The sequence below is a fragment of the Mesorhizobium sp. M0276 genome (genome assembly GCF_040321755.1).
GTDB lineage: Bacteria > Pseudomonadota > Alphaproteobacteria > Rhizobiales > Rhizobiaceae > Mesorhizobium.
In genome coordinates this window covers 114,914-170,388 of sequence record NZ_JAMYSC010000008.1, presented here as the reverse complement: position 1 = coordinate 170,388, position 55,475 = coordinate 114,914, and the positions used below count along the sequence as shown (strand labels likewise).

The 55,475-nt window shown below is 61.0% G+C and carries 51 protein-coding genes and 4 pseudogenes (1 of these 55 cut by a window edge); 29 read left to right on the top strand and 26 right to left on the bottom strand.

Going from position 1 to position 55,475, the window contains the following annotated elements; all coding sequences use genetic code 11:
* From NKJ01_RS09045 to NKJ01_RS09030, 4 genes are all read left to right on the top strand, one after another.
* Positions 1 to 212: helix-turn-helix domain-containing protein (locus NKJ01_RS09045; RefSeq protein ID WP_352609052.1), on the top strand; the 212-nt coding region annotated here is incomplete at its 5' end.
* A gap of 81 nt (positions 213 to 293) precedes the next feature.
* Complete coding sequence (locus NKJ01_RS09040) at positions 294 to 539, top strand: hypothetical protein (protein WP_352727511.1); 246 nt, start codon at positions 294 to 296, stop codon at positions 537 to 539.
* Positions 540 to 546: 7 nt separating this feature from the next.
* Positions 547 to 786, top strand: coding sequence for a hypothetical protein (locus tag NKJ01_RS09035; RefSeq protein ID WP_352609048.1), 240 nt, complete (start codon positions 547 to 549; stop codon positions 784 to 786).
* Between the two features lie 752 nt (positions 787 to 1,538).
* Positions 1,539 to 1,916 carry a DUF2934 domain-containing protein gene (locus tag NKJ01_RS09030; protein ID WP_352487651.1) on the top strand — a complete coding sequence of 126 codons (378 nt, stop codon included), beginning with the start codon at positions 1,539 to 1,541 and terminating at the stop codon, positions 1,914 to 1,916.
* Positions 1,917 to 2,208: 292 nt separating this feature from the next.
* Here the strand turns inward: NKJ01_RS09030 and NKJ01_RS09025 are convergent, their stop codons facing one another.
* Entirely contained in the window at positions 2,209 to 2,469 is a 261-nt protein-coding gene (locus NKJ01_RS09025) for a hypothetical protein (protein ID WP_352727510.1), read from the bottom strand.
* Positions 2,470 to 2,879: 410 nt separating this feature from the next.
* On the opposite strand from NKJ01_RS09025, the gene NKJ01_RS09020 reads away from it, so the two are divergent.
* On the top strand, positions 2,880 to 3,044 hold the full coding sequence (locus tag NKJ01_RS09020; RefSeq protein ID WP_352727509.1) for a hypothetical protein: 165 nt from the start codon (positions 2,880 to 2,882) through the stop codon (positions 3,042 to 3,044).
* 99 nt (positions 3,045 to 3,143) lie between these two features.
* On the opposite strand, the gene NKJ01_RS09015 is transcribed toward NKJ01_RS09020, so the two are convergent.
* Positions 3,144 to 3,305: a hypothetical protein gene (locus tag NKJ01_RS09015; protein ID WP_352727508.1), complete on the bottom strand. Its 162-nt coding sequence runs from the start codon at positions 3,303 to 3,305 to the stop codon at positions 3,144 to 3,146.
* On the opposite strand from NKJ01_RS09015, the pseudogene NKJ01_RS09010 reads away from it, so the two are divergent.
* Together NKJ01_RS09010 and NKJ01_RS09005 are read left to right on the top strand one after the other, a co-directional pair.
* Positions 3,268 to 3,721: pseudogene (locus NKJ01_RS09010) on the top strand (ISKra4 family transposase); the annotation flags it as partial. The gene NKJ01_RS09015 and the pseudogene NKJ01_RS09010 sit on opposite strands and share 38 nt — an antisense overlap.
* Before the next feature lie 203 nt (positions 3,722 to 3,924).
* Positions 3,925 to 4,140 (top strand): GNAT family N-acetyltransferase, encoded by a 216-nt coding sequence (locus NKJ01_RS09005; RefSeq protein WP_352727507.1) that lies wholly within the window; start codon positions 3,925 to 3,927, stop codon positions 4,138 to 4,140.
* A 39-nt stretch (positions 4,141 to 4,179) separates the two neighbouring features.
* Here NKJ01_RS09005 and NKJ01_RS09000 read toward each other — a convergent pair whose 3' ends face one another.
* The 3 genes and pseudogenes from NKJ01_RS09000 to NKJ01_RS08990 all read right to left on the bottom strand — a co-directional run bounded on the left by NKJ01_RS09000 (position 4,180) and on the right by NKJ01_RS08990 (position 10,403).
* Positions 4,180 to 5,223, bottom strand: coding sequence for a sulfate/molybdate ABC transporter ATP-binding protein (locus NKJ01_RS09000; protein WP_352727506.1), 1,044 nt, complete (start codon positions 5,221 to 5,223; stop codon positions 4,180 to 4,182).
* Between the two features lie 128 nt (positions 5,224 to 5,351).
* A pseudogene (cysW, locus tag NKJ01_RS08995) lies at positions 5,352 to 5,609 on the bottom strand (sulfate/thiosulfate ABC transporter permease CysW); the annotation flags it as partial.
* Positions 5,610 to 5,885: 276 nt separating this feature from the next.
* The gene (locus NKJ01_RS08990) at positions 5,886 to 10,403 is read right to left on the bottom strand and encodes an nSTAND1 domain-containing NTPase (RefSeq protein ID WP_352727505.1); all 4,518 of its coding nucleotides are present in this window, start codon (positions 10,401 to 10,403) and stop codon (positions 5,886 to 5,888) included.
* Between the two features lie 215 nt (positions 10,404 to 10,618).
* Between NKJ01_RS08990 and NKJ01_RS08985 the strand changes: the two genes are divergently transcribed.
* Entirely contained in the window at positions 10,619 to 10,855 is a 237-nt protein-coding gene (locus NKJ01_RS08985) for a hypothetical protein (protein WP_352727504.1), read from the top strand.
* Positions 10,856 to 10,914: 59 nt separating this feature from the next.
* On the opposite strand, the gene NKJ01_RS08980 is transcribed toward NKJ01_RS08985, so the two are convergent.
* Entirely contained in the window at positions 10,915 to 11,163 is a 249-nt protein-coding gene (locus NKJ01_RS08980) for a hypothetical protein (RefSeq protein ID WP_352727520.1), read from the bottom strand.
* 704 nt (positions 11,164 to 11,867) lie between these two features.
* On the opposite strand from NKJ01_RS08980, the gene petA reads away from it, so the two are divergent.
* The 4 genes from petA to NKJ01_RS08960 are packed head-to-tail and all read left to right on the top strand — an operon-like array spanning position 11,868 to position 16,153.
* Positions 11,868 to 12,350 carry a ubiquinol-cytochrome c reductase iron-sulfur subunit gene (gene petA / locus NKJ01_RS08975; protein WP_502905865.1) on the top strand — a complete coding sequence of 161 codons (483 nt, stop codon included), beginning with the start codon at positions 11,868 to 11,870 and terminating at the stop codon, positions 12,348 to 12,350.
* A gap of 17 nt (positions 12,351 to 12,367) precedes the next feature.
* The gene (locus tag NKJ01_RS08970; protein WP_352727503.1) at positions 12,368 to 13,669 is read left to right on the top strand and encodes a cytochrome b; all 1,302 of its coding nucleotides are present in this window, start codon (positions 12,368 to 12,370) and stop codon (positions 13,667 to 13,669) included.
* 31 nt (positions 13,670 to 13,700) lie between these two features.
* A complete protein-coding gene (locus tag NKJ01_RS08965; RefSeq protein ID WP_352727502.1) occupies positions 13,701 to 15,248 on the top strand; it encodes a mechanosensitive ion channel family protein in 1,548 nt (515 codons plus the stop codon).
* The gene (locus NKJ01_RS08960) at positions 15,245 to 16,153 is read left to right on the top strand and encodes a pirin family protein (protein ID WP_352727501.1); all 909 of its coding nucleotides are present in this window, start codon (positions 15,245 to 15,247) and stop codon (positions 16,151 to 16,153) included. The genes NKJ01_RS08965 and NKJ01_RS08960 overlap by 4 nt, the downstream gene beginning before the upstream one ends.
* Positions 16,154 to 16,248: 95 nt before the next feature.
* Here the strand turns inward: NKJ01_RS08960 and NKJ01_RS08955 are convergent, their stop codons facing one another.
* The 4 genes from NKJ01_RS08955 to NKJ01_RS08940 all read right to left on the bottom strand — a co-directional run bounded on the left by NKJ01_RS08955 (position 16,249) and on the right by NKJ01_RS08940 (position 18,455).
* Positions 16,249 to 16,680 carry a DUF1810 domain-containing protein gene (locus tag NKJ01_RS08955; RefSeq protein WP_352727500.1) on the bottom strand — a complete coding sequence of 144 codons (432 nt, stop codon included), beginning with the start codon at positions 16,678 to 16,680 and terminating at the stop codon, positions 16,249 to 16,251.
* 35 nt (positions 16,681 to 16,715) lie between these two features.
* Positions 16,716 to 16,997, bottom strand: coding sequence for a GNAT family N-acetyltransferase (locus tag NKJ01_RS08950; RefSeq protein WP_352485986.1), 282 nt, complete (start codon positions 16,995 to 16,997; stop codon positions 16,716 to 16,718).
* A 73-nt stretch (positions 16,998 to 17,070) separates the two neighbouring features.
* The gene (locus NKJ01_RS08945) at positions 17,071 to 18,018 is read right to left on the bottom strand and encodes a sensor histidine kinase (RefSeq protein WP_352727499.1); all 948 of its coding nucleotides are present in this window, start codon (positions 18,016 to 18,018) and stop codon (positions 17,071 to 17,073) included.
* A complete protein-coding gene (locus NKJ01_RS08940; RefSeq protein WP_352727498.1) occupies positions 18,018 to 18,455 on the bottom strand; it encodes a CBS domain-containing protein in 438 nt (145 codons plus the stop codon). The genes NKJ01_RS08945 and NKJ01_RS08940 overlap by 1 nt, the downstream gene beginning before the upstream one ends.
* Positions 18,456 to 18,505: 50 nt before the next feature.
* On the opposite strand from NKJ01_RS08940, the gene NKJ01_RS08935 reads away from it, so the two are divergent.
* The gene (locus tag NKJ01_RS08935; protein ID WP_352727497.1) at positions 18,506 to 19,195 is read left to right on the top strand and encodes a hypothetical protein; all 690 of its coding nucleotides are present in this window, start codon (positions 18,506 to 18,508) and stop codon (positions 19,193 to 19,195) included.
* Between the two features lie 7 nt (positions 19,196 to 19,202).
* On the opposite strand, the gene NKJ01_RS08930 is transcribed toward NKJ01_RS08935, so the two are convergent.
* The 3 genes from NKJ01_RS08930 to NKJ01_RS08920 all read right to left on the bottom strand — a co-directional run bounded on the left by NKJ01_RS08930 (position 19,203) and on the right by NKJ01_RS08920 (position 21,291).
* A complete protein-coding gene (locus NKJ01_RS08930; protein ID WP_352727496.1) occupies positions 19,203 to 19,601 on the bottom strand; it encodes a cupin domain-containing protein in 399 nt (132 codons plus the stop codon).
* Positions 19,602 to 19,681: 80 nt separating this feature from the next.
* Entirely contained in the window at positions 19,682 to 20,440 is a 759-nt protein-coding gene (locus NKJ01_RS08925) for an SDR family oxidoreductase (protein ID WP_352727495.1), read from the bottom strand.
* A 59-nt stretch (positions 20,441 to 20,499) separates the two neighbouring features.
* Complete coding sequence (locus NKJ01_RS08920; RefSeq protein WP_352727494.1) at positions 20,500 to 21,291, bottom strand: alpha/beta fold hydrolase; 792 nt, start codon at positions 21,289 to 21,291, stop codon at positions 20,500 to 20,502.
* A gap of 371 nt (positions 21,292 to 21,662) precedes the next feature.
* Between NKJ01_RS08920 and NKJ01_RS08915 the strand changes: the two genes are divergently transcribed.
* The gene (locus tag NKJ01_RS08915; RefSeq protein WP_352485993.1) at positions 21,663 to 21,926 is read left to right on the top strand and encodes a DUF680 domain-containing protein; all 264 of its coding nucleotides are present in this window, start codon (positions 21,663 to 21,665) and stop codon (positions 21,924 to 21,926) included.
* A 295-nt stretch (positions 21,927 to 22,221) separates the two neighbouring features.
* On the opposite strand, the gene NKJ01_RS08910 is transcribed toward NKJ01_RS08915, so the two are convergent.
* The 8 genes from NKJ01_RS08910 to NKJ01_RS08875 all read right to left on the bottom strand — a co-directional run bounded on the left by NKJ01_RS08910 (position 22,222) and on the right by NKJ01_RS08875 (position 32,933).
* The gene (locus tag NKJ01_RS08910; protein ID WP_352485994.1) at positions 22,222 to 22,971 is read right to left on the bottom strand and encodes a glucose 1-dehydrogenase; all 750 of its coding nucleotides are present in this window, start codon (positions 22,969 to 22,971) and stop codon (positions 22,222 to 22,224) included.
* A gap of 143 nt (positions 22,972 to 23,114) precedes the next feature.
* A complete protein-coding gene (locus NKJ01_RS08905) occupies positions 23,115 to 24,107 on the bottom strand; it encodes an alpha/beta fold hydrolase (protein WP_502905867.1) in 993 nt (330 codons plus the stop codon).
* 396 nt (positions 24,108 to 24,503) lie between these two features.
* Positions 24,504 to 25,196, bottom strand: coding sequence for a response regulator transcription factor (locus NKJ01_RS08900; RefSeq protein ID WP_352727516.1), 693 nt, complete (start codon positions 25,194 to 25,196; stop codon positions 24,504 to 24,506).
* A gap of 2 nt (positions 25,197 to 25,198) precedes the next feature.
* Entirely contained in the window at positions 25,199 to 25,576 is a 378-nt protein-coding gene (locus NKJ01_RS08895; protein WP_031260092.1) for a response regulator, read from the bottom strand.
* A 2-nt stretch (positions 25,577 to 25,578) separates the two neighbouring features.
* A complete protein-coding gene (locus tag NKJ01_RS08890) occupies positions 25,579 to 26,220 on the bottom strand; it encodes a response regulator transcription factor (RefSeq protein WP_352727493.1) in 642 nt (213 codons plus the stop codon).
* 349 nt (positions 26,221 to 26,569) lie between these two features.
* Positions 26,570 to 29,965, bottom strand: a complete 3,396-nt coding sequence (locus NKJ01_RS08885; protein ID WP_352727492.1) for a PAS domain-containing protein — start codon at positions 29,963 to 29,965, stop codon at positions 26,570 to 26,572.
* Positions 29,966 to 30,273: 308 nt separating this feature from the next.
* On the bottom strand, positions 30,274 to 31,860 hold the full coding sequence (locus tag NKJ01_RS08880) for an MFS transporter (protein ID WP_352727491.1): 1,587 nt from the start codon (positions 31,858 to 31,860) through the stop codon (positions 30,274 to 30,276).
* 23 nt (positions 31,861 to 31,883) lie between these two features.
* Entirely contained in the window at positions 31,884 to 32,933 is a 1,050-nt protein-coding gene (locus NKJ01_RS08875; RefSeq protein ID WP_352727515.1) for an HlyD family secretion protein, read from the bottom strand.
* Positions 32,934 to 33,388: 455 nt separating this feature from the next.
* On the opposite strand from NKJ01_RS08875, the gene NKJ01_RS08870 reads away from it, so the two are divergent.
* A complete protein-coding gene (locus NKJ01_RS08870; RefSeq protein ID WP_352727490.1) occupies positions 33,389 to 33,583 on the top strand; it encodes a hypothetical protein in 195 nt (64 codons plus the stop codon).
* A 65-nt stretch (positions 33,584 to 33,648) separates the two neighbouring features.
* Positions 33,649 to 33,831, top strand: a complete 183-nt coding sequence (locus NKJ01_RS08865; RefSeq protein ID WP_352727489.1) for a hypothetical protein — start codon at positions 33,649 to 33,651, stop codon at positions 33,829 to 33,831.
* A 59-nt stretch (positions 33,832 to 33,890) separates the two neighbouring features.
* Here NKJ01_RS08865 and NKJ01_RS08860 read toward each other — a convergent pair.
* Positions 33,891 to 34,259: pseudogene (locus NKJ01_RS08860) on the bottom strand (oxidoreductase); the annotation flags it as partial.
* Positions 34,260 to 34,441: 182 nt separating this feature from the next.
* Positions 34,442 to 36,445, bottom strand: coding sequence for an AI-2E family transporter (locus NKJ01_RS08855; protein WP_352727488.1), 2,004 nt, complete (start codon positions 36,443 to 36,445; stop codon positions 34,442 to 34,444).
* 209 nt (positions 36,446 to 36,654) lie between these two features.
* On the opposite strand from NKJ01_RS08855, the pseudogene NKJ01_RS08850 reads away from it, so the two are divergent.
* Positions 36,655 to 37,719: pseudogene (locus NKJ01_RS08850) on the top strand (sensor histidine kinase).
* A 160-nt stretch (positions 37,720 to 37,879) separates the two neighbouring features.
* On the opposite strand, the gene NKJ01_RS08845 reads toward NKJ01_RS08850, so the two are convergent.
* The 3 genes from NKJ01_RS08845 to tssH all read right to left on the bottom strand — a co-directional run bounded on the left by NKJ01_RS08845 (position 37,880) and on the right by tssH (position 42,049).
* Positions 37,880 to 38,152, bottom strand: a complete 273-nt coding sequence (locus NKJ01_RS08845) for a hypothetical protein (RefSeq protein WP_352727487.1) — start codon at positions 38,150 to 38,152, stop codon at positions 37,880 to 37,882.
* 105 nt (positions 38,153 to 38,257) lie between these two features.
* Positions 38,258 to 38,473: a hypothetical protein gene (locus NKJ01_RS08840; protein ID WP_023758840.1), complete on the bottom strand. Its 216-nt coding sequence runs from the start codon at positions 38,471 to 38,473 to the stop codon at positions 38,258 to 38,260.
* Positions 38,474 to 39,265: 792 nt separating this feature from the next.
* Positions 39,266 to 42,049 carry a type VI secretion system ATPase TssH gene (tssH, locus tag NKJ01_RS08835; RefSeq protein ID WP_352727486.1) on the bottom strand — a complete coding sequence of 928 codons (2,784 nt, stop codon included), beginning with the start codon at positions 42,047 to 42,049 and terminating at the stop codon, positions 39,266 to 39,268.
* 331 nt (positions 42,050 to 42,380) lie between these two features.
* Between tssH and tssA the strand changes: the two genes are divergently transcribed.
* The 12 genes in view from tssA to tssM are tightly spaced (at most 46 nt apart) and all read left to right on the top strand, a layout consistent with a single transcriptional unit that may run on beyond the window.
* A complete protein-coding gene (gene tssA, locus NKJ01_RS08830) occupies positions 42,381 to 43,550 on the top strand; it encodes a type VI secretion system protein TssA (RefSeq protein WP_352727485.1) in 1,170 nt (389 codons plus the stop codon).
* A gap of 6 nt (positions 43,551 to 43,556) precedes the next feature.
* Entirely contained in the window at positions 43,557 to 44,096 is a 540-nt protein-coding gene (gene tssB, locus NKJ01_RS08825; RefSeq protein WP_023758845.1) for a type VI secretion system contractile sheath small subunit, read from the top strand.
* A gap of 3 nt (positions 44,097 to 44,099) precedes the next feature.
* Positions 44,100 to 45,605 (top strand): type VI secretion system contractile sheath large subunit, encoded by a 1,506-nt coding sequence (gene tssC / locus NKJ01_RS08820; protein WP_023758846.1) that lies wholly within the window; start codon positions 44,100 to 44,102, stop codon positions 45,603 to 45,605.
* Between the two features lie 46 nt (positions 45,606 to 45,651).
* Complete coding sequence (locus tag NKJ01_RS08815) at positions 45,652 to 46,113, top strand: Hcp family type VI secretion system effector (protein WP_023758847.1); 462 nt, start codon at positions 45,652 to 45,654, stop codon at positions 46,111 to 46,113.
* On the top strand, positions 46,100 to 46,855 hold the full coding sequence (gene tssE, locus NKJ01_RS08810; RefSeq protein WP_352727514.1) for a type VI secretion system baseplate subunit TssE: 756 nt from the start codon (positions 46,100 to 46,102) through the stop codon (positions 46,853 to 46,855). The genes NKJ01_RS08815 and tssE overlap by 14 nt, the downstream gene beginning before the upstream one ends.
* Before the next feature lies 1 nt (position 46,856).
* Entirely contained in the window at positions 46,857 to 48,731 is a 1,875-nt protein-coding gene (tssF, locus tag NKJ01_RS08805; protein ID WP_352727484.1) for a type VI secretion system baseplate subunit TssF, read from the top strand.
* Complete coding sequence (gene tssG, locus NKJ01_RS08800; RefSeq protein ID WP_352727483.1) at positions 48,695 to 49,762, top strand: type VI secretion system baseplate subunit TssG; 1,068 nt, start codon at positions 48,695 to 48,697, stop codon at positions 49,760 to 49,762. Before tssF ends, tssG begins: the two co-directional genes overlap by 37 nt.
* Positions 49,759 to 51,231 carry a type VI secretion system-associated FHA domain protein TagH gene (gene tagH / locus NKJ01_RS08795; RefSeq protein WP_352727482.1) on the top strand — a complete coding sequence of 491 codons (1,473 nt, stop codon included), beginning with the start codon at positions 49,759 to 49,761 and terminating at the stop codon, positions 51,229 to 51,231. The genes tssG and tagH overlap by 4 nt, the downstream gene beginning before the upstream one ends.
* Positions 51,232 to 51,234: 3 nt before the next feature.
* Positions 51,235 to 51,687: a type VI secretion system lipoprotein TssJ gene (tssJ, locus tag NKJ01_RS08790; protein ID WP_023758852.1), complete on the top strand. Its 453-nt coding sequence runs from the start codon at positions 51,235 to 51,237 to the stop codon at positions 51,685 to 51,687.
* 39 nt (positions 51,688 to 51,726) lie between these two features.
* Entirely contained in the window at positions 51,727 to 53,061 is a 1,335-nt protein-coding gene (gene tssK / locus NKJ01_RS08785) for a type VI secretion system baseplate subunit TssK (RefSeq protein WP_023758853.1), read from the top strand.
* 4 nt (positions 53,062 to 53,065) lie between these two features.
* Positions 53,066 to 54,388, top strand: a complete 1,323-nt coding sequence (gene icmH, locus NKJ01_RS08780) for a type IVB secretion system protein IcmH/DotU (RefSeq protein WP_352727481.1) — start codon at positions 53,066 to 53,068, stop codon at positions 54,386 to 54,388.
* Position 54,389: 1 nt separating this feature from the next.
* Positions 54,390 to 55,475 carry the 5' end (the start) of a type VI secretion system membrane subunit TssM gene (gene tssM / locus NKJ01_RS08775; RefSeq protein ID WP_352727480.1) on the top strand. Its footprint extends 2,451 nt past the window's final position, so only the first 1,086 of its 3,537 coding nucleotides appear in the window; its start codon is at positions 54,390 to 54,392; its stop codon lies beyond the right edge, outside the window.

Genomic DNA, 55,475 nt, shown 5'->3' with positions numbered 1-55,475 from the left:
ACAAGATCTACCTGACGCATGAATTTCTGGCGACAATGCTTGGTGCCCGGCGTCCCGGCGTTACCACCGCGCTCCAAATGCTCGAATATCGGGGGCTGGTTCACGCCAGGCGCGGCGAGATCACGATTATCGACCGCATTGGAATGATACAGCTCACACATGGTGCTTACGGCGAGGAGGAGCAAAGTCACTTCGGCCTAGCCTCCGCCTAACTGTCCGGAATCGGACAAACCCTTGCGGGCTACGGAATTGCTGCCGTAAATCGTGTTGAGGGTTTCAGGGAGGTATTCTCGATGACCAGCAGTTTTCACACCGTCACGGTTGAAAGAGCCGCTGAAGCCTATGTCCTTTCAAGAGGCAAGGCTCACTTCCTGTCCATCGCACTGGCAATTCGCGCCATCCGAACACTCATGCCGGCGTGCAAGGCCACCGATCTCGAATTGGAAGAGCTGCTGGCTGAGGCATGCATCACTCACGGTGTGCCCGTCGCCTTCGATGCAAAAACGGCCGAGGGTGTAGAACCACGGCTCCATTCGTAGGCCATATATGTCTGCGCTCACGCAGACGCCCACCTTCTCAGACGTTCGCCAGGCGATTGTCTGTTACCTCATCGACAACATTGGTAGCCCGAGCATTTCGATTTCTGAGGTCAGCCACACCGTGAGGAGAATGCTGCCGCTGTGCGAACTCACGGACTGGCAACTTGGCGATCTCATTGCGCGAAGCGCGACCGATGCGGGATTTGCGATTAAATACGACGCGTCGGACCCAAACGTCGAGGCATAGCCTCTGACGAGCCATAATGTCGTCGCAGCGCTCGTCAACGCTGACTGAGAGATACACCGCTGCTACCCCTTGAGATACATCAAGGCGGTCGTTGCTTTGGGAAGCGGTCCTCATAAGGGACTGAAAAGCAATGCTTATCTGGAACTTTTGGCCCCGGTTCGATTTATCAAATTTGTCCGGCCCGGGGAGCCAATATGTTTGTCTAGTGCATTGTTTTCGTTGGGCTTGTAGAAGACGCAGACGGCCTTCCCCGCTTCTTCTCCTTTCGACGCGCGTTTCCATTCCCATCGTCCGACGTGTCGCGCTCGGAACCTATCCGCCTTACGCAGATTGAGTCTCGCACACTTTGCAGTGCGATAAACCTTTTGTGCATTGCACAATTTTTGATTTGCCATAACCTTAAACAGTCGGCCGTCTACTCCTCCCAGATGAGACCCGACAACCCGAAAGCGGTGCACCTCCTCCCGCACCGTCTTCGAGATCGAGCCCGCTGCCACCTCCTCCCGGCAGCGGGCTTTTTTATTGAATGGCCCGCAACAAAAAAGCCCTTGACCAGCAAGGCAGGCTCATTCCGCAGCCACGGAACCTACCGCCCGCGCGAGGGTTGAAGATGGTGGCGGCGAAGCGTCGTTTGTCCCTCAACGGCGATGTCGGATCAGTTCCTAATTCGCCGCCACACCAAAATCTCTATTCCGCGCCGGATCATTCCGAAGCACCCCGCGTTTAGGGGTAACCCGCACGGAGAAATCACGATGGGCGACGATCGGCACCAAAAAATTCAGCAACGAGCCTATGAAATCTGGGAACGCGAAGGACGGCTGCAGGGCGACCAAGACAGACATTGGCACACAGCCGCGCAAGAGATTGATCGCGAGGAGCAATTGCAGGTCGGCCAGGCGGTCACCGAACCAAGCTCTGTCGGAGCGACGGTGTTGTCGAGAAGAGCCAAGAAGCCGAAGCGTGGCGAAGCGCCCAGTTCAGACGTGCTGACCGTTGACGCGTTGGCAATGCGCACCGGTATAACGGCCGAACAAGCACAAGACCTGATCGATCGGCTTGGCAATGACCGGGCAGCAATTGAGGATGCCGCGCGGAGTTTGGCAACGGGTCAACAGAATTTCAGTAAATAGCGAAAGCGGGCTGTCGCGCTCTACCCAGCGCTAAGCGGGGCGGCTAAACCATCGTGTGCCCCGATAGTGCCTTCGATTAGGCTAGTAACACCCTCGCACAAGTGAGGCGCGGCTTGGCTATGGGTATTTATTAGCTGTCGGCCATCTACCCCTCCCAAGCGATGGCGGTACCAAGCTCACCCCCTTCCCCACGGCGAGCTTAAAGCCCGCTGCCACCTCCCTGGCAGCGGGTTTTTCCAACGCCCCAACAAAAGCCCGCCGAAGCGGGGTTCTGTCTGGCGGTGGGCTGGGGTCAGGCGTTCCAGCGCTTTTCCTCGGCCAGCGCCAGGGCCTCAACTTCCTCGTAGGCCACCAGAACCAACGCGTCGCCCATAATCATAATGTCCCAATCGTCTCGCAGGCGACGAATGCCGTACACTTCACGTCCGCGGCCAGTGACGGTTCTGAGCAGCACCATCGATAGGTGCGGGTGGTGCTTGTGAGAAACAATCTGCCCTAATTCGAATTGCCAGGCTTGGGTTGGCAGTTCGGTGACGTTTGCATGAGCGTTCATTTCAGTCTCTCCCAGTTGTGGCCTCTCGGGCCAGCACCGGATAGGCCCCGGAAAGCCGGGGGCGAGAGACGACCTGGGAGTCGTCGGCGTGCTATTGGGCTGTTGCCGTGGACATGGCTCCGCCACCTCGGCCAAGAAGATGATCTTCGTCCACCGCCGCTTCCGACCTTTTTTCAGGAAACCCCTTCCCCGACAGAAACATGGCCGAGAATCGACGCGCATGAAAGTATATCAAAACTTTTATTTTCACGTTCTGAAGTCGATGAGGCGCTTTCGCCTAATCAGGTAAAACGTTTTCGGCCCAAAACGCCAAGTGTATATATGCGAAAACGCCTATTTTGATCTGCATATGGACTCCACTGTTCTTCTGTAGAATCGATAAGTGCATCTGATTGAGAGCGGGGATTTCCATGAAACACGAACGCATCTTTGATGATCTTTCCACGGCTCTGGGCCGCCCTCCTAGTGACTGGCGCCGCACGGCTGCCGCCACCGCTATGGACTTGGCCGGAAAGCTCGCCACCGGATTCGCCATTGGCATCGCCATTGCGGCAGGTCTTGCCCTGGCGGGCTAGCCGGTGGTTGCCCCCCAAAGCGACGATGATGCAACGCAAAGAATCAGCTATATCTTCGTGCGGCGGAACCCTAGTTTGGACCGTCTGGCTGGCGCCAATTCAGGCAACGGCGCCAGCCAACTTACGCCGCTTCAGCTTCGGCGTGATTGTCTCGACCCGCACCTTATCGCCGTTCTCCTTTGCCATCGCCAATGCTTTGACCATGTCCCTGGTGGTGAGCACCGTGCGCCAGCGCCTGACCGTCCTTGGCCAATTCGCCAAAGGCCTGACCCATCATGGCCGGGATGACGGCGAGCGGATCGCCCGCGATCTTCTGCGGATCAAACGGTCCCTGTGGCACGGCAATTTTCGCGCCGGACTATTGTGGGGCGAGGCCCTGGTCGACGAACTGTCCGAGACCGAAGAGGACTGCGCCCACCCAAAGCTGAAGGCGTTCATCAAAACGGCCGAGGAATTCGCCACCTACATCCCAACGCGCACGCGATCCCGAACTGCGGCGAGCGCTACCGCAACCACGAGCGGATCGCGACGTCGTTCGTGGAGTCTGCCGTCAACGTCGTCATCGCCAAGCGCTTACAAGAAGCAGCAGATGCAATGGTCGCGGCATGGCGCACATGCTGCTGCAAATCCGTACGCGAACGCTCGACGGCACTCTCCGCGATCTGTTCGATGAGTGATATCCCGGCTGCGCGGCGAACGAGGACAATCCGCCAGTTCATGCCGATGCCGCGTAGATCGCCCCATAGATTTTCCTGCTCCCCTTTCAGGGGCGGCAAGTTTCCACCCGGAACCATGATCGCGGTGACCAAAGCCACCTTGGAAGGCAAGGCCGTGCAGAACTTCTCCATCAGGTGCTCGACGTCGACCGCGCGACATTCGAATGGACACAAGCTGGCAAGGCAAGGGGCTAGGGGCCGCGCGGTTGCAAGACGCCGTCCTGCGCACCGGTCACGCCGCAACGATCCTCGGGATTCGCGGCATTTTTGTTCATGCCATATCGGATGAAGCGAAAGCCTTCTACGGGCACTACGGCTTTGCAGCTTCCCCGAAAAATCTGCTGACCCTGGTGCTCTCGCTAAGGTGCGTTGAAAAGTAGCCAATGTCGCTCCAACACGGGTTGGCAACCGCCTTGTAGCTAAGAGGCCGGAAAAAGCTTCCAGCGGCCGGGACGGAACGCCACCCGGCTTTTCTGCGCCGCGGGATGATCGACAGGCAATTCGATTTCGACCCGCTGGCGCTCGCCACCGATCTCGAGTTCGACGCGGCGCGTGCCGGCGACGCGGCGGCTGGCGGCGACCGTGCCGGCGATGCAGCCGCTGCAGCCATCCAGCAATTCGACATGGTGCGGGCGGAAGTAAAGCGTCGCTTCGCCCGAGGGCTCGTTGGGCGGCGCGGCAAGCCCGATCGGACGGTCGGCGAGCCAGATCTCCCCATTCTCAACCTTGACCGGAAGCGAGCTCGATTCACCGATGAAGCCGTAGACGAAGGGCGAGTTGGGCGCGTCATAGATGTCGTCGGCAGTGCCGACCTGCTCGATGCGGCCCTGGCTCATCACCACAACGCGGTCGGCAAGCTCCAGCGCCTCTTCCTGGTCGTGGGTGACGAAGACGGTGGTGTGGCCGGTGGCGTCGTGGATCTCACGAAGCCAGCGGCGCAATTCCCGGCGCACCTGCGCGTCAAGCGCACCGAACGGCTCGTCGAGCAGCAGCACCTTAGGTTCGATGGCCATGGCGCGCGCCAGTGCCACGCGCTGGCGCTGGCCGCCGGAGAGCTGCGCCGGATAGCGCTTTTCGAGCCCGGAAAGCTGGACGAGGTCGAGCAGCTCTGAGGCGCGGCGGCGGATTTCCTGCGCCGGCGGGCGCGACGACCCGTGCCGGACCTTCAGGCCGAAGCCGATATTGTCAGCCACCGTCATATGCCGGAACAGCGCATAGTGCTGGAAGACGAAGCCGACATTGCGCTCTTGGATCGACTTGTGCGAGGCGTCCTCGTCGCCGAAGAAGATATTGCCCCGCGTCGGCCGCTCCAGCCCGGCGATCAGCCTGAGCAGCGTCGTCTTGCCGGAACCGGACGGCCCCAGCAACGCGATCAACTCGCCCGACTTGATGTCGAGCGACACGTCATGAAGCGCCGGAAACCGCTCAAACTCCTTGCGCACGTTGACAACGCGAACCTCCATGCAAATCCCTATTTGGTCGATGTATGTCGTTATCCCAAAACCGCTACACACTTTTGGGCGACATCAAAATCTTTGTTTCATGGTGTCGTTACCCCAAAACCGGATTCCCACTTTTGGGCGACATGCATTCAGTGCCCGCGCGTCGCGGCGATCTCGGCGCCGTAGCGCATCTCGAGAAGTGTTTTCAAGACCAGCGTGACGAGCGCCAGGCCCGCAAGCAATGAAGCGACGGCAAAGGCGCCGACAGCGTTGTACTCGTTATAGAGGATTTCGACATGCAGCGGCATGGTGTTGGTCAGGCCGCGTATGTGGCCCGACACGACCGACACCGCGCCGAACTCGCCCATGGCACGCGCGTTGCACAGGAGTACGCCGTAGAGCAGCCCCTGCGCCTTCGTCCAGCCGCCAAAAAGTGGATCGTCGATGCTGATCCGCTTGATTTCCGGCAGCTTGGCGAGATCCTTGGGACGCCTGCGTTCCAAGTTCGATATGCCGTGTACCTTTCAGCGGGTTGCGCATCTTGGTAACTCTCTCTTGATGCGAACAAGTCTGAAGGAGATCCGATCAGATGGTTCTGGCCATGGCTGATGACCAGATCCGACACGGCCTGCGCTGGTCGTCTGGGAACACGCGCGCCGGCCTGAGCGTGGCCGTGTTTGTCGCTATCCTTGGCAGTCGGGAACGTCGCTCCCGACGGGCAAGAAGAAGCGCCGGCGCTCGCATGGTGTGAGCTGGCGCGGCACGACGGTTTTTGCATAGTCGATGAGATCGTTGGATGTCGGAAACGTTCGGATTATGCGCACCCTTTCATCGCCTGAAACGACGGCGATCGCCGTGCCCTTCGAATTCATCGTGGCGCGGGTCACCTTCGGTCGATTGAGCTTATCCTGGGGCTCGGAAATCGTTGCTATCTCACGGCCAGACGCTGTAGCCCAAAGCCTGACAGTCCGATCCTGCGATGATGTCGTAACGATATAGATGCCGTTGGGACTGAATCGCGCGCTCTCTACGGCGCCTCGGTGGCCTTTGAGGACTGCCTTTCTGGTTCCATCAGCAACGTTCCAGATGCGGGCGGTGCTGTCACGCGAGGCAGTCAACAACGACTGACCGTCAGGGCTGAAAGCCACATCAGTCAGGGGCTCGTCATGCCCCTGCAGCATCTGGACAGTACTTCCGTCCTTAACCGACCAAATGCGCGCGGTGTGGTCCAGCGAACCGGTTGCGACGAGCAAACCATTCTGACTGAAGGCGGCACTGGTAATGCCGTTCCGATGCCCCACGAAAGTGCGAACCTCGGTCCCATCGGTCCGCAACAGATGCACGATATTGTCGCTAGTCGCTGTGAGAACGAGCCGCCCATCAGGGCTAAAGACAGCATTCGTTAAAGTGGCACTCGTTTTGAGGGTGACCGTCTCGCCATCGCTGCCCCACAGCTGTGCCACCCCTGCAAGCGATGCGCATTCAACGAGCTTTCCATCGGGGCTGAACTGAACACTCACGACCGCGGCGCGTCCCATTTCGAGCCGCCTGAGTTGCCGCCCGCTTTCAACGTCCCAAATCAGAATCTCGCCGCTGAGGGTCGCAGTGGCGAGGCGTTGGCCATCCGGACTGAACGCCGCCGCCTGAAGCGGCTCATGCGTTTCAAGCTCAGCCGTCTCATGGGCGCCGGCGACATCCCACAGATGAGCGAGGCTGTCTCCGCCTCCGGTAACAAAGTGTATGTTGTCGGGACTGAACACAGCAAAGTTGGGCGGATACTTGTGAAGCAACTCATTTGTGAGAATCCCATCGATGTCCCAGAGCCGAGCCGTACCATCGTGCGACGCCGTAAGTAAGGTGTTGTCGACGGGGCTAAACTCAACATGCTCTACCAAGGCATGGTGGCCGCTCAAAGAAGTAAGAAACGAACCGTTTTCCACGTCCCAAACACGCACCCCACCGTCCATTGATGCGGTAGCCAGGAGCTTGTCGTCATGACTGAATGCGCTGTTCACTTCCTGATCATTCGTGTGCGGCGTAACATCCGTCAATCTTAGCCCAGGTGTCTCTTCTCCAAGCACATTGCGCAACTTCCCGGTTACGCCATCCCAGAGCCGTGCGGTGCCATCGATCGATACCGTCGTGGCGAGGCGGCCGTCGTGGCTGAAGGTCCCGCTGTGGGTGTCGCTCTTGTGACCGCCGAGAGCAGCAATCTCGGTGCCTTTCGATACGTCCCAAAGGCCTGAAGTTTCAGCGTACGTATAAGGCAACCACGAAGTTACGAGGAGCCTGTTTCCGTCAGGACTAAAAACGACCTCATCTGGCCAGTTTGGAATTCGCCAGTTTTTGATCTGCTCTCCGGTCTCGGTAATCCAGATCCCAACAGTGCGACTATTGCCTTGTCCGGCCGCGAAGCTGTGCCCATCGGGACTGAAGTCCGCGAACGACGTTCCACCACCCTTCAAGGTCAGGATATTCGCACCGTTTCTAGCATCCCAGATCGACATGGCATGGTTGTTGTCGTCAGATGCAGTGAGCACTCGCGTGCCGTCTGGGCTGAACTTGGCAGTTGGAAAGCCACCGGGCTGCTGAACAACAAAAAGCTGCGCTCCCGACTTGGCATCCCATATGCGCACCGTGTTGTCACGAGCGGCAGTAACAACGCGGTTGCCATCGGGGCTAAAAGAAGCTCTTTCGAGGGCCCCTCCATGCCCTTTCAAGACGGCTATTGCCGACCCGTCCGACACGTTCCAGATACGAGCGGTCTTGTCGTAGGATGCCGTAACAATGCGATCGCCCTTTGGGCTGAAGGCCACCCAGGTTGCACCAGCATCATGGCGAAAAGTCCTGAGTTGGCGGTGCGCCAGCAGAGCATTGTAGAGAGCAGCCTCGGCTTCGACCAGACGTTGTCCGGGTGGAGTGTCTTTCGGCCGCAACGCCTCCAGTGCAAGAAGGATGGCGGCCTCGGTATCGCCGCTCGCCGCGGTCTGCTGCGAGAGAAATGCCAGAGCAAGGGACTGACTGCGGAGCGCCTCGTCACGTGCCTCGATGGCCTTCTGCCGCGCCTCCAGCGCCTGCCCCTCTGCGGTTCTCGCCTGGTCCGCGCTGTTTTTTGCCTCGACGGCTTGCCGCTCCGCCTCGCGCTGTCCGAGGAACCCTGCGACAGCACCGACGCCTGCGATTGCCGCGAGTAGAATTGCAGCGACCGCCGCGTAGCGTGTTCGGCGGGCAAGCAGTGTCGCAGCAGCAGCTTCGGTCTCCATTCGCGCTCGTTCTGCGTTCTGCTCTCTTTCGACGTTCTCCCTAACCGCGAGCGAGGACGCCTGAATATAGTCCGCGGTAGGGCCGTCGATTTCATCTCGCCTCGACAAAAGCAGTTCCTCTGCCTCGACGAGCCGCTTGCCCGCAGGGAGCAAAAGATCCGGGTTCCTCTTGTCGGAATGCCATCGCCGGCCATCCGTCTGGACGCGGGCGCGGGTTTCAAGGAACTCCCTATTGGCATTGACGAGGTTCAGTGCCCTCGGCCAGCGGGTCAATAGGGACTCGTGTGCGACGCGAACGACAGCACGTCCCTCCGCATCCTCGTCGCTGACCAGCAGCCGGGCGGCGATCAATGCGTCGACCAGCTCCGCTTGGGCGGGCGTGCCCGCGACGTCGGTTGCCAGAGCCGGGACCGCAGCTATTGACTCGTCGCCGAGGCGCACTGTGGTCAGAGATCTGAGAACCGCCGGCAGCGTGTCCTGCACATGTGCCGGAAGTGCATCGGCCACTTCGTCGGCGCGCCGAGCGATCGCACCTTCGAGGCCACCCAGCGCACGATAGGCGGCAAAAGTGAGGATCCGCCGATCCCGACAAGCATCGTGCAGCGCATCGAGCACGAACTCGAGAAGCGGCAGCGATTCCGGATCGGCCCCCGCAGCTGCCTGGAGCACATCATCGAGACGGCCTTGATCGGCTGTCTCCTCGAAGCGAAGACCCGCAGCTCGCGCTGGCTCGCGGATGATCTGCGCTATCTCCGCACCGGTCGGCGGCAGTAGCTCGTAACTGCCCAAGCCGTCCTTGAGGGCCGAAAAGCCCGCAACTTCGCCGCAGCGGTGAAAGAAGTCAGCCCGAATTGTCGCGATCACCCATACAAGGCCACTAGTGGCGAGCGAAGCGAGCAGCCGAACGAATGCCTCGCGCGCCGGCCCCGTTTGTGTAGTGAACAACTCCTCCATCTGGTCTACAGCGACGACCAAGCGTGCTTGCGCGGCGGAGACGTTCGCAGCAGTGGCGGCTTTGGCAAGCGCGGCGCGGATCAGCGCCGGAACTCGGTCGGGCGCGCCGCGAATGAGCTCCGCCAGCTCGGCGGCTGTTCTCTCGTTCGCGAGCTCTGGCAGGGCACTTTCTTGAAGGAGTCCGGCGGCCAAAGATGCGATCGTGTCAGATCCCTCCGACGGCCGGATGAGGCAGCGGCGCCAAAGCACGATCCCGGAGGTCGCGCCCGGCCGCAAGATGGCGGGAAGCAGTCCAGCGCGAAGCAGGGAGGATTTGCCCGAGCCGCTCATGCCATAGATTAGAAGGAACGCTCTGCCACTCGCGACTAGCTGTTCCACCCTCTCGACACAGGTGGCAATCGGACGCGCACGACCGAAGAAGATATCAGCATGGTCGAAATCAAAGACGTCCAGTCCGCGGAATGGCGACCTGGCCTGATCCTCAGAGGCGAGCGGAACGCGATAGGCTCGTACCGGGCGGGCTATGTTCTTTACCCTGTGCTCGCCCATGTCGAGAAAATCGAGCGAGAGCCGGTCGCGGACATGCGTATGAATTGGCTCGGAGACATAGATACCCCCTGGCGGCGCGAGCGCCTCCAGGCGTGCGGCGACGTTCACGCCGTCGCCCATCAGATTGTCGCCGTCGGCAACGACGTCCCCGAGATTGATACCTATGCGAAACAGCATGCGTTCCCGCTCGGGCAAGCCCGAGTTTCGGTGGTGGATTGCCAACTGGATCCCGGTGGCGCTCCGCACCGCTTCCACTGGGCTCGCGAACTCGGCGATGACGCTGTCGCCGGCGCTCCCGAAAATTCGGCCACCGTGCTCAGCAATCAGCCCGTCGATGATCTCACGGTGGGCCTTCAGCGCCGCAAGCGTAGCCTCCTCATCCTTGCCCATAAGCCGGCTATAGCCGACCACGTCGGCTGCAAGGATGGCAGCCATTCTTCTCTGAACGCGGTCCACAACCACTGCCGCTCTCCGTCGGACATCTTGAGCCCACTCTAGGCTACAAAACAGCAAATAGGGAGTGCTAGGAAGTTTGAGGTGGGTGCCCAGTCCTGCCCGGAATCTAGGTATCGGTGTCGCTTCCGGCCGAATGCGGTCATTCGCTCTGCTGCAGCCGAACAGCTGCTTCCCGTTCGACCGCGACCGCCAGCGTGGTCGCCGGCGAAGTCGCCGGCCATATGACCGAATGGCGGCTTTTAGCAGCAAAGAATTTGGCACGAATGACGGAATGGGCGCGCATTGCGGTCCGGCAGCCTTGGGGCCGAGAGCTGATCGGCAGCTTGGTCGAAGACATTGCGCTCGGGAACGCGATTTCCCTGCCGCTATGGAGCGACAACGGCAGCGAGGACTTGCAGCGAAACCAGATACTGCCGATCAGATCATTATGAGCAACTGAGGGCTAATGCCTCTATCCGCTTGGGATTGATACCGACTCGGGTGCACGACTCTAGAAGTGAGCGTTAAGTTTGTTGCGCCACGCGCGTCCCTGGCGCCACAGTTCATGAATCAGCGACCCCAAATACACGAGGCGGCGCCTCAGATGTTGGCCAGCGTAGCCAGCATCGCGATAGTCTGTAATGTAAGTATTGGCACCGCGGGGCGAGGATGCCGCTTCAACCTCGTGGCCCTTGCGTTGTAATTTTTTGACAGTGCTCGCTCTGATGTAATGTGAGCCACCGATGACTACAATTTTCATATCGAGTCTCCAAATCTGAGAGCGCTCGCACGACGATGCGCTATCTGCGGACGGCGGCCCCCGAAACAACATGAGCTTTCACGCGTACACGACCCAATTTTTCTCAACTCCGATTGAATCTGGTGCCAAGGTACAGCCAGCGCAGGTGCGCCCAAACCCGCGTCGGCAACTGCCATCGCCGCAGCGCTAACCGTCGTCAATTTCGTCGTGCGTGCCTTTGTTTTCCGAACGCAGATGACATTCCGCGGATTTTGTTGTTGTCCGGGCGCAAGCCTGCATAGCGCCACGCGTTAGCTATCCTTGCCAGCAACCTCCAAGACGATTGCATCACAAAACTTGCATCTGCCGGGGTGGGACGGCCATCACACCGACAGCCAGACGTGCCTATGCCGAGGTATGATCGGGCTGAGCGATTGTTCTGTGATTGCGGCGTGAACAATGCCGGATCTGAGGAACGCTAAACGGAGAGTTCAGAAACCCGCCGACCATCCATGGTCTCCTCAACAGTCCGGCCAGTCCTTCGCTCAGGAAATCATGACCGAAAGTATTGGACGAACGCGCCCTAGGCACAATGGCTCACGTCCCACCACGGCCGGCATATTTCAACCCGACGCGACGCATTCGAAAAGCCACAGCCGTGTCCTGGCTTTGCTCGATGCCGCCGACGCGCTGAAGCAGCTTTCCCAACGCCAGGAGTCCTCGTCATGGCCGACCTTTCCGAACCCGAATCCAGCAGCGCCGAGCACACATTGCCCGCCGAAGCGCCGGCCGCCGTCGAGGTTGACGTCTCCTCAGTTGCGCCGGGAATGTCGCTGGTCGTGCAATGGCGCGGCAAGCCGGTGGTCGTGCGCAACCGCACCGAGCAAGAGATGAAGGACGGCGAGGCAGTCAATCTCGCCGAGCTCAAGGATCCGATCGCCCGCAATGCCAATTTGCCCGCAGACGCGCCGGCGACCGACGCAAACCGCACTGCGCCAGGTAAGGAAGCCTGGATAGTGATGGTCCAGGTCTGCACGCATAGCGGCTGCATCCCGGTTGGCCAGCAGGGCGACTTCGGAGGGTGGCTCTGCCCATGCCACGGTTCTCAATACGATAGCGCAGGACGCGTCCGTAAGGGTCCAGCGCCGGAGAACATGTTGGTGCCGGCGTTCCAGTTCAGTTCCGACACCAAGATCCGTATCGGCTGAAGCATAGGCAGGTTACCATGAGCGACAAACATTCGACATATGTGCCGAAAACCGGCATCGAACGCTGGTTCGACGCCCGCCTGCCGTTGCCACGGCTGGTGCATGATTCCTTCATCGTTTATCCCGTCCCGCGCAACCTGAATTACGCCTATACGTTCGGCGGCATTCTCACGGTCATGTTGGCGTCGCAGATCATAACAGGTGTCGTGCTGGCGATGCATTACGCTCCCGACACGGGGCTGGCTTTCAATTCGGTCGAAAAGATCACGCGCGATGTAAATTCTGGCTGGCTGCTTCGCTCCCTGCATTCGAACGGAGCATCGTTCTTCTTCATCGCCGTCTACCTCCACATCTGCCGCGGGCTCTATTACGGTTCGTACAAGGCGCCGCGCGAGTTTCTATGGGTGCTCGGCTGCACCAATCTGCTGTTGATGATGGCGTCAGCCTTCATCGGTTATGTGCTGCCCTGGGGCCAGATGAGTTTTTGGGGCGCCACCGTCATCACCGGTTTCTTCAGTGCTATTCCGCTGGTCGGCGACTGGATCCAGCAGCTGTTGCTCGGCGGCTTCGCTGTCGGCAGTCCGACGCTGAACCGTTTCTTTGCACTCCATTATCTGCTGCCATTCGTGCTTGCAGGCGTGGTGACCCTGCATATCTGGGCGCTTCACGTGGTCGGCCAAAACAATCCGACGGGGGTTGAGGTGAAATCCAAAACCGATGTCGTCGACTTCACGCCCTACGCCACCGTCAAGGATGCGGTCGGCATCATCGTGTTCTTGTTTTTCTTTGCCTATTTCGTCTTTTATCTGCCGAACTTTCTTGGCCATCCGGACAACTACACGGTGGCCAACCCACTGAAGACGCCCGCGCATATCGTGCCGGAATGGTACTTCCTGCCGTTCTACGCAATCCTGCGGGCCATCACCTTCAATGTCGGACCGATCGATTCCAAACTTGGTGGCGTGCTGGCGATGTTCGGCTCAATCGCCGTGTTGTTCCTGGTGCCGTGGCTCGACAGCTCCAAGGTGCGCTCGGCGGTCTATCGGCCCTGGTACAGGCTGTTCTTCTGGATATTCGTGGCCGACGCGCTCTTTCTCGGCTGGCTCGGCTCACAGCCGGCGGAAGGCGCGTACGTGGTCATGTCCCAGCTTGCGACGCTTTACTACTTTGCATTCTTCATCATCGTCATGCCGCTGCTTGGGCTGATCGAGACACCACGTCCTTTACCGCATTCGATCACCGAAGCGGTCCTCGAAAAGAACAAGGCCAAGCGGCGGGCGCCCGGTCCGGAGATCCGACATCCGTCGGAAGGGCGCTGAACATTGCGAATATGCTCGATCTGGATCCGTCATGAACTGGTGGAACTCGCCTCTGGTCTACATCGTGTTGATCGGCCTCGCCGGGATCGTCGTTTGGGCCCTCATCCCCAGACGTTTCGCCAATGCGAGGCTGATCGTCCAGCTTGGCTTTTTCCTTGCCATGTCGGTTATCGTTCTCGACCTGCGCGTTGTCCCGTACGAACCTGCGGGGGGCGAAGAGGCAAGCGGCGGAGCGATCCTGATCGGGTCGGTCAAGCTGCTCTGGTGGGTTCACCTTGCCTGGGCGCTAATCGGATTTGTTCGCATCTATCTTGTCTTCGAGCGAAAGCCGCGCGAGGCACGTCTCCTGCAGGACGTCGTGGTCGGCATCGTCTACACCGGAACGCTGCTGTCGATCCTGGCGTTCGTCTTCTCCGTGCCAGTCGGAACGTTGATCGCCACCTCGGGGGTATTTGCCGTCATCCTGGGACTGGCGCTCCAGAATACGCTTGGCGACGTATTTTCAGGAATCGCGCTTAACCTCGGTCGCCCTTACGTGCTTGGAAACTGGATTGTCCTGAGCGACGGAACAGAAGGGCGCGTTGTCGAGACCAATTGGCGGTCGACCAACCTGCTTACCCCAGCTCACAATGTCGTCGCGCTGCCCAACAGTTTTCTCGCCAGGATGGGAGTGACGAATGTCAGCGGTCCAGACGAGAGCCATGGACTCGCCGTGACGATCAAAGTGGTACCGACGAAGATGCCGGCGATCATCCTTGATACCATGCGTTCCGTCCTGCTGAGTTGCAATTCGATCATCCAGGATCCTTCGCCTTCGGTTGCCATCAGAAGCCTGGATGCTGCGGCAATCGAAATCGAGCTCTCGTTTCGCGTCGCAAGTCTCGACCAGCGAATTAGCGCTCGGAACGAAGTTTTCGATCTCATCTATCGCCATTCAAAGTCAATCGGCATGCTGCTGGCTGAGCCGCTTTCGGCGTCGATTGCCATGACCAGCCGCCCAACCGACGATAAGGCAGCCTCTGACAGCTTCACCCCGATCGAACTGATCAAGTCCATACCGATTTTCTCGGCGCTGACGGATGCCGAGCAGGAGGCGCTTGCCGCGACGACCTCGGTCCGCAGCTACCGCAAGGGCGAAATCATCGCAAGGCAGGGAGAAATGCTGCCGTCCCTCATGATTGTTCGGACCGGCGTCATCGCCCGGCAACGTGGCCAGGACGATGCTCACCCCCTGGAAATCGGTCGGCTCGCACCGGGCGACTTCTTCGGCGAGACAGGCTTGCTCGCCGGGATCGGCGAGGAGTCGACATTGCGGGCAATGACCCATGTCGCGGTTTATGAGATAGACCAGAGAAGCATCGCGCCGCTGCTGCTCGACAGGCCTGAAATAGCCGAAGATCTTGCCGCGATCCTGGCGACGAGGGTGTCGGCCTTCGGCGACAGCGGCATTCCAGGACGCCAGCACGCGAGCTCCAAGTTCGCGCTCCTTACAGCCATTCAGGCAGCCTTTCGCGCCGCTCCGTTCAAGCATGCTGGAGCGCCTGGCCGAGAGGTCAAACAGAAGGATCAACATCCATGACCATCCGCCAAGGCGATATCGCTGGCATCGAGGCACTCATCCAGCCGAGCGTCCGTGAGTTCGCGGACGGCTTGAAGGTACGGCGTTTGTTGCCCTCCTCGAACCGCCTGATGATCGGGCCCTTCATCCTGTTCGATCATTTTGGTCCGGCTGTATTCGACGCGGGTCGCGGTTTCGACATGCGACCGCATCCGCATATCGGCGTTGCGACTTTGACCTACCTGATCGATGGAGAGATCGTTCACCGGGACAATCTCGGCGAGGTGCGGACCATCCGTCCCGGGGAGGTCAACTGGATGACGGCCGGGTCGGGCATCGTCCATTCCGAGCGCACGCCGCCAGAAGTCCGAGCGTCGGGGGGCAATCTCTTCGGCGCTCAGGCGTGGATGGCCCTTCCCTCCCGATATGAAGAAATTGCGCCCAGCCTTGCGCATTACGGCGCTGCCGAAATCCCGAGGATCTGTGCCGACGGGGTCGAGTTCACTTTGATCGCTGGCGCATCCGACGGCCTGGTCTCGCCGGTAAGGACCTTCTCCGACACGGTCTATGCCGAAATTGTGCTGACGAGCGGCGCGCGATACCAGGTGAAACCCGAACATGTCGAGCGCGCGATCTACGTTGCCGCCGGCGAGGTTGGGATTGTCGGCCAGGACGGAACGTTCCATGAGGCCGATTTGATAGCTCTGGCGCCCGGCACCGAGATCGTGCTCCAGGCGCCTGCCTTTCATGCGGCAAGACTGATGCTGATTGGGGGCGAGCCGCTTTCAGAACCACGTCACATCTACTGGAACTTCGTTTCCTCTTCTGCCGAACGGATCGCGCAGGCGAAGATGGATTGGCGCGAAGGCCGCTTCCCCGGCGTGCCAGGCGAGCACGAATTCGTACCCCTGCCAGACGACACCTGAGCGTGGGAATGAGGTAGTGATAGTTCACCGGTGCGCAGATTGGCTGCCGCCATTCCCCACCCCAGCGCCCGCAAGAATGCCTCTCGTTGGCGACGCTACGACATCGGGTTGAGTTCGTTCATCGTGTCCTCGTCGAGCAAACCGTCGAACCACATGTCAAAGATAGTCTCGAGCAGGAACTCGTCGTTGCTCGCTTCGGAAAACAGCGTCAGAGAGGCGTGTAATTTCTTCGCGTCAACATCACCGAAGACAGCGTGAGCGCTTGAACCGGAGAGCCGTTGCAGTGCCCCGATACATTCCCGATAACGACCTCCCAGTATCGGAGATGAGAGATAGGCGCTCGCTTCGTCGAGCGATGTGATCGCATATGGCGCAGGCGCAGCGTTGCTTCGGTTGACAGCCAACCTTGGGAAGATGAACTCCATATAGGAAGTGCACATCATTCCTTGGCGCAGAATACCTACCGCGTCTTCATAGACAGCGTCCTGCGCTCTGACGAACCTCTGCAAATCATACTCGTCGCTCATTTCAGATGATGCCTTTTTTCGCAAACGGCCTGTACCTATCCGTCGACGACATCGGCATATTCCGGCTGTTTGGCGAAGAACCGGCTCATGAAAGGACATTTCAAGATCGCTTTGCGGCCGGTTTTGCGCAGCAGCTCAAACGTACCCTGAGCCAATCGCGTTGCGATCCCCTGTCCGGAAAACTCCGACGGGACTTCGGTGTGTATGAGAACAATCCTCCCGCTCTCGATCCTGTAATAGGCCGCAGCGAACACTTCATCGGCGATCGGCAACTCGAAACGATGCTGTTGAGTGTTCTCGGTGACTTCCGTATCCATCTTTAACTCTCGATTGTACGCTGGTTGGTCCGTATTGGTGTTGCCGGAGGCAGGTTGGTCGATCGTTGGCCCTCTATCGTATTGCGGGCAACCGCAACGTCACGGCGGTGCCCGACCCGAGCTCGCTTTCGATGTAGACACTTCCCCCCGCCTCCTCGGCGAAGCGCTTCACCATTGGCAGCCCAACGCCGCCGAGGCCTCCACCTTTCGTGGTGAAGAAAGGATCGAATGCGCGCACCATAGTTTCGCTGGTCATTCCAATTCCATTGTCGGCGACACGAACATCTATCCGACCACCTGTGGAACTTTCGGGCGCCAAGGAGGCATCGATCGAGATGAGACCGCCGTCAGGCATTGCATCGCGTGCATTGAACAGAAGATTCAGAACCGCATTTTGAAGTCCAATCGGATCGCCCTTCACCCGAGGCAGATCGGAGCCGACCCGAATCTCGAGGCGCAAATTGGCACCCCAAGCGCTTCGAACGACGGATTCGACCTCAGCCAGGCAGGCGCCCACATCCGCATGCTCAATTTCGGCATGGATTTCTCGGGCTACGCCGATGGTCTGCCTGACAAGGCCGCCAGCTCGTTCCAAGGCCGTTTTGGCGCCGGCAATTACAAGCCCAAGATCTGGAGCCGCCGAGACGTTCGGGTCACGGGCCAGGTGGTTCAACGCCGATGAGGCGACCTGGATGAGATTGCCAAGGTCATGAACGATGCCGGCGGTCGATATCTGCACGGGTAGGTCGCTTCGCGGAACATCGGCAGGCCGGTCGAAGACATCTTCCTTTAGGCGTGACATTCCATTCCCCCGGTTGCTCGGTCGACTCTTGGTTGCTGGAAGAAGCTTAAATGAAGGGCATCTGTGGTCGATTGGGTCGAGGAAGAGGGCGAGCAATACCGCGGTATATGTCGTGCTATCGCGTCGCAGGGCCCAGCAATCATGTTGACGAGCACGAGGAACAAAGGCATCGCCCGGAGTGGGCTTGCTGTGGCCCGGCCCGGTGCCTTGCTCCTGCATCACTGGTAGCCGATCCCGCCGATGTAGTTGGCCAAGAGTTGCTCCTGGAGCTCCTCTTGATCGAAGAGCGCCTTCATTGCATCACGGATATCAAGCACGCCTATCGGCTTCTGGTCCGCCCCAAGTACCGGCACATTCTGAAGGCCTCGCGCGGCCATCGTCTGCCAGACTGAATGGACGTCGTCGTCGGGACCGCAGGAGACGATGGATCGGCTCATCAACGTAGCAACGGGCGCTTCTGTTGGCCCTGAATTGGCCAGATGGCGGATGATATCGGACTTGCTCAGCACACCTGCCGCCTGCCCGTTGCCGTAGCAAACGACGACCAGGCCTGTTGCTGGTTTGGAAAGCGAGAGTGCGGCACCGCGAAGCGGAGCGTCGACATCGATCACTGAGAGGCGGGCCGACGTTATTGGATGCAGACTGTCAATGCGCATGACGCCCTCCTGAAAGCGCCTCGCGGCCACAGCCGGGAGGTTGGGGTTCGATGTTTTCCTCACTCCTGGAAGGGAGCGTTCATCACGGAATCGACTGCCGAAGGAGCCCTGTAGCCGGGGACAAAGCGTTCGCCGAAATCCCGGGCAAAGTTGTCGTAGGTAGTTTCGCGACTGACATCCGCGATCTGACAAAAGCATCGCGTCATCCGCCGCTTCATTCCAAGCCGTGGGAATTCGCTGACGATCCTTGCCATTTCGGTGGAAGGGATGAGCTTATATTGCAAGCCGACGACATCGAGGCAGATGCCGGCTGTGCACAGCGCCACCTCGGCTTCCTTGTAGAGGCCGATCGACGGTGTCGAGTTGAGGGCGACGCTGTCCCAGATCAGTTGAGCGCGACGTTCGTCGAAGCCGCCGTCCCGGACGAAGGTTCGAGCCAGATCGGCGCCTTCCACTTCGAAACGGCGCGGCCCGGCAAAGTGCTCATTGAGCGTGATGTCATGCAACAAGGTTCCGACAGCGACAACTTCCGCGTCGTGCTCGACATTCTGAATCTGTCCGAACCGCGCCGCGAAAAGCCAGGATCGGACCACGTGATTGAACAAGTAGGGTTCACATCGCTGACGAGCATATTCGATTGCTCGGCCAACAATCGGCGTGTCGGGGAGCGAAACCCCTGCAAGCGTGCGCCTGGCGATCGCATCCATATCGGTGACCTTTCCTTTACGCGCGACGACTAGCCCGATTTCATTTCGCGTATGTCGTCAGGTCCTTCTCGTTGGTATCGACAACGAAGATCGCAAGCAGGCGGGCGCGTTCCGTCTTGCTGGCGTTTTCGCTGACCGCATGACGGTCGCCGGGAAATTCCGAGAAACTTTCGCCGGCACGATAGGTCTTCACCGGTCCTTCGTTGACCTGGCTTCGGATCGCCCCCTCCAGCACCGTCGCATAGATAAACGCGGATTTGGGATGGGTATGCGCCGGCGATGTACCGCCCGGTGCGTACTCGACGAGCACCGCTTTCATGCTCTTGCCGGGCACGTTTGGAAGAGCCTGGTCGTAGACAAGCTTTACGTCCGCGTCATCGGCTCTCGCCGCGGTGACGGAAGTGGCAATGAGCGCTGCGCATAGAAGTGTCTTGATCATGTCTGGTCTCCTTGTTGGAATATGCATGGCTGGGGAACGCCGATCCGATTGGTCACAAGACCGGCGTTAGCTTTGTTTGTTTATGTCGGCGGTGTGTACCGGCTGAGCCAGTCATCGAAATGCACGGCGCCGATGCGCGCGTTCTCGCCGGGAACAAGCGTTCGATCGTCGATTGCCACTTGACCGTAGTAGAGAGCACCAGGATCCGCGACGACTTTGCGGGGGTCGTTGGTGGCCTTCAAAAAGCGACCCACGAGTTCGCTCATGCGAACGCGCTCCGGGCCGGCGATTTCGGTCGTGCCGTTCAACGGCGTGGCAAGCGCGACATCCGCCATTGCATCGGCGACATCATCGGCCGCCATGGGTTGGAAGTACGCCGGTGACATATGGATGGTATCGCCGACGGCGCCGGTGTTTGCGATGGCGGCTGTGAATTCGAAGAATTGCGTAGCGTGGACGATCGTGTATCGGATTCCGGATTCCTTGATCAGTTTTTCCTGGAGCAACTTGCCGCGGAAATAGCCCATGCCCTGCAGCCGGTCGGTGCCGACGACTGACAATGCCACGTGATGACGGACGCCGGCGGCGGCTTCGGCTGCAAGAAGATTACGCCCGGACGCCGCGAAGAATTCCAGCGCGGCCTTTTCCTCGAACGACGGCGAGTTCGCAAGATCGACGACGACCTGCGCCCCGGCAAGGGCGGCCGCCACTCCTTCTCCCGTGACGGTGTTCACTCCGGAATTCGGCGACGCCGCAAGCACGTCGTGCCCCTTTTTCCGTAGTCGTTCCACAGTCTTCGAACCGATCAGCCCGGTTCCGCCGATGACGACGATTTTCATTTCCAATCTCCTGGTTGGGCGTGTTGTTTTGCGCTGTTGACGCAGGCGTTTTCAGCCAGTTACTGACTGGCCGATGCAGCAGCATCCTCGATAAGAGACGAGACCTCGTCGGGATGCGAGACCATGAGGGCGTGGGAAGCACCCTCGACGACGACGGTTTTTACGGCATGCGCGCGCTTGGCCATGAAGCCCATGACGGCTGCGGGGATATTTCGATCATCCGTGCCGTAGATCATGTAGGACGGCAGCGTCTTCCATGAGGCAACGCCCGAGGCCTCAGCCAGAGCTGCCTGTGCGACGGGGCGTTGAGTGGCGGCCATTAGCGACGCCTGTTCTTCCGGGACATCGGCGGCGAACTGGGCGCGGAACTTGTCGGGCTGGATGAAGAGATCCTGGCCGCCGCCCGGCAACGCGACTGGAGCAAGAGCGCTCGCCAAAGTGCTGCCGGGAAACATGCCAGAAAGCGTCAGGCTCGATTCACCGGTCTCCGGCGCGAACCCAGCCACATAGACCAGCGCCTTTACGTTGGCATTGCCGTTGGCGGCCTCGGTGATGACTGGCCCGCCATAGGAATGACCCACCAGAACGACCGGCCCGGGGATCGACCGGAGGATGGCCGAGACTGCCGAGGCATCGCTGGCGACGCCGCGGAGCGGATTGGCTGCGGCCTTGGCTATATAGCCGTCCCTGTTGAGTTTGGTGATGACCGCATCCCAGCTCGACGACTCGGCGAAGGCGCCGTGCACCAGCACGACCGTCGGCTTGGCCTTTGGGCCGACCGGCTGCGCCATCGCGGTGCTCGATAAGGCAATCGCCGCTGCGAGCGCCAGGATCCTGGTAATGTTCGACATTGCTTTCTCCTTTGCCGGCCTTTCATGACCTATGCGCAGAAGAATGCGCCGACCCGGCGCGCCGACCTATTATGCGGAATGGTCAGTCATGTGATGCCAAGGTCCAGGGTAGGTCATCGCTGAGATCAGGTGACCGGTGGCATGCTTCAGCGGATGGCCGGCAGCGCTGGAATGTTGCCGGGGCGGCGGCCAATAAAGATCCATGCAAGTGGCTGCTTCCAAACACCACTTCGCTCCGACGAATGTTCAGCGCACTGCGCTCCCGTCAACGACATTGTCCCTGCCCTTCGGCTTGCATCGCCCAATGCCAACGTATGGGTCACACAGCCGGATCGTCTGATCGTCTTGCGGAAGCGAGGCTTTATATCTGGATGGGTGAAGACTACCAAGATAAAGATGGAGTTACCAAGATGAAAATGACAGCTCTTGCTGCCGCCGCTCTTGTTGTTGCAGCAGGAAACGCAATTGCCGGAAGCGACCACTATGGATCAAACGGAGCCCAGCAACCTGCAACTGCGTCTGACAACACGTATACCTCCTCGACCAGAAAAATGAACAAAGATACCGGCATGCCGAAAACCGTTCGCAAGCCCGTTTCCAACGACGAACATGGCCAAGGCATCTGGGGTCACTGATCCTGACGGACACAAAATTAAAGGGCCGGGGCGCAACCTCGGTCCTTCGGCGGCATCTGAGTTACTTCCTTGAGAGGTGAACCGACCTCTCTTGCCAGCCGATCCCTCTGTAGCGTCCGTGACGGCTTCTATCGGCTCGATTTGTACTACCACGACGAATGTTCTCGCCTTCGATCGGGTGCCCACCGCGCGACGCGGTCGACGTCACTGCCGGTCTTAGCGTTCGGATGCGCACCCGGTGGGTGAGATCGTGGAATAAGGGCGTGGCGACGGCAGACAGCGGAGCAAGCGCGACTCAGAGCAACGCCATTCCGCCGTCAACCCGCAGGTTGATACCCGTGACAAAGCTGCTCGCGTCCGAGGCAAGGAACAGGGCGGCCTTTGCCAGCTCTTCCGGCTGTCCCATACGACCCAGGGGTATTGCTTCCGCCATCGCCTTTTCGAACGGCCCCCGCTGTTCAAACGGTAAGCCTAGCTTTTCGAGAATAGCCGTATCCACCGGACCTGGGCTGAGCACGTTGACTCGGATGCAACGAAACTTCAGTTCGATCGCCCAGCTGCGCGCGAACGCATTAATCGCCGCCTTCGAGCCAGCATAGACAGCATGGCCGTCCAGGACTTTCTCGCTGGCCAGCGACCCCGTGAGGATGATTGCGCCGCCGTTCCGCATGATCGGGATCAGCTTCTGGACACCGAAGAAGACGCCGCGCGTATTGACGGCAAACTGCGCGTCATATTCTGCCTCGGAGACTTCGGCCGAGTGTGTGATGGTGTTTAAGCCGGCGTTCGCCATATAGATGTCGAGCGCCCCGAACCTTTGGCGGATCTGCTGCGCTACGTGGTCATGGTGCGCCACATCGGCCACATCTCCTTGAATCCCCAGCGCGCCTGCCCCGATCTGTGCGATCGCCTCCTCGACCGCCTGCTGCCGGCGGCCGGTGATGACCACTTGCGCTCCCTCGTCAGCAAAGATTTTTGCAGCCGATAGTCCGATTCCACTGTTTCCGCCGGTGACCACAGCGATTTTACCTGACAGTGTGCCCATGTCGTTCCTTGCCTCCGGAATATTGGCACTGGCCTGCTGGACGCAGGCGAGTGCAGCAGCGGCGTGCAGGCTGCGGCCGGAGCTCTCCAGAACTCGAACGGCCGCAGCTGCCCGCAACAACGCCTGGTCGTGATCGCGCGAAGCTATCCTTTGATAAAGGCGAGCAGGTCGGCATTGACCTGATCCTGGTGCGTGGCCGTAATCCCGTGGGGCGCACCGGGGTAATATATTTCCTTTGCACCCCTGATCAGCCGCGCCGACTTGACTGACGAATCCTTGACCGGGACGATCTGGTCGTCCTCGCCATGCAGGATCAGCGTCGGTATATCGAACTTCTTGAGGTCCTCGGTGAAATCGGTTTCGGAGAACGCTTTGACGCATTCATATGCATTCACGAGACCGACCTGCATGCTCCAGAGCCAGAACTGATCCAGAATCCCCTGGGAGACCTTGGCGCCTGGCCTGTTTGCACCATAAAACGACGGTGCGAGGTCCAGGTAGTGCTGTGAGCGATCCTTGAGGAGGCCAGCCCGTATTCCATCGAACACACCAATCGGCAGGCCCTCCGGATTGGCCGGCGTCTTCACCATGATCGGCGGGACGGCAGCGATGAGCACAGCCTTGGACACCCGCTTCGTCCCGTGCCGTCCGATATAGCGAGCGACCTCGCCTCCTCCGGTGGAATGTCCGACCAGGGTGACGTCCCGCAGATCAAGCGCATCGATCACCGCTGCGAGATCGTCGGCATAGCCGTTCATGTCGTTGCCGGACGAAGCCTGGCTGGAGCGGCCGTGGCCGCGCCGGTCATGCGCAACCACACGAAAGCCGCTATGGGCAAGAAAGAGCATCTGCCCGTCCCAGGCGTCCGAATTCAGCGGCCAGCCATGCGAGAAGGTTACAACCGGCCCCCTGCCCCAGTCCTTGTAGTAGATTTCGGTGCCGTCCTTGGTCGTGATTTTGCTCATAGTCCTGGTTCCTTTGTCTTTTGGGTGGATGGCGGCGTTTGGCTTTCGGCCCGCGGCAGATTGCGAAGCGACCGGCAGTCCGGCGGTAGCGGCGAGGATCAATCCGCCCACCAAGACGTCACGGCGGGATGCGCCAATCGTGAAAAGTCCATCCCTGCTCACTGTGTCCATCCCTGATGCTTGGCCTTCAACAACTGGCTCACCATCACGATCATCGATCCGACCTGCATGGTCGCTTTCGGGGAGGGCGAGCGAAGGGGCGGGCGACACTCGACGATCGTGATGGCTTGCGAGGAAGATTGCGCTTATCCGGCCCGCAAACCTATTCTACGGAAGGGTCTGTCATGCGATGCCAAGGTGTAGGAGAGATACGCTGAGACGAGGCTCGGCGGAGTGACCTGGTCTAGCTTCCAAAAGTGCGACGCTGCCCCCAAGCCTGCGCGGCACCGATTTGACGCAGCAGTCGCCAAGCGTCATCGCTGGATAAATGTAGGTGGTGGACTCGCGCAAATCCGCGATCAATCGGCTGTCCCTGCATCATACTTGCAGGAAGGTTGCGGCAGAGATCTATGTCGCGTAGGCCTGTCGCATCGGCGCGGGCAGTGTCTCCCATGCCCGGATCAGCTCGCCGATGGAAGCGGCTTCCATCTTGCGCATGACATTGCCGCGATGCAGCTTGACCGTCACTTCGCTAATACCGAGGTCAAAGGCGATCTGTTTGTTGAGGCGTCCGCGCGCCACTTCATGCAGAACCTCACGCTCGCGTGGCGTCAGCGTTTCAACGCGCTCGATGTTGCGCTTGACGATCACGGCATCCGCCCGCCGCTTGGCATCCATCGCAATACCCGCGATGACGGCGTCAAGCAGCGTCTGGTCCCGCACCGGTTTAGTGAGAAAATCCACGGCGCCGGCCTTCATCGCCTGGACGGTCATCGGGATGTCGCCATGTCCGGTCAGGAAGATGATGGGTTTGGGGTTGCCGTTTTTCGCAAGATGCTGCTGCAGATCGAGGCCGCTCGATCCTGGCATGCGCACGTCGAGGATCAAGCAGCCGGGGCTGTCCAAAATGTCGGCGTCGATCAACTCGCGGGTCGAGGCAAAGCAAACTGGCTCGAAACCCGCCGACAGGATCAATTCCGATAGCGCCTCGCGGACAGACGCATCGTCGTCGACAATAATGACGAGCGGCTGCTCCGCTTCACTCCTGCGCTGCGGCGCCGACGATAGCGATCTCCGCTGGAGCGGCTGGTCAACTGTCATGATCATCCCTCGGTTTCTTGGTTGCGTAAAGCGTCACCCACCGCCACAAGCAGGGCCTGGCCATCGAAGGGCTTGCGGAAAAACCCGCTAACACCTTTGGCGCGGTACTGATCCGCTAGCTCGTGCCGGCCGGTAATCAGGAATACCGGAAGGTTCGGACGCGCCCTCTTGACCAGGTCACGCAGCTCAAAGCCGTCCATGCCGGGCATCCCGATGTCGGTGATGAGCACGTCCACGTCCGACAACCCACTGACGACCAGCGATCCCGCCGACGAGAAGCTGCGGGCTATATAGCCGGCGGACTCCAGAAGATCCTCCAGCGACTCAAGCAGCCTCGGATCGTCGTCAACCACCGCCACGACGGGCCTTCGCTTGCTCACGTTCAGCCCCCTCCCGATCGGCGCGAGTGCGTGATCGGTATTTCCAATCGCTCCGCCATGCGGACGAGGTCGGCAAGCGACGCGGCGCCCATTTTCTGCATCACATTCCTTCTGTGAATTTCCAGCGTAACTTCGCTGATTCCCAGTTCAGCGGCGGCCTGCTTGTTGAGCAGACCACTCACCACCAGCGGCAGCACCTCGCGCTCGCGCGGCGTCAACTCGAGGTAACGTTGCTTCAACACGCTAAGTCCGGCGCGCTGCGACCTCTGTTCCCGATCCTGGGCAATCGCCGCATGGATTGCGGTCATGAGGTCCGCATCGCTGAACGGCTTGGTCAGGAAATCCACGGCGCCGTGCTTGATCGCACGCACCGAGGATGGGATATCGCCATGTCCTGTTATGAAAACGATCGGCGGATGACCGCCCACCGCGATCTCCCTCTGCAGATCGAGGCCGTTGATATCTGGCAACTCGACATCGAGGATGAGACAGGCAGGCAAATCCGGCTTGTCTGCATTGATATACTCACCGGCCGACCCGAAGGCTATGGCGCGCATGCCGTGCGAAACCAGCAGTTCGCTGAGCGCCTCGCGGATGCGTTGATCGTCATCCACGATGAAGACAATTTGCTCGTCCGTAGTCATGACGCGACTTTCGCACCGACGGACGCGAGAATGCCGAGAGCGAAAGGGCGAACCGCTGTTTGAGAAGCACCGCCATCGGTTGCTCCCGATGGACCAACAAAGGCTCGAGATTGTCGGTGCTCTGCATAGCACCTTCTATCAGTGGCTGGATTTGGGCGGATGCTCATGGCGCTATACTAGTCCCGCTACACGCCATTCGCATCTCATGGAAATCCATGCATGGATTTCCATCGGACTGACCGACACACCCGTTTTGGAGAACCGGAATGAAAACCAAGCGCTCCCGCGCGTCAGTGCCCTCGTCTCGGATGCGTTCCGCGTATGACCAAAAACTATTGCGGTCGCCCGATCATGGTGCAGCCTCCGCCTCAACCGGAAGCGTGAAGACGAACCTCGCCCCATGCGGAACGCGGTTCTCCGCCCATAAGCGTCCGCCGTGAGACTCGATGATCGAACGGGAGATCGCGAGTCCCATGCCCATTCCTTGCCCTTTTGTCGTGAAGAACGGGTCGAATATCTTGTCGGGATGTTCGACTCCCGGGCCGGAGTCGCTGACTTCAATCTGGATTATGTCCCCTGTCCGGCGCACTCGCATCCCAAGAACCTTGTCACCGGCAATGGCGTGCATAGCCTCGACGCCGTTGCGAATAAGATTGACCAGCACCTGTTGGATCTGGACGCGATCGAACGCGACCAGCGGGAGGTTGCGTTCGACGTCGATATCCATGCGAACGCGACACCGTATGGCTTCCTCGGCCATGAGGTCACGCGCTTCGTCAATGACACTGGGGATCGGCGTGCTGGTTCTCAGTTCAAGGGACGGCCTGAACAAGGCGCGGATGCGGCTGACGACATCTGCCGCCGAGTTGGCGTCCCGGATAATGCGCTCGGCTGTGATCTTCGCGCGGTCGAGATTGGGGGGCTCGGCGGATAACCAACGGTGGCATGCATTGGAGTTGGCAACGATCGCGGCCAGCGGCTGGTTCACCTCATGAGCGATGGATGCGGAGAGTTCGGCAAGGCTCGCCGCCTGGCTGGCACGTGCAAGTCTCTCTTGCGCCAGTCGCAGCTGCTCTTGTGCACGCACCTCGTTTTCGATGTCCAGGCAGATAACGTTCCACTGCACGATAGCGCCTTCGGTGTTGCGCATCGCGGCGGCTCGCGTCTCGACCCAGCGATATTCGCCATCGAAGCGCCGCAGACGGTGCCTTCGCGCATAAGGCTCGCCTGTGGTCAAGGAATGGGCATATCTCTCCTTGACACCTGCCAAGTCGTCGGGATGAACACCCGCTTCGAGTGTGCCGGCCAGCCGCGATTTTCCCGCTTCGTCCAGTTCTTCGAGGTTGTAGCCGAGAAATTCGCGGAGCTGCTGGCTGCGGTACATCGGCTCGCCATCCGGCGCGGCACAATCGATCATTGCCGGCAGCGTTTCAACGAGTTGCCAAAGCGCGCGCTCTCTCTCGCGCAGCGCTTCCTCGACCCGTAGCTGATCGTCGATGTCGTGCGTAAGGCCGTACCACTGGACAATGCGTCCGCTCTCATCCCTCAGCGGCTCCGCCCGGCCCTCCATCCAGCGGTAGACGCCATCGGCGCGACGCAGGCGATACTTCATGAAAAAGCGCTCGCCAGTGGCGAAGCAACTGTTGAGTGCTTCCCGCAGGCTGGGCGCATCGTCGGGATGAACGACGGTGGCTATGAAGGCCGCCAGCCGGTTCGTGTCCGGCATCTCCGCGTCCGTTATGTCGAGGCCGAGAAAATCGATCAGGCGCCTGTTGAAGAAGGTCGGCTCGCCGTTCGAAGACAGCCGCCAGAGGTAGCTCGGAACCATGTTGACGAGTTGCGAGAGCGCCTGCTCTCGGTTGTGCAACGCAGCCTGGGTGGTCACCAGGTCGTGGATGTCGACGCTCACACCGTACCATTGCAGAATATGGCCATCTTCGTCGCGGAGCGCCTCCGCGCGAGTCTCGGTCCAGCGATAGCCGCCGTTGGCGCGCCGTTGGCGATATCTCTGCACGTAAGGCACGCCCGTTGCGAATGAATGGCGGATCGCTTGCCGTGCCGTATCGATGTCGTCTGGATGGATCACACTGAGTGACGGCGAGCCGTCCGGGGCGATGATGTCGCTAAGAGTGGCCCCGGTAACGTCCGTGAACTGCTTGTTGACATAGGATGGCGTTCCTTCCCGTGTCGTACTCCAGATCAAGGCGGGCACCGTGTCGATGAGTTGCTGAAGGCGTCGCTCACTTTCGCGCAATGCCTCCTGCGCGCGCACCTCATCGTCGACATCGAGAGAAACGCCGTACCATTGCACAACGGCGCCGTTTTCATCACGTCGGGGCTCCACCCTGCACTCCGCCCAGCGATAAGAGCCATCCTTTTCAAGCCAGCGAAACCGCATGGTGGAGCCATCGCCGGTCTCGAAGCTATTCAATAGCGTGCACTGCACCCCGGGAGCATCTTCGGGATGGATCAGCTTCTGCAGCAACTCATCGATGCGCGGCTCGCCCAGATCTTCGAAGTTCGCGATGACGGAACGGAAATGGTCCTGGTACCGCTTATTGAAGTAGGCCGGCCCGCCCGTCGGCATGGCGCTCCAGATGCGGACCGGCACGGCGTCAATCATCTGCTGGAGTTGCTGTTCGCTCCGCCTCAATGCCTCGACGCTTTCGTGCAATGTGAGCACCGCCTGCTGGTGCTGCCGCGAAATGGCGGCCACGATCAGAGCCGAGAACGCCGAAATGACCAGAAAAAGCTGCAGCATGATCTGGTTGTGCTTTTGGGAAACGGGGTCGCCGGCAAATTGGCTGGCGCCGGATACCGTGAATACCGCCGTGATCAGCGCAAGCAGGATCAAGGCGACTGCGGCGCCTCTGAACTCAAAGCGCACCGCGGCCCAAAGAAGAGGCGGCATAATGATGTAGGCGAAGGGCAAGTAACCGCTCAAGGAGAGGGCGGCAACGCCGAGAAAGATCAGCGCCAGGACGCCAGCTTCGATCCATCGGGCGGCCGAAAGCCGGGCCTTGCCGCGCCAGTTCTGGAACACGACCAGCGCCAGCGGCGCCACGATCAGGACCCCGGTTGCGTCGCCGATCCACCATAGAGGCCAGGCCGCGGCGAAGCTCTGTGACTGAATGCCGAACCACGCAAGCGTTGCACTTCCCACCGTCGCGCTTGCGACTGGCGCGATTCCAGCGGCCAATACGACGAATGCGAGAACTTCCTGCAAGGTTTCCAGCCGAAGCGGGCGCTTGCAAGCCCGATTCACGAGCCATGCCCCGGCCACAGCTTCGAGAGCATTGCCGGCATAGATCAGGAAGGCGGCAGGCAGCGGAGTGTGGAACCACAATAGGTTGCTGGTCAGTTCAGCCACACAGGCTGCCACTATCCACCACGGCCAGCTATACCTGGAGGCAATGAGGAGCGTGGCGATGAAAAGCCCGCTCGGAGGCCAAATGGAGATGCCCGTTCCAGGTACGATCGCGAGCGACTGAGCGAATCCGCAGCCCAAGACGTAGGCCGCGATAAAAAGTCCCAGATGCAAGGATCGAGGGCGATGCGCCCAGACCCGAGACGAACTGCTCGTTTCAAGATCACTGACAAGATCGCCGGGAGGCAGGCCTGGTTCATTTGCCGCGCGAGGTCGACCTCGTCCTTGCGATCCAAATCCGGGTTGGTCCAACCCATGCTTCAGCGCGCGTGTTGCTTCGGAGTCGGTTTTGCTAGGCGAGGTGGATGCTGTCGTCATCGGCTGCTCCTGACGGACAAACAAAAGCCTTGTCGGCTCTCCGTATAGCACTTGCTCTCAGCAGCTGGAATTTGGGCTGACGAACTCGCAGCCCATAATAAACCCGCCGCGCCCCAGCCGCATCTCATGGAAATCCATGCATCGCGCAGAGACTGTACGATACGGCCAGGTCATGTCGGCTGCCGCTTTGTCTGCCGCACGGCGAACCCGCAATGCCCAGCATCCTCCAGCCTATCTCGTCCGGTCGACACCGCTCGCACTATAAATCCCGAGCCCTGCCGGCAAACATAAGTTCCACTGTATATGGCCTAGAGGCGCTGGGGTTTGAAGCCTGTTCGGTTCGGCCGAGCGGCTCGGCTGCCGAGGAATTGTTTGGCCAGGATGAGACAGGGGGCAGCGATCGCGAACAGCACGACAAGCGCGAAGAAAGCTTCATCGAAGGAGATCGTGGCGACCTGCCTCTCGAGCGCGCGCTGCAAAAGGGGGAGCGCGGCCTTCGTCGCCGTGGCACTGTCCATACCGTTTGTCACCAGAACGTTCGCGGTGGCCCGCAGGCGCTGGTCCACGGCCGCGTCGCCATTCACGAGGTGGGCAGCCAGTATGGTTCGGTTGTGGATATTTTGATGATCAATGTACGTTTGCAAAAGGGCTGTTCCGGTCATACCGCCCACCTGTTTGCCGAAGCAGAACAGGCCGATGCCGAACGGCAGCGCATCGGCGGCAAGTCCCCGCAGCGTAACCAGCGTCAACGCCACGAACAGAAGACCCAAGCCGAATCCCCGCAGAAACAAAGGAAGGCTCAGGTCCGGTGAGCCGCTCGCGCTGGTCGAACCGGACAGGAGCCACATGGCTCCGGCGAAGAGCAAAACACCAAACGGGACAAGCGCAATCGGGTGAATTCCGGTCTTTTCGATGACGAAGCCAGCGAACAGAAGCCCCAGCGCGAGTGCAGCCCCACTGGGTAGCAGAAGCACTCCTGCGCCCGTGGCCGTAAAACCGAGGACATTGAGGGCAAAAGCCGGGATGAGATAGGCGCTGCCCGAAAGAGCAAAGCCCGCGACGATGCTGACGAGCAGGCCAAAGCGGAAGTCCGGACTACCCAGTGGCGAAACAGTCAGCAGTGAGCCTTCTGAACGGAAAGCGATTTCCCAAATGGCCAGAAAGCCGACGGCCACGACACCGATGGTGGCAAGCACGGTGATATCCGTGTCGTCGAACCAGTTGAACCTGTTGCCTTGCAGCAGGACGTAGGTCAAAAGCGCGGCACCCAGGCCGAGCAACAAGATCTGAAGGACAGGAAGCCTGATTTCCCGCCAGTAGGTCCGGTCGCCGTCCGTCCCCAGAAGGACAAGGGAGGCGATGCCGAGGGGAATGTTGCTCAGGAATATCCAGTCCCAGGTGAGATGGTCGACGAGCCAGCCCTCCAGGGCAGGCGTAACGGCCGCCGGAGCCATCACGGCGCCTACAGCGAAAATTGCCTGGGCGACCGGCTGATTTCTGTGCGGGAACCGGAAGAACAGCAGAGTCTGACCTGCGACGAGAATTGTGCCGCCGCCCATCCCCTGGACAACGCGGCAGATGTCAATCCAGGTGAGGTCAACCGAGAACGTCATTGCCCCGGATGACAGCAGAAGGGCGACGATCCCTGCGCGCAAACAGGCGGTCGGCCCGACTGCCCTGACAAAAAGCGGCGCGACAAGAAAAACCGTCAGTTTGGCAGCGATGAAAACAACGTCGGCCATCGCCAGTTCGTCCGGCGTTGCGTAGGTGTCGCCAAGCATGTCGATCCGGCCGATGGACAGAGCAGTGGATGCGACCGCGTCCATGAGGGCGGCCAGCACAATGCCTGTCGCCATGAGCGAGGCGCGCAACGGTGCGCCGAGATGATGCTGCATGGCTGCTTCTTCAGCGAGACGCGTCACTGTAGCGAGCGTCCGTTCGCGGTTCCGCGGGGCTGCGTTTCCAGCGCAATAGCGGCATCCTGGGCATTAACGGCGATGGCAACGCGCGCCGAGAGCCCCGGAACCAGGCGGCCGGGCAACGGGTTGCGCTTCATCCTGATCTTGACAGGCACGCGTTGGACAACGCGAATGAAGTTTCCAGTCGCATTGTCCGGCGGCAGCAGGCTGAACGCCGCACCGCTGCCGGGTGCGAAGCTGTCGACAACACCAGCGATTTCCAGATCTGGATATCCGTCGACCCTGACGCGGACAGGTTGACCGATCTGCACCTGCTTCAGCTGGGTTTCCTTGAAGTTGGCGACGACCCAGACGTCGTTGACAGGAACGATGTCCAAGGCTGCCGCTCCCGGAGTGACATAGCGGCCGACACGGATCTGGCGATTGCCAACGATCCCTTCGACCGGAGCTCTCACGACTGTGTTGTCCAGGTCGAGCATAGCCAGATCGAGCGCTGCCTGCGCCTGCGCCAGGGCTGCTTGCGCGCCGGACAATTGTGCGTCGAGAACGTCGAGTTTCAGCTTTTGACCCAACAGATTGGCTTCTGCGCCGTCCAGGGATGCCTGTGCCTTGTCATGGCCAGCCTGTGCATCCTGCAGCTTCTGATCGCTTGCTGTCCCGTTCTTCTGCAGCGTCACGTAGCGGTTCAGGTTGGCGCGCGCGAACTGCAGGTCAGCGGTGGCGGATTGCTTCTGCGCCTCAGCCTGCGCGATCAACGCGTCCTGAAGTTTCCGGGTCGCCCCGATGTTGGCGATATCCGCGTGCCGGGCGGCGACGTTAGCCTTCGCCTGGATCACTTTGGCCTTGTAGTCGCTGTCATCGATGCGAAAGAGAACAGCCCCCTTTGCAACGCTGGCATTGTCGTCCACATCGACTTCGACGACATAGCCCGCCAGCTTGGGAGCGATATTGGTAGTGTCTCCGCGGAGATAGGCGTTGTCGGTCGCTTCCTCGAATCGGCCCATCGTGAACCATTGCCAGCCCCATATCGCTGCCGGTGGAACCACCATAAGGGCAACGATGACGAGTGCGATCTTGCGGGCTCGGCTCATGATCGCCTCGACCTCAAGTCAACGCACGCGCCATCGCGGCGGTAACTCCCGGAGAGAGAGATGGTCGGCAAGGCTGCAAGCCGCGGTGCGTGATAGGCTTTCACGAGAATGTCTCCGTCGAGTTGCGGTTCTGCACCAAGCAGAGCTGCCGAACGATCGCGGATTTCATGGTCTCGCGGCTATCACACGAATGAACATCCCAACTCGCCCGATCGGTAGTTCGTATTGGACCTCGGCACAGGTAGGCGGCGGGATCAGGCCGGCCGCTCAGCTGACGCGCCGCCGAGCAATTCGCCCGAATGATTCGCTAAGCACCTGTCGGGGGTGTACAGTCCGTTGGCGCCGGCCACAGAACTTGGGCACCGGCGCTCGAGAGTGTCCATCGTACTCCCGCCCTCAACGGGCGCTGCATCGTGGACAATGACCATTCGGCCGATGCGATTTCGACTTTTGACCGCAATATCCTGCGCGACGCCTTCAGAACATCGGTCATTGAAAAGCAGACCCCCGAGGATCAGTGGCAGGCATATGCCGCGCTTTTGATCCGCGACTATACCGGCAACTCGGATTTTGATCCGGCGTTGCTGGCCTGGATCGTGCGACCTTAACTTTGCCGCCGAGCGAGGTACGGGAGCCGCTCTCCCTTTCATTCTTTCCTAAAAGGACAACACGCATGAGGAATATGAAAACCCCGGACGCGCCTGCCACACCTGTCAAGCCGATCGTCGAAGCCGGAAAAATCCTGTCGAAGCGGCTGACGATCAGAACCGACGAAGCGTCAAGACGAAGGTCCGCCGACACCGACGGCACGGTGCGGCGGGCGCGCCAAATTGCGGAAAGCAATCGCCTGATTTGATGCCCCTTTGTCCCTTTGGCAAACCCGGACATCATGCTCCCCAAGCCGATCGTCTGCTTTCATGGGCGGCTTGAGGCGGCGATCGCGGGATAGTCGGTGTACCCGGCGGAGCCGCCGCCATAGAGCGTCGCCGAGTTGAACTCCGTCAGCGGCGTGCGCGTCTTCAGCCGTTCCACAAGGTCAGGATTGGCGATGAACGGGCGCCCGAAGGCGAACAGGTCCGCCTTGCCCTCAGCGAGCCGCGACGCCGCGAGTTCGAGGTCATAGCCGTTATTGGCGATATAGGTATTGTTGAAACGCCGGCGGAGCGATCCGAAGTCGAACGGCGCGATATCGCGCGATCCGCCCGTGGCGCCCTCGACGACATGGATATAGGCGATGCCCAAAGCGTCGAGTTGATCGACGATATAGTCGAACTGCGCCTGGGGCTGCTACCATACTGTCCTTGACGAGTTCGAGCTGGATGACAAGATGCCTGGGCCACTGGCTGTGAGGTCGGTTCTTCGTTCGCCGTTCTGCTGCCGGGCAGCTGTTTGCGAGACCACTGGCCCTCGCCGGGATCGGTGACCCGCGCCACGATACGTGCCCTGCCGCCGCTGTCACCGCGGCCTCAGCTTGCAACCGCCAGCGGCGCCTTCTTCGCCAACGACGGCCGCCGGCGCAAGCGACGCTTGGCTGTAAGCTTGAGAGCGACCGGCGGCGCGTTGGACAGAGCGCCACGCACTGCATCGGCGATGCTATGAGCAACGAAATCGGCATTGATGTCGCCGGCCAGTGCCGCCGCCGCTTGGCTGTCGTCGTTGCCGGCCTCCGACCAGAACGCGATGCCGACCCTGAGCGCCGGCCTGGCGCGCTTCAGCCGGCGCACCAGGAAGCGGGCGTGCTTGACGGAATCGCGATTGAGGAAGCCGACAACGACGGTATCGACAGCGGCAAGATCGAGCCGGCGGATGCTCGCCGGTTCCATGTCGGCGAATCCCGCCTTCGACACCGTCGCACCGTTGACTTCGAGCACCTGCGCCAGCATGGCAGCCGCGGCATCATCGAGTTCGCCGCGCCCGCCGCCACATAGCACTGATATGCCGACGCCGTCAGGAAGTCCGTTGTCGTTCTCGGCTTCCTTGCCCTTCCCGGCTGTTTCTTCTCCCGCATCCGTCTTGCCGTCCCCGGCGGAGGCCGGTTCATCCTCTTCGGCCGCTTCTTCGTGTGCGCTGTCGTCGAGGTTTGCCACCAGCGTCAGCGCGCTGGCCGCCACCTGCCGTCTCTGCTGGTCGTCCATCACGCCGCGGACACGATCCTGCTCGCCGAGCAACAAAGCGGGAATGGCGACCTGGTCGTAGAACTCGACCAGATATTTCTCCTCCAGCAACTCCTCGGCGTGGTCGGTGGCCTCTTCCGGGTCGCCGGCCAGCAGTCGCTGGTAAAGTCGGGCATGCGGTTCGAGCACCGGCTCGTTGCCGAACAGTACGTCGAGGAATTCGAACTGCGGCACGTGCCTGCCCAGCACGACCAGACAGACGGTGAGCGGCGTCGACAAGATCAGGCCGAGCGGCCCCCACAGCCAGGTCCAGAAGATCGCCGCGACAATGATGGCCAATGGCGAGAGCCCGGTGCGCGAGCCATAGAGCCAGGGTTCGACGACATTGCCGGTGAGCAACTCCATCACCACGAACAGGCCGGCGGTCCACAGCACCAGCGACCAGCCGGGCGCTACCGCCAGCGCCAGCAACAGTGGCAGGAGCGCGCCGATGACCGGCCCGATATAGGGGACGAAGCGCAGCGCCAGCGCTAGTAGGCCCCACAGCAACGCATTGGGGATGCCCACAATCCAGAGCCCGATGGTGATCGGTATGGCATAGACGATGTTGACGACCAGCTGCATCAGCAGATACTGGCCGACGCGTTTGCCGGCATCCTGCAGCGCCTGGGTGGTGCGGTGCAGATCGCCATAACCGACAAGGCGGATGAAACGATCGCGCAAATCCTCCCGCTCCAGCAGCATGAAGATGACGACAACGATGATCAGACCCGCCGAGGCCAGCGGGCTGATCAACGGGCCGATGAGGTTCTGCAGGAACTCGAGCGGCCGTTCTCGCGCGATGATCTCGACCGGCACGGGCTCTCGCCTGGGCGTGTCGGCGGCGGGCGGCGACGAATCCTGCAGGTCGATCTCTTGCCCGACGCGCTCGATCACCTGGCTCAATCTGGCAATGATCCCTCCTGCTGCCCCGGTTTCCTTGAGCGACCGGATCTTGGTCAGGATGTTTGTCTGGTAGACCGGGATGTTCTGCGCCAGTTCGCTAACCTGCGATGCGGCAATGAAAGAGAACAGAGCGAGTGCCGCGAAGGCACCGAACACACTGGCGATGACAGCGGGAAGGCGGGGAATGCCGACGCGCTTCAGAGCCGACACCACGGGCGCAAGCGCGAAGGTCAAAAGCAGCGCAATGGCGATCGGCAGGAACACTTCGCGCCCGAAATACAGCGCCGCAACCGCTGTCACGATCGTGGCGACGGTGGGCAATGAGGTGCGCGGACGGGCGTTGGCTGCGGAAAGAATGCCCGCCAAGCCGAGCTCTGATGGGTAAATGCCGTTTCGACGATTTGCCGCCATTGAATACCTAGCCTCGCCCGCGCGCCATGATCGGGCATATTTAGCTGGCGCGCAACGTAGCAGCTTTACGCGCTTGCAGGTTCCGACCGAACAGTCCGACTGGCACGTTGTCCTGACGCGCTGGTTCGATTCAATTCACGACACGAAGTGGCAAGTGTGTAACAAGTGGCCGAAGAGGAGGCGAAGGCGCCTTCAGATCGGCTTTGAGCTTGTTCCGCACCATTGAGAATATCGAGGACGCGCAGACGCTGGCGCAGGCCATCGTCAACACTATTGCCGAACCGTTCCTCGTCCTCGACGAAAAGTTTCATGTGCTGGCGGCCAGCCGCTCCTTCTATCAGATCTTCAAGGTCGACCCCGAAGAGACACACGGCGCCCTGCGTTAGGCGACGGCCAGTGGGATATTCCGGCACTGCGCCTGCTCCTGGAGACGATCATCCCTGAGAAGACCGCCATGGACGGCTTCGAGGTCGAGTATGATTTCCCCAACATCGGCCAGCGCACGATGCTGCTCAACGCGCGAAAGGTGCTTTACGACCACAATTCGGCCGTCACCATCCTGCTCGCCTTCAACGACATAACGGCGCGGCGTGTCATCGAGCGCGAAAAGGAAGAACTCCTCGGCCGCACCTAAGACCTATTGCGGCAAAAGGGTGTGCTGCTACGTGAGATGGAGCATCGGGTTGCCAATAGCCTGCAGATTATTGCCAGCATCCTGTTGCTGAAGGCCCGCTCGGTCACTTTCGAGGAAACGCGCCAGCATTTGAAAGATGCCCACCAGCGGGTCATGTCGGTAGCCGAAGTGCAGCGCCATCTCCACACCTCGCCGGGCATCGACGAGATCGACGTCGGCTCCTATCTGCCGAAGCTGTGCAGCAGCCTGGCCTCGTCGATGGTCGGGGATGCACAGCCAATCGCCGTCAAAGTCGCCGCGGAAGCCGGGCAGGATCGATTCGCAAAAGGCGGTCAGCTTCGGGCTGATCGTCACCGAACTCGTCCTCAACGCGATCAGATATGCCTTCCCTCGCGAGAAGACCGCAGCCCTGATCCAGGTGTCTTACGAGACCAATGGCAGCGACTGGAAACTGACGGTCTCGGACAATGGTAGCGGCAAGCCAGCTGGCCGCGCGCCAAATGCCGGCCTGGGAACAGCCATCGTGGAGGCACTGGTCAAGCAGCTCGAGGCCCGGGCGGATGTCATTATCGACGCCAACGGCACCAGCATATCGGTGACCCGGGCGACGTTCACGTCGCGCATGCCGGAGGGGGCGTAGCCCTTCCCACGACCTTCGGGCAGTGGATCAGTCCGATGCCGCTTCGCACCTGAGCCAGCAGCAGATCCCGGCAGTCGATCGAACGGAGGAACTTTCTCATCTCGTCTCATCTGTCTTGCCTACTCTACCGGAACCAATGTGTTAGCCGGACGTAGGGCATTCACGCCTTGGAGAACTCCCCATGAAAGCTTTGATTTTTGGCGCTTTGGCGCTCGGCTTGGCTGTGCCCGCGATAGCTTCGACGGCCCAGGCCGACGTTATTTTTACCACCCATCGACATCATCACCGATATCTCAACAACGAGCGCAACGACGTGATCATCAACGAAGACGGTCAATGCCTTCATCATCGCAACCACGGCCAGCTCGCGTTCTATGACCACGGCCGCCGGCACCATCGTCGCCAGGAGGTGGTCGTCGTCTCGACCCTTCACCATAGGCCTCCTCAGGTCGTTTTCGAGAACGGCGGGTACTGATCATCGGGAAATCTCTCAATTGAGGCAATTACAGTCGAGACGGAGGGGCGGCCTTGAGCGATTTCAGCCTGCCTGTTCATCGAACAAAACCGAGCAGCCTCGCGCAAGCGCTACTGTTGAGAGTGCATTTGCCATCAGATCATCCGGAGACACGAAATCGCCGGTTAGCACACGCAACTCTTCCACGCCTTCGGCCATCGACACGAAACTTCCGACCACTCGATCGCGCTTGCAACCCTCAACCACGTAAAGCAGATCGATCAATTCGAAGCCGCGCATATTCAGCCTCCAAAACAAATCGTCCCTTGCAGGATCTTGAAACGCATTGGCGGGAAATAATGTTCCCGGCTCGCCTGGCCGTGTAAAGAACACCTGGCCTGCGGTCGCGCCGGCGGCCTTGCCATCGGGATACTTCCACGATCGCACCTTGAGTCCGGGCGGCCAGCCTGTTGGCTTGTTCTGGCAGCGGATTTTTGGTCCGCTTGGCCGGTGCTCGAAAGCCCCTACCAGCTCCTAACCCTTACGCGCCGATGCCGCTCTTCAGCCGGACAGCCTGTCCGACGGCGAAGAGATGCGTTGCGCCTTCGCGGCGGACTGGGCGTGCGTTGCGATGGATCAGGGTTGTGGTTCTCATGATTGTCTCTCGTCCAGCTCCAGCGAGGCTTGAAGCAATGCCGGTTCGATCGGCACCATTTGCTGGGTAGCATTGCTCGCGGTGATCGCCGGCAGGTGAATGAAGGTGGCCACGCGGCGCCATGCGATCTGGGAAGTCCGTTCGAGGGCCTCCTCGTCATGGTCTTTTGTTTTTAAAGGGAAAATCGCCGCAAAAAATGTTTCAAGGTTTTACCAACTATCGGGACCAATCGGGCAATTTTTGCACACTGAAGCGTCTCGACGTCATCACTATTGCGGTGCGAAAAGTACCGTCAGTAGGTCAATCACGCCACACAAACTCGCCCTTTGGCGCGAGATGGAGCGGTAGGCAGGTCTCCCATGCCTTCAAAGATGGTCAAGCCGGCTGGCTCGGCCTGCCTATGCAAGAGACGCCGAAGCAAATCGTCATCAACATTCCTATTCGAAGGAATACGTGAAGCCCTCCTTGGAGGCGCCGACGGTTACTTTTGTCATCTTTTCGCCCTCGAGCGAGCGGTTCAGCACGCCGCGGCTGAGTTCCGGCAGGAGCGTGTTGGTGAGGATGGCATCGATCATCCGGCCGCCGGATTCGATCTCGGTGCAGCGGGCCTTGACCAGATCGATGACACCGTCGCCGATCACCAATTCCGCATCGTTGGTTGCTCGCAGCCGGCGTGCGATCTTGCCGAACTGGTGACGGGTGATTGCTTCGATCATCGAATCCGAGAGCGGATAATAAGGAATGGTCACCACCCGGCCGAGGAAGGCCGCCGGGAAGACCTTCAGCAACGGGCTGCGCAACGCGGTGTCCAGATCTTCGAGCCCGGCCCGCAGCGTGCCATTTTTGGTGCGGTCCATGATGACCTCCGAGCCGACATTGGAGGTGAGCAGGATCAGCGTGTTCTTGAAGTCGATCCGGCGGCCCTCGCTGTCGTCCATCATCCCCTTGTCGAAAACCTGGAAGAAGATTTCGTGCACGTCGGGATGCGCCTTCTCCACCTCGTCGAGCAGGATCACCGAATAAGGTTTGCGGCGAACCGCCTCGGTCAGGATGCCGCCCTTGCCGTAGCCAACATATCCGGGCGGAGCGCCCTTCAAGGTAGAGACCGTATGTGCCTCCTGGAACTCGGACATGTTGATCGAGATCAGGTTCTGCTCACCACCATAGAGTGTTTCGGCCAGCGCCAATGCGGTTTCGGTCTTGCCTACACCCGAGGGGCCGCAAAGCAGGAACACGCCGACTGGCTTTTCCGGCGCGCCGAGCCCGGCGCGGCTGGTCTGCACGCGCTTGGCGATCATCTCCATGGCGTGATCCTGCCCGACCACGCGCTCGGACAGAGTGGCGGCGAGCTTAAGCGCCTTCTCGGTCTGGCTCGACAGCATCCGTCCGGTCGGAATGCCCGTCCAGTCCTGGACCACGGCGGCCACGGCGTTGCGGTCGACCGATGGCAGGATCAGCGGAGTCTCGCCTTGCGCCTCGGCCAGTTCAGTCATCAGTTCGCGCAACCGGGCGAGATCGGCGGCCGGATCGGATGAAGGGGCAGCGGCAGTCGCCGGTGTCTCCACGTCAACCCGGCCTGTTTTCGTCTCAGGCGTTTCGGTCTTGGGCAGCTGAGCTTCGACTGCGTTGGCGCCTGCCGTTTCGACATTCGTCTGCGGTGTCTCTACCGCATCGAGCGGTACGCCTTCGCCGCGCAACCTGGCGCGCAATTCGAGAATTTCGGCAACAAGTGCCTTTTCGCGATCCCAACGTTGCTGCGCGGCGGCCAGCTTGACTTCGTTTTCGGCAAGCCCGTTGTCGACCCGTGCCTGCCGCTCAGTCACCTCGATGCCGATCGCGGCCTCGCGACCGATGATGCCGCGCTCGACCTCCAGCGCCTGCCGGCGGCGCGTGATATCTTCGACCTCGGCCGGCGTGGCGTGCTGCGATATGGCGACACGCGCGCAAGCGGTATCGAGAAGGCTTACCGCTTTGTCCGGCAGTTGCCGTGCCGGGATGTAGCGATGCGACAGGCCGACCGCCGCCTCGATCGCCTCGTCGAGTATCTGCACCTTGTGGTGCTGCTCCAGAACGCCGGCCACCCCGCGCAACATGAGAACGGCCACCGCCTCCGACGGCTCGTCGATCTTTACTACCTGGAAACGGCGGGTCAGCGCAGGGTCTTTTTCGATGTGCTGCTTGTATTCGGCCCAGGTCGTTGCCGCGATCGTGCGGAGCTCACCGCGCGCCAGCGCCGGTTTCAGGAGATTGGCCGCGTCGCCAGTTCCAGCCGCGCCGCCGGCGCCGATCAGCGTGTGGGCCTCGTCGATAAACAGGATGACCGGCGTTTCGGATGATTGGACCTCATCGATGACTGCCTTCAGCCGTTTTTCGAACTCACCCTTTACGCTTGCACCCGCCTGCATCAATCCGACATCGAGCATGCCCACGCTGACATTCCGCAGCGTGGGCGGCACGTCGCCCTCAGCGATACGCAAGGCAAAGCCCTCGACGACCGCCGTCTTGCCGACCCCGGCCTCGCCGGTCAGGATCGGGTTGTTTTGCCGGCGTCGCATCAGGATATCGACGATCTGCCTGATCTCCGGATCGCGGCCGACGACCGGATCGATCTTGCCGTCACGGGCGCGCTGGGTCAGGTCGGTGGCGTATTTCGCCAGCGCCGAATCCCCGCCCAGTGCCCGCTTCGGCGGGGTCTCGGCGGCGGCAGCGGACGGCGCAGCCCCGGCTTCGAGCGACCCTTCAGTTACGTCGGCAAAGCGCTGGATGACCGCGGCGGCGTCGACCTTGTCAAACTCGCCGCTGATCTTCGACAGCAGGCCTTCCAGCACCGGCGTCTTTAGGCAGGCAAGGAGAACATGTGCGCTACGGACTTCCTCGACGCCGAATTCCAGCGTTGCCAGGTTCCAGGCTTCCTGGATGGCATGAAAGATATGGTCGGAAAATTCCTCGATCGACGTTGCGCCATATGGCAGCTTGTCGACGGCGCGGGTCATGTCGGCGGTGAGCCGGCTCGCATCCAGTCCCGCATCGGCGATTATCATCTGCACATCCGAGCGGTCGGAAAGCACAAGTTGCTCGATGAAGTGGACGAGTTCGACGTAAGGATTGCCGCGCAGCTTGGCGGTGTCGGCGGCGGCCTTGAAGGCTCGCACACCGACAGGATTGAGCTTGCCGACCAGTTCCTTACGCTTAAAGCTCTGCGACGACCGGCGCTGTTCCATCGAACGTGCTCCTGCAATCTGCCAGCCGATAACCTGCCACATAAGCCGCCACTTGACAAAGTGCGTGATGGACGAGGTCTCGAAGACCGGTCCAGCCAGCTTATTGCGTTTATGGACGTCCTGCACCGCCGGCTGCAAACAATCACGGAATTGGGCCCTTGCGCGATACATTTCTCATGCAGGATCGGCAATCATGCTACGGATGTCAGCATTCGGAGGCGGTTGCATTTAGCTTCTGTTAATTTTTGAGCAGTCGTTGAATTGTGGTAAAGTGCAGCGGTGTGATAACGTCGGGTCACATCTGGTTTGAGGGCCTTCGCTGGGGGTTGGTGTGATTGATCTCGCACTCTGGCTTACTTCGCTCGACGGTGAGAATCCGTCCGGGGAAGATTTGCGCAACGACCCAGCTTTTCATGAGCTGGAGCGCCTGACGGAAGCCCAGATCAAAGTCGTCCACGACGGCAACAACAAGGCCGCCTCGCAAAGCACCATTCCGGTCGACTGGCCTGCGGTGCTCGCAAAGGCGGAGGAGTTGCGCGCGCATGGTCGGGACCTGCGCCTGCTCGTCATCGTCACGCGCGCGCTGGCCAATGAAGAAGGGCTGGCCGGGCTGGCGCAAGGTCTGACTCTCATTGCGCAGACTTTCGATCAGCATTGGGAAACCATGCATCCGGCACTGCGGCCCAACGCTTCGCCACGCGATGCCGCCCTGCGCCGTATCAATGCGCTGCTCGACCTGCAGAATGGTCAGGACGGGTTGTTGGCGAACCTGCGGCAAATGACGTTCTTCGCGCCGCGCGCGATCGGCCCGATTCAGGGCAAGGATCTGGAAAAGGGTGCGCTCGACGACCGTGTCATGCTCCAGGAGGCCGCCTCGGGGTTGAATGCGGCGGAGAAGGCCGCGCTGATTAGTGCGCACGCACAACTCCTGAATCGGGTGCGTGCCGGATGTGCGGCCCAGATTGATCAGGCCAATGCGGAGATGCTCCAGCTCATCGCTGACGCCCGGGCAACGATCGCGGCACTCGATGCGGTCGAGGCCGCGCTCAACGCTCGTCTCGGCGGCGGCGGCGCTCCCGTTCCGGACTTAAAACGGTTCCTGCAGCGTTTGCTGACGACACTCGAACGGAATTCGGCAGCCGGCGCGGTGACGAATGGCGCGGCCACGCCGATGCCGGCGGAACCGGCAACGCCTGCTCGAAACGGTCATGGAGCCGATGCGATGGCAAGTATGGCAAGCTACGCGGAGCCGAGCACGGGGCTTCCCGACCGGATCTCCTCGCGCGACGACGTGGTGAAATGCCTCGACCTCGTCGTCGCCTTCTACGACCGCACCGAACCGTCGAGCCCGATTCCGCACCTGGCTCGGCGCGTACGCCGGATGGTGCATATGGATTTCGTTGAACTGATGGAAGATCTCGCCCCGTCTGGGCTGAAGGAATTCAGGCTGCTTGCCGGCGTTCCCGATGCCAAGAAGACGGCTCAGAAGGATGAAAGGTAACAACACATGCCAGCCGAAAGCAAAGCGAAGGTCATCGAACGAAACCGTGCGCCGCGAGTGCAGATCGCCTACGATGTGGAAACCTACGGCAGCCCGACGACGATCGAACTGCCGTTTGTCATGGGCGTGATGGCCGACCTTGCCGGTGCTTCGCAAACCAAGGAAGCGTCAAAGTCGGTGCTGGACCGCTCCTTTGTCGAGACCGACGCAAACCGCTTCCCAAAATTCATGGAGGCGCTCGGGCCCCGCGTCAAAGCCCGGGTGAAGAATACCCTGCCACAGGCCGAAGGCCAGGAGCGCGACGAAGAACTGGCGCTCGATCTCACCTTCAGCAAGATGGGTGATTTCGCCCCGGACAAGATCGCCGAGCAAGTTCCGCAACTGGCCGAGATCCTCAAGATGCGTCGTCAGCTCGAGGAATTGCTCGGCTTCATGGACGGCCGCGTCGATGCCGAAAAACGCATCGCGCAGCTTCTGAACAACGAACCGCTGCTTGGCAAGATCGCCAACCAGGCACTGTCGGATGACGACAAGGTTGGGGAATAAATCATGGCCGAACAGCAAAAGACCGCCGCAGTCGCCGCCGAGGCCGAGGCCATAGACCTTGGAGAATTCAGCGGACTCCTCGAGAAGGATTTCAAGGTCAAGAAGGACGACAGCGAGAAGCTGCAGCAACTCGTGCGCAATCTCGCGCTCGCGGCGCAGTCCCGTTCCGACACCACGACCATATCGTCCAATGCGATCAAGTCGATCAAATCGCTGATCGCCGGCATCGACAAGATGCTGACGACCCAGGTCAACGAGATCCTGCACGCGCCGGAAGTGCGTGAAATGGAAGGCACATGGCGTGGCCTCTGGTATCTTGTCAACAACACCGAGACGGATCAGAAGCTGAAGATCCGGGTGATGAACATTTCCAAGGAACAGCTGGCCGATACGCTTGAAGACTATGAAGGCCAGATGTGGGATCAGAGCCCGATCTTCAAGAAAGTCTATACAGACGAGTATTCGATGCTGGGCGGCGAGCCGATCGGCTGCGTGATTGGCGCCTATGAGTTTTCCAACCACCCGCGCGACGTCGGCCTGCTGCGCAACATCTCGGGCATCTGCGCTTCGGCGCACACGCCGTTCATCGCGGCGGCCTCGCCGCGCCTGTTCCGCATGGACAGCTGGCAGGAATTGCCGAACCCGCAAGATCTGCAGCAGATCGTCTCCAACCCGGCCTATGCCTCGTGGCAGTCGTTGCGCGAGAGTGAGGACGCTCGCTACATCGGCCTGACCATGCCCCGCGTCCTGGCGCGGCTGCCCTACGGCACCGATACCGTTCCGGTGAAGGGCTTCACCTTCGAGGAAGAGGTGCAGGGCGACCACAACAAATATGTCTGGATGAACGCCGCCTTCCCGATGGGCGTCAACATCAACCGCAGCCACAAGCTGTTTGGCTGGGGCACGCAGATCCGCGGCGTCGAGAATGGCGGCACGGTGCTCAATCTGCCGGTGCACAGCTTCCCGACCGATGATGGCTCGATCGCGATGAAATGTCCGACGGAAGTCGCCATCGACGACCGGCGCGAGGCGGAACTGGCCAAGCTTGGCCTGATGCCCATCCTGCACCGGAAGAATACCGATCTCGCGGCCTTCATCGGGGCCCACTCGCTGCAGGACGACGAGACGCGAGCGGGGCGGCTGGTCGATCCCGATGCGCAGTCCAACGAGCGGCTGAGCGCCAACCTGCCCTACCTGTTCCCGGTCTCGCGCTTTGCGCACTACCTCAAGGCCATCGCGCGCGACAAGGTCGGCTCGTTCAAGGAGCGTTCCGACATGCAGATCTGGTTGACCGAGTGGATCAACCGATACGTGCTGGCCAACCCGGCCTTTGCCGACGACAAGGCGCGCGCCAAGCGCCCGCTTGCCGCCGCCGAGGTTCAGGTGGACAGCGTGGAGGGGCGGCCGGGCTACTACAATGCCCGCTTCTATTTGCGCCCGCATTACCAGTTGGAGGGCATCAACGCCTCGCTCCGACTGGTGTCGGAACTACCGTCCGTTAAGACTTGATTTGCAGCAACAACATCCTGGTTTTTGAACGCGGTGGAGAAACACAATGCCCACGACTACAAAGATTGACGGCTTTCTGAAGGTTCCCGATATCAAAGGCCCCAGCACCCGCGACGGGCACGAAGATGAGATCGAAATTCATGGCGTCGACTACAAGATGGTGGCCCCCTATGATCCGAATTCGATCTCACGCCGTGGCCGCGTGAACATGGGCATGATCAAGTTCACCAAACACTACGACAAATCCTCGCCCTATCTGAAAAAGGCGTTGTTCGACAACAAGGCCCTTGATGAAGTGGTGTTTTCGGCGCGGCGGACCATCGATGGCGAAAGTAAGGATTATCTGGTCATCACACTGAATGACGCCTTCGTCATGGAATACGACATGTCGCAGGCCGAGGATGAGGAAGACCTGATCCAGGAAGAAGTCAGCTTCGCCTACAAGAAGATCAAGTTCGTCTATGACGGCAACGATGAAGCCGAAATGGATGTCTATGTCGGCAAGTGAGGTTCGGCAGCCCGGCGCGGGCAAGCGGCAGACCACCGGTAGCTTGCGGGCGAAAAGCGAAGCCGTCCAGCCATCGCTTTGGGATCGCCTCGTCAATGACCTGCCGGGTCTGACCTCGGAAATAGAGGGGCTGCGCCATGTCCTGCTCGACGAGCTTGGCGCGGACCGCCTCGACACACTCGTTGCCGGCAGCACGCGGGCCATCGACGCCGATACGGAACTGACACCGGATCAGAAACGCCGTCTGCATCGCCTGGCCTTTCAGACCCAGCACCGCGTCGAGATCGAAAGCCGTGGCGTGGTGGTATCGGCCCGAGTGCTCAGGGAAGCGGTACGACGTGACATCGAGGCGCTCTTCAACACGGAGCGCTTCGAGGCCACGCCGCTTCTTTCCGATCTGGAAAATGAACAGGTTTCGGACAATCCACCTTCGCTCGCCGATTTTCCGGAGGTCCGCCGAAGCGTGGTCAATTATGGCGTACCTTCCTTCTCGGGCCGCTCGTCCCGCGATTTCGATCGCGACGTGCTGGCGCGTGAGATCCGCACGGTGCTCGCCACCTTCGAGCCTCGCCTGAAGGAAAACGCAACAAAGGTTACGGTCACGCTCGGCGACAAAACCGTTGGCCTGAAGATCGAGATAGACGCCGTGCTGATCATGACGCCGACGCCCGAACGCATGCGCCTGCGCACCACGATCAATCTCGATAACGGCTTGGCGCGGACCGAAATTAGGGACGCCTGAGATGGATCGAGTCTTCGTCGAATATTACGAGGAGGAACTGACCCATATCCGTGGCCTCGCAGCGGAATTCGCCGACATGCATCCAGCAGTGGCGCGCAACCTTTCCCTCGACACGGTCCCGTGTCCGGACCCATATGTCGAGCGGCTGCTGGACGGCGTCGCCTTCCTCGCCGCGCGCACCCGGCTGAAGATCGACGCCGAGCGCTCGCGATTTTCCCGCAGCGTGCTCGATGTTCTCTATCCCGATCTGGTCACGCCGGCGCCGGCGACGGCGATGGTGGTGCTGAAACCCGGCCAGCAGGTCCAGACCATGCTCGCCGGCCACGTCGTCAAGCGCAACACGCGGCTGGTTTCCAGCCTGCAGTCCGGCCTGTCGACACGCTGCACTTTCTCTACCGCGCAAGAAATGACCCTGTGGCCGATAGGGATCACTTCGGTCAGCTATTTTCAGGATCGCAGTGCGATGGCGATGGCCGGCATAGGGCCGATCGGCGGCGTCGGCGGCGAGGCGGCGCTCCGCATCACGCTGGCCCGGACCGGAAAAGGCAAGCTCGACGAACTGGCGCTCGACCGACTCGACCTCTATTTTGCGGGGCGCACCAAGGCGCCGCTGCTGTTCGACGCGATCTTCGGCGCCTGCACGGCTGCCGGCGCACGACCCGAAGGCAAGACCAACCCGTTGTCGGCCTTGCCGGTACCCGCAATGGTCGGCATCAGCGACGACGAAGCCTTGATGCCGCGCACGCGCCCGACATTCGAAGGGTACCGCCTGCTGCGCGAATACTTCATGATGCCCGAACGCTTTCACTATGCGCGGCTTTCGGGGCTGCAGCCCGTCGTGCGCAAATGCGCGGCCGGGCTTGAGATCATCTTCCTGTTCAGACGCGTGGTGCCTGAGTTGGCCGATCTGACGCCGGCGGACTTCGAACTTTTCGCGACGCCGATCATCAATCTGTTCGAACGCGAGTGCAACGTCGTCGAAGTCGATGCGCGCAAGACGCGGCAGGTGTTGCATGCGGACCGGACGCGGGCGCGTGACTTCGAAATCTATCGGGTCATCCGCGTCGAGGACGCCGACACGGAAGGCAATGACGCCGAAATCCCCGAACTCTTCAGCCTGGGTCAGAACCGCGGTAGTGGCTGGGTCTATTCGACGGAACGGCGCCCTCGCCGCGCGACGGAAGAGGAGCGCCGCGATGGCCTGACCCGCACGTCCTACACCGGGGATGACGTTTTCCTGGCCATATCCCGGCCGCTCGCAAGCCCGACGACCCGGCCGCTGAAGCGTCTCGACGTCATGGCCCTTTGCACCAATCGTGATCTGCCGATCCTCGATGACAATCCGACCTTGACGCTAGAGGCCGGCGACCCGGTCGAAACTGTAAGGCTTCTTGGCGCGCTGCGTCCGCCGCAGCCAGCTATCCCTGCGGCACTGCCGGCTGGGGCCGACGGTGAATCGCGGGCCGACGATCTCGCCTGGCGGCTGGTGGCGCAGCTCGCGCTCAACTTTCTCAGTCTTGCCAAGGAAGGCCGCGGCATCGACCCCCTGCATGCGCTGCTCGACCTCTATGCCGATCGCGGCGATCCGAGTCTTGCCCGCAATGTGCATTCGATCGTGCGTATCGACTCGCAGCCGGTCATCGAACGTCTGCAAATCGATGGGCCGATGTGCTTCGGACGCGGTACCGAAGTGACGTTGCATGTTGATCAATCGGTCCTGGCCGGCCAAAGCACCTTGCTGCTTTCGGCCTTGCTGGCGCGGCTGTTTGCCCGTCACGCCGGGATAAACGGCTTCGTGCGAACCCGCACGCGGCTGCTGCAGAAGCAGGAGGATGTGCTATGGCCGATGACGCCCGGCAATCGCTACCTGATCTAGACAAGCCCGACCCGAACCGGGCCGAAGTTTTATCCGAGACGTTCGACTTTTTCGAACTGCTGCGCCGTCTCGAACAACGGAGCGGTCTGTTCGGCCATTCCGGCCGCCCTGACCGTGAGCCGGCACGGCTTGGCCAGCATGTTCGCCTCGCCTTTTCCGCACGGGATCTGGTTCAGTTCCGCGAAGCCAGCGACAGGGCGCCGGCCCGGGTCACGGTGGCAAATCTCGGTCTGTTGGGACCCGAGGGTCCAATGCCGCTGCATCTGACGCGCTGGGTGCTCGACCGCCTGTCGCAACGCTGGTTCGCCGGCGCCGATGCGCAGCTGACCAGCGACACAACGTTCGTGGACTTCGTCAACATTCTGCAGCACCGTATGATCGCCCTCTACTATCGGGCGTGGGCGGATGCGCATCCGGCCGTACAGGTCGAACGCGCGGTCGGCGGGCGCATTCGCGCCATGCTTGAAGCCATGGCCGGGATCGGACTTCCCGGCACCCAGGACCCCGATCTCGATACGGTGAAACTTCGCCAGGCGGCTTCGCTCGCCAATCAGGTCGACGGCCCGGAACGGCTGACGCTGTTCCTGGCGGAAGCGTTCAAGGTGCCGGTACAGATCAAGGAATTCATCGCCGCCTGGGTAACAGTACCAATCGGCCTCCAGACCCGTCTTGCAATGGCCTTTGCAGGGCTCGGCAAGGGGGCGACGATCGGCCCGCGCGTTTTCAGCCGCCAGAGCAGGATTGAACTGCGTGTCGGCCCGGTGGGGTACGAGGAGTTCAAGGCGTTCCTGCCTGGCGGCCAGCGGCTCAAACTGTTCAAGCAGGCGGTTCGCGACATGGTCGGGGAATCGCTCGACGTCGACCTGCGCCTCGTGCTTGCGCGTGAAGCCGTGCCGCCGCCCCGTGTCGGATCAGTTCAGCTCGGGCGGACCGCCTGGCTTGCGCGACCCGCTGAAAGGGGCGATGCTGACGAGATGCGGCTGCGGACAATCGTCGGATGGCGGCCGGAAATGGCGGGGGTCGCGGCATGAGTCTGCTGCTGACGCTGGAACAAGGGCCACGCACCCAGGCGGTACGGCAGACCCGGCTGGACGAGGGCGAGCTGGTGATCGGCCGCAGCGCGGACGCGGGCTGGCAGATCAACGATCCCGACATGTTCGTTTCGCGAGCGCATTGCAAGATCTCTGGCGGGCGAGATGGATATTTTGTCACCGACACGTCGAGCAGCGGATTGTTCATAAACGACTCCGACAGCCCGCTTGGTGCCGGTAAGTCGACGCGCCTTCAAAGCGGCATGCGGCTGAGACTTGGCGACTACATCGTCCATGTCGACCTGCAAACGCCAGCCACTCAAGCACCCGCAGCCGGCCAGCCGGTTCCTGAACGCGCGCCGCCGGCGTCCCGGGCGCCGGTGAGCATCGGCCGCGATGACTTCTTTTCCGCCAAGGTCGAGGAAGAGCCGCGACGGCCACGTCCGGCCGATCTGCCGAACCCGTTCGAGCAGCCGGTTCCGGGCGCATTCGAACGTGCCAACTCCGACCAGCGCAACTCGCCCGGTTTCGATGACCCGTTCAGCCTCGATCCGGTTTCAACGCCCGTGTCGAAAAATCCCGCCCCTTATCGCGAACCGGGCGGCGCGACGAGCCAGGCGGACCCATTCAGCCTCGACCCGGTGCCGTCCCCCAGCCGCGGAGCCGAAGCCACTCCTGGAAAGCCGTCCCATTTCAATGATGATTTTGGTTTCGGACCAGCCGCGGCGCCCAGTTCGGCGAACGGCGCCAGTTCGACCGGACAGCGCGAGCGCATCGCCAATCCATCCCAATCCGCCAATCCCTGGGATTTGCCGGTGCAGCCGGCGGATGCCCCTCCTCCACCACGTGTGGGCGCTGCTCCCAAAGCCGCCCGCCCGCCAGCAGCGGCGCAGCCGGAGGAGATGGCGCTTCGCGCCGCGTTCCTGCACGGCATGGGTGTCGAGGAAGCCGAGTTTCCCGGACGCGACAGCATCGCGGAAATGGAGAAGTTTGGTCGCGAATACCGGCTGATGATGGAAGGCCTGATGCAGCTTCTGCGCAAGCGGGCTGAGGAAAAGGGAAACGCGCGCGTCGCCCAGACCATGGTCGGGCCCTCCGAAGTCAATCCGCTCAAGTTCCTGCCGACGGTCGACGACGCTATCGTGACGCTCATCGCTGAGCGCAGCCCCGGATTTCTCGCCGGCGAAGCGGCAATCGCCGATGCGGTTCGCGATCTTGCGCAACATCACGTGCGCGCCTGGCGAGGCATACAGGCCGCCTTGCGGCGGATGATCGACCGTTTTGACCCGGCAGCGATCGAGGAAGAGCTGAAGTCGAATTCCGCGATCGGCACCCTGCTCTCGGGTGGGCGGAGCGCCAAGCTGTGGGAGCTTTACCAGAAACGCCATCGCGAAATCGCTGAGAGCGCGGAAAAAAGCTTCCTTGGTGAAATCGGCGCTGATTTTCGAGATGCATATGAGGAGGAGTGAGAGATGATCGATCGACGGGAATTTGTCGTTGCCCTGGGCGCGACAGGGCTGCTTGCGGCCTGCCAGAGTGGTCCGCCAAAACCATCGGTGATCACTGTCAACATGACCGGCGGCGCCGGCATGAACCCGGGGCCAGGTGGCGGCGACCGGCCGGTGACGGTTCTCGTGATGCGGCTGAAAAGCACCGGCAAATTCAATTCCGCCGACTATTTCGCGCTGCAGGGGGATGCTGGCACGGCGCTGGCAGGCGATCTCATCGGATCCGATCAGATTTCCGTTGGGCCGGGAAAATCCGCGTCCAAAACCATCACTGTCGAGCCGGACGCGACGGCGCTGGGCTTCGTTGCACTGATCCGCGAGCCTGGCGGCAGGAACTGGCGGACAACCAAGTCGGTATCGCCTGGATCAAAATTCACGATCAATGTCACGCTTGGCAGCGGCGGCATTTCCGCCTAGCGGCCAGGGCAAGGGGAGCTCAATGCAGAGAGTAGCGGCATGAGCGATGCAAACAGGGTGCTATGGTCCGAAGGGCTTTTCCTGCGGACCCAGCATTTCCAGCAGCAGGATCGCTTTTTCGAGGCGACGGTGCGCGGCGCATTGCAGGCCGGGCAATTGCATACGTTCGGCTTTCAACAGCTGACGCTTGACCAGGCATCGCTGGAGGCCGGCCAGATTTCGATTCTGTCCGCACGGGGCATCTTTCCGGATGGGACGCCTTTTTCCATTCCAGACATGATGGACGCGCCGCGACCGCTGCCGGTCACCCCGGACACGGGCGCCGGACCGGTACTGATCGCCTTGCCGCTGGAGCCTCCGGGCGGTGTCGGCTTCGATCCGGCGCACGCCGCCGCCTCGGGAGCGCGATATCATGGACGGATCGTTTCGGTGCGTGACGCCGTCCAGGGCGGATCAGATCCTGAAGAAATCGAAATCGCCCGTCCGCAAGCGCTGCTGCTGGCGCCCGGCAAGTCGGTCGGTGGCTATACAGCCTTGCCGATAGCCGACCTCAAGGGGGTTCGAGCTGACGGTGGCGTCTCCCTGGACGAGACCTTCCTGCCACCAACATTGGTTACCGGCGCGGTCGCCTGGTACCGACAATTGCTGCTGGAAGTTGTCACCGGCCTAGACCAGATCGCCGAGGCGCATGGCAAGATGGTCATGGGTGGGCCCGGGCGCAGCGTCGAAGATCTGCTGATGCTCAATCTCGCCAATGCGGCGCGTCCGCGGCTGGCCCACATGCTGGCGCAGGATGTCTTCCATCCAGCCGAGCTTTACCTGGAGCTTGCCGGGCTCGCCGGTTCGATGGCGACCTACGGATCGAGCGCGCGGCGGCTGGGCGAGTTGCCCGCCTACGATCATATGGCGCCCGGCCCCGCCTATTCGGCGCTGGCGGATGCGCTGCGCTCGCTCATCCTCAGCCTGCGTTACATCGAGCCGAAATCGCGTGCGCTGCCGGTCATGCGGCACTCGACCAATGTCTGGAAAATCCGCATCGACAACCCGAAACTGCTGGTGGCCAGCCGGATCGTCATCCGGGTTGGTTCGGAGCTGTCGGAGGACGCGCTGCGCAAGATATTCGTCAATCAGGCGACCGTCGGCTCGGCCGACCAGTTCGAGGGTCTGTGGAAATCGCGTTTACCCGGCATTCCGCTGAAACCACTCCATTCCCAGCCGCGCGAGATTCCTTACGATGGCGATCGGTTATGTCTCGAGCTGGACCAGAAAAGTGAGCACTGGGCGTCGCTGCTCGATGCCCCCGGCTTCGTCATCGGCGTTTCGGGCGTGTTGCCAAGCGAGCCGCAGGTGGACTGTTACTCGGTGAACAGGTGAGATCATGAGCCGCGATGATCCTTTCGGACTGTCGGAGGATCGCGAACGCACTCGCATTCGATTGACCGGCGCGCCGATGCCGCGGCCGATGGCGCCACTCTTGCCCGGCGCGGTGGTGAAACGGTCCCGCACCCATCCGAACGCACTCGTCAACGCATTCGCGCCCTTGCTCGAATTCGCTCCCGAGCTTGAAAGCGCGCTGGCGCCGGACAACCCGGAAGCATTGCGTACACGATTGCTCGAAGAGCTGGTTCGGGCCCGCGACACGGTAATGTCGGGGGGGTCCTCAATGGAGCGGGCGGACCAGGCAGCCTGGGTGGTGGCTGCTTTGCTCGACGACCTGGCTCTGAACACGCCATGGGGCGGTGCCAGCGCTTGGCCGCGGCAGCCGCTTGTGGTCATGCTGCGCGGCGATGTCGACGCCGGCACGCAGTTCTTCACGCGTCTCGACGAACTTGAGCGCCATCCCAACCGCGATCGCGAATTGCTGGAGCTGCAGTATGACTGCATGGCGCTCGGCTTCCGCGGCAAATACCGTGTGCCAGGCCGGTCAGGCGACCGCTCGCTCAATGCCGTTCGCGTGGCGGCGGCACGCTTCCTGCGCGATGCCGACGCCGAAGGCGCTCCACTGTCGCCAAACTGGAAAGGCGTGATCGCATCCGACGAGCCGCAGCGCTTCATTGTTCCGATCTGGGTCATGGCGCTCGGCGCGGCGGTTGTCGCCACGGCAATCCATGTCGGGCTCTCGATGGGACTGAGCAGCCAGGCGGTCGAGTTGTCCGCGCTTGTGCGCGCCTTGCCCCCGCCTGCACGCGGCGACATCAGCCGCACGTCGCCAAAGGTGGACGCCCCACCTCCGGAGAAAGTGGATTTTGCGCTCTTGCCGGAATTTCAGGCCGGGGCGCCGGCCGACCTCAGATCCGCCCTCAGCGGCACCGAGAGCGTTTCGCTGGCCAAGCTGATCATCCAGGGCTCCAACCCCGAACTGTTCCAGTCGTCGAGGCCACAACTGACCGAAGGCTTCGAACCGCTGATCGGGTCACTTGCCAAGGTGATCCTCGCCAATCAGGAGCTTATCGGAAACATCACCGTGGTCGGTCACACAGACAGCGTTCCGCTGCAAAAGACCAATCCGCTGTCGACCAACCAGCGACTGTCCGAGGCTCGCGCCCAGACGATTGCCGATATGCTGGTCCAGAACGGAGTGCCACGGGACCGCGTCCATTCCGAGGGCCGCGCGGCAACCGATCCAGTCGCCACCGACAGCACGCGCGAGGGGCGGGCCTTGAACCGTCGCGTCGAGGTGCTCGTCGAAAAGAGGTTGTGAGATGTTCATCCTGCGCTTCCTCTGGGCGGTCCTGACATCGCGCTGGCTGTGGACGCTGATCGGCCTCACTCTGCTTTCCCTGGTCATCTGGGTGTTCGGTCCGATCGTCAGGGTCGGTCCCTACGAACCATTCGCCTCTGATAACGTGCGCATCGTCATCATCGCGCTGCTGGTCATCTTCTGGCTGATCTGGCTGATCGTCGCCCAGCGCCGGGCGATCCGCGCCAACCGCATGTTCGTCGCCGAGATTGCCGCGCCAGTGGTGGAAAAGCCGCTCAGCCCCGGCGAAGAGAATGTTGCGGCCGTCGGTGCCAAATTCGCCGAGGTGATGGCCGAGCTGAAGCGCCGCAAGCTGGGCGGACGAAAGTTTCTGCGCGAAATGCCGTGGTATGTGATCGTCGGGCCGCCGGCCACCGGCAAGACCACGGCCTTGCGGCAGTCAGGGCTGAATTTTCCGATCGACCTCACCGACGACCTTCAAGGTGTCGGCGGCACGCGCAACTGCGACTGGTTCTTTTCCGAACACGCGGTTCTGATCGACACCGCCGGCCGCTATGTCCAGCAGGAGAGCCAGCCCGACGTCGACGCGGCGGAATGGCTGGGCTTCCTCGACCTTTTGAAGAAGCACCGGGGCCGCCGCGCGCTTAACGGCGTGATCGTCGCGCTTTCGATCGACGTGCTTTCGGAGGGCGATGAAGCCATCAAGGCACACGGCCGCAAGATCCGCCGCCGGTTGACTGAGCTCAACGACCGCCTCGAAATCCGCCTTCCAGTCTATCTGATGCTGACCAAGGCCGATCTGATCAAGGGTTTCGAACCGTTCTTCGGCGGTCTGTCCACCGCCGCGCGCGAGCAGGTATGGGGAACGACTTTCCCGCTGGATGCGCGCGTGGACGCCAAGACAGTCGAACGGGAGATTTCGACGCTGGCGACGAAACTCGAGCGGCGGCTTGTGCCACGCCTGGAGGATGAGGAGAAACTCGCCGCCCGTGCGGAGATTTTCCGGTTCCCGGCTCAACTCGCGAGTCTGTCCGAACCGATCCAGGTGCTGATCGAGGCGATGTTCGGTGAAAGCCGGTATGAAGAG

Excerpts from the sequence above, each read along its gene's own strand:
- NKJ01_RS09040 (WP_352727511.1), top strand. The coding sequence starts at position 294 with ATGACCAGCAGTTTTCACACCGTCACGGTTGAAAGAGCCGCTGAAGCC.
- NKJ01_RS09035 (WP_352609048.1), top strand. The coding sequence starts at position 547 with ATGTCTGCGCTCACGCAGACGCCCACCTTCTCAGACGTTCGCCAGGCG.
- NKJ01_RS09030 (WP_352487651.1), top strand. The coding sequence starts at position 1,539 with ATGGGCGACGATCGGCACCAAAAAATTCAGCAACGAGCCTATGAAATC.
- NKJ01_RS09025 (WP_352727510.1), bottom strand. The coding sequence starts at position 2,469 with ATGAACGCTCATGCAAACGTCACCGAACTGCCAACCCAAGCCTGGCAA.
- NKJ01_RS09020 (WP_352727509.1), top strand. The coding sequence starts at position 2,880 with ATGAAACACGAACGCATCTTTGATGATCTTTCCACGGCTCTGGGCCGC.
- NKJ01_RS09005 (WP_352727507.1), top strand. The coding sequence starts at position 3,925 with ATGGACACAAGCTGGCAAGGCAAGGGGCTAGGGGCCGCGCGGTTGCAA.
- NKJ01_RS09000 (WP_352727506.1), bottom strand. The coding sequence starts at position 5,223 with ATGGAGGTTCGCGTTGTCAACGTGCGCAAGGAGTTTGAGCGGTTTCCG.
- NKJ01_RS08990 (WP_352727505.1), bottom strand. The coding sequence starts at position 10,403 with ATGGCTGCCATCCTTGCAGCCGACGTGGTCGGCTATAGCCGGCTTATG.
- NKJ01_RS08980 (WP_352727520.1), bottom strand. The coding sequence starts at position 11,163 with ATGAAAATTGTAGTCATCGGTGGCTCACATTACATCAGAGCGAGCACT.
- petA (WP_502905865.1), top strand. The coding sequence starts at position 11,868 with ATGGCCGACCTTTCCGAACCCGAATCCAGCAGCGCCGAGCACACATTG.
- NKJ01_RS08970 (WP_352727503.1), top strand. The coding sequence starts at position 12,368 with ATGAGCGACAAACATTCGACATATGTGCCGAAAACCGGCATCGAACGC.
- NKJ01_RS08965 (WP_352727502.1), top strand. The coding sequence starts at position 13,701 with ATGAACTGGTGGAACTCGCCTCTGGTCTACATCGTGTTGATCGGCCTC.
- NKJ01_RS08960 (WP_352727501.1), top strand. The coding sequence starts at position 15,245 with ATGACCATCCGCCAAGGCGATATCGCTGGCATCGAGGCACTCATCCAG.
- NKJ01_RS08955 (WP_352727500.1), bottom strand. The coding sequence starts at position 16,680 with ATGAGCGACGAGTATGATTTGCAGAGGTTCGTCAGAGCGCAGGACGCT.
- NKJ01_RS08950 (WP_352485986.1), bottom strand. The coding sequence starts at position 16,997 with ATGGATACGGAAGTCACCGAGAACACTCAACAGCATCGTTTCGAGTTG.
- NKJ01_RS08945 (WP_352727499.1), bottom strand. The coding sequence starts at position 18,018 with ATGCAGGAGCAAGGCACCGGGCCGGGCCACAGCAAGCCCACTCCGGGC.
- NKJ01_RS08940 (WP_352727498.1), bottom strand. The coding sequence starts at position 18,455 with ATGCGCATTGACAGTCTGCATCCAATAACGTCGGCCCGCCTCTCAGTG.
- NKJ01_RS08935 (WP_352727497.1), top strand. The coding sequence starts at position 18,506 with ATGTTTTCCTCACTCCTGGAAGGGAGCGTTCATCACGGAATCGACTGC.
- NKJ01_RS08930 (WP_352727496.1), bottom strand. The coding sequence starts at position 19,601 with ATGATCAAGACACTTCTATGCGCAGCGCTCATTGCCACTTCCGTCACC.
- NKJ01_RS08925 (WP_352727495.1), bottom strand. The coding sequence starts at position 20,440 with ATGAAAATCGTCGTCATCGGCGGAACCGGGCTGATCGGTTCGAAGACT.
- NKJ01_RS08920 (WP_352727494.1), bottom strand. The coding sequence starts at position 21,291 with ATGTCGAACATTACCAGGATCCTGGCGCTCGCAGCGGCGATTGCCTTA.
- NKJ01_RS08915 (WP_352485993.1), top strand. The coding sequence starts at position 21,663 with ATGGGTGAAGACTACCAAGATAAAGATGGAGTTACCAAGATGAAAATG.
- NKJ01_RS08910 (WP_352485994.1), bottom strand. The coding sequence starts at position 22,971 with ATGGGCACACTGTCAGGTAAAATCGCTGTGGTCACCGGCGGAAACAGT.
- NKJ01_RS08905 (WP_502905867.1), bottom strand. The coding sequence starts at position 24,107 with ATGGACACAGTGAGCAGGGATGGACTTTTCACGATTGGCGCATCCCGC.
- NKJ01_RS08900 (WP_352727516.1), bottom strand. The coding sequence starts at position 25,196 with ATGACAGTTGACCAGCCGCTCCAGCGGAGATCGCTATCGTCGGCGCCG.
- NKJ01_RS08890 (WP_352727493.1), bottom strand. The coding sequence starts at position 26,220 with ATGACTACGGACGAGCAAATTGTCTTCATCGTGGATGACGATCAACGC.
- NKJ01_RS08885 (WP_352727492.1), bottom strand. The coding sequence starts at position 29,965 with ATGACGACAGCATCCACCTCGCCTAGCAAAACCGACTCCGAAGCAACA.
- NKJ01_RS08880 (WP_352727491.1), bottom strand. The coding sequence starts at position 31,860 with ATGCAGCATCATCTCGGCGCACCGTTGCGCGCCTCGCTCATGGCGACA.
- NKJ01_RS08875 (WP_352727515.1), bottom strand. The coding sequence starts at position 32,933 with ATGGTGGTTCCACCGGCAGCGATATGGGGCTGGCAATGGTTCACGATG.
- NKJ01_RS08865 (WP_352727489.1), top strand. The coding sequence starts at position 33,649 with ATGAGGAATATGAAAACCCCGGACGCGCCTGCCACACCTGTCAAGCCG.
- NKJ01_RS08855 (WP_352727488.1), bottom strand. The coding sequence starts at position 36,445 with ATGGCGGCAAATCGTCGAAACGGCATTTACCCATCAGAGCTCGGCTTG.
- NKJ01_RS08840 (WP_023758840.1), bottom strand. The coding sequence starts at position 38,473 with ATGCGCGGCTTCGAATTGATCGATCTGCTTTACGTGGTTGAGGGTTGC.
- tssH (WP_352727486.1), bottom strand. The coding sequence starts at position 42,049 with ATGGAACAGCGCCGGTCGTCGCAGAGCTTTAAGCGTAAGGAACTGGTC.
- tssB (WP_023758845.1), top strand. The coding sequence starts at position 43,557 with ATGCCAGCCGAAAGCAAAGCGAAGGTCATCGAACGAAACCGTGCGCCG.
- tssC (WP_023758846.1), top strand. The coding sequence starts at position 44,100 with ATGGCCGAACAGCAAAAGACCGCCGCAGTCGCCGCCGAGGCCGAGGCC.
- NKJ01_RS08815 (WP_023758847.1), top strand. The coding sequence starts at position 45,652 with ATGCCCACGACTACAAAGATTGACGGCTTTCTGAAGGTTCCCGATATC.
- tssE (WP_352727514.1), top strand. The coding sequence starts at position 46,100 with ATGTCGGCAAGTGAGGTTCGGCAGCCCGGCGCGGGCAAGCGGCAGACC.
- tssF (WP_352727484.1), top strand. The coding sequence starts at position 46,857 with ATGGATCGAGTCTTCGTCGAATATTACGAGGAGGAACTGACCCATATC.
- tssG (WP_352727483.1), top strand. The coding sequence starts at position 48,695 with ATGGCCGATGACGCCCGGCAATCGCTACCTGATCTAGACAAGCCCGAC.
- tagH (WP_352727482.1), top strand. The coding sequence starts at position 49,759 with ATGAGTCTGCTGCTGACGCTGGAACAAGGGCCACGCACCCAGGCGGTA.
- tssJ (WP_023758852.1), top strand. The coding sequence starts at position 51,235 with ATGATCGATCGACGGGAATTTGTCGTTGCCCTGGGCGCGACAGGGCTG.
- tssK (WP_023758853.1), top strand. The coding sequence starts at position 51,727 with ATGAGCGATGCAAACAGGGTGCTATGGTCCGAAGGGCTTTTCCTGCGG.
- icmH (WP_352727481.1), top strand. The coding sequence starts at position 53,066 with ATGAGCCGCGATGATCCTTTCGGACTGTCGGAGGATCGCGAACGCACT.